This is a genomic window from Polaromonas sp. (assembly GCF_049790275.1).
GTDB lineage: Bacteria > Pseudomonadota > Gammaproteobacteria > Burkholderiales > Burkholderiaceae_C > Polaromonas.
In genome coordinates, this window is record NZ_JBAQYR010000098.1 from 1 (window position 1) to 53,270 (window position 53,270).

Sequence of the window (53,270 nt, forward strand, 5' to 3'; positions counted from 1 at the left end):
GGCGCGCGCGGCCGCGGTGCAGCGCCGCCTTGACGGCCGGCACGGTGGTGCCCATCACGCCGGCCGCTTCCTCTATGGCGTAACCCAGCACGTCCGCCAGGATGACGGTGCTGCGCTGTGCGGGCGCAAGGCGCATGAAGGTTCGCAGGGCGGCGGTTGCCACGTGGCGGCGGTCGGCGGGCTCGGCCTGCGTGTCGGCCATGGCATCCACATCTTCGTCGGCAAACATTGCCTGCTCGCGCGAGCGTCGGCGCAGGAAGTCCATGGCCGCGTTGTGCGCGATGCGAAACAGCCACGCCTCCACGTTCTGCACAGCCTCCGCGTCGTAGCTGTCGTTGGCCTTGATCAGCGTTTCCTGCACCACGTCTTCACCGTCCAGCATCGAGCCCGCCATGCGCGCGCAATAGCGGTGCAGGCGGGCACGCAGCTGAGCCATCAGCTGGGGGAAGTCGGGGTCGGGTAGGGGCGGGTCGGGGAGTTTGGTGGGGTGCATGCGGGTCTTTGGTGAGGTCGGTCGGATTGCGGGTCAAGCCAGATAGGTAAAGAGAAGACGTTTGGCAAGGGGAAAAGGATGCGGTGCACGCAAAAAATATTCCGGATCGTTTTGGCCCCGTCTTTCGTCTTTGACAGCAGGCATCAAGGAAAGGATACAAGCCCATGCAAGACATCAATCAACCCACGGGATTCACCCCCGCCCAGCGCTGGGTGCTGGGCCTGGCTGCGGCCGGCTCTTTCATGGCGGTGCTGGACGCCATGGTGGTGACCACGGCCCTGGACACGCTGCGGCACGACCTGGCCGCGTCGATGGAGGCGCTGGAGTGGACGGTCAACGCCTATTCGCTCTCCTTCGCCGCGCTGCTGATGACGGGCGCGGCGCTGGGCGACCGGTTCGGGCGGCGCCGCATGTATGTGGTGGGGCTGCTGCTGTTCGCTCTGGCGTCGGTGGCTTGCGCGGTGGCACCCGGCACGGGCTGGCTGAGCGCGGCGCGGGCAATGCAGGGCCTGGGTGCGGCGCTGGTGATGCCGATTTCGATGGCGCTGCTGGGCGCGGCGTTTCCGCCGGCGCAACGGGCCAGGGCGCTGGGACTTTTTGCCGGCATCACCGGGCTGGCCGTGCTGGCGGGACCGCTCATCGGCGGGGCCATCGTGCAAGGGCTGGCGTGGCAGTGGATCTTCTGGATCAACCTGCCGGTGGCGCTGGGAATGGTGTGGCTGACGCTGGCCAAGGCACCGGAAGGCAAGGCCGCGTCAGCGCCGCTGGACATTTTTGGCGCGCTGCTGATGACGGTGTCGCTGCTCGGCCTGGTGTGGGGCCTGGTGCGCGGTAACCGCGATGGCTGGGGCAGCGCGGAAGTGCTGGTGTCGCTGGGCGGCGGCGCGGTGCTGGGTGCGTTGTTCGTGGCTTCGCAGCGCTTGCGCGCATGGGACGCGATGGTGCCGCCGCGGCTGTTCCGCTCGCCGGTGCTGGCGGTGGGGCTTGCCGTGAGCTTCCTGCTGACGGCGTCGCTGCTCGGCACGCTGTTCTTCATGGCGCAGTTCTTCCAGGTGGTGTGGCATTTGTCGCCGCTGGCCGCGGGCGCGGGCATGCTGCCGTGGACAGCCACGCTGTTCCTGGTGGCGCCGGTAGCGGGGGCCATGGTCAAGCGCGTGGGCGAGAAGGCGCTGGTGGTCGCAGGCCTCGGGCTACAGGCGGTGGGCATGGTGTGGCTGGCGGCGCTTGTCCGCGGCGATGCCGGTTACTGGATGTGGGTGCTGCCGCTCGCGGCGGCCGGCGGCGGGATCTCGATGGCCATGCCCGCGGTGCAAAGCGCCGTGCTGGGCGCGGTGGAGCCACCCGACATGGGCAAGGCTGCGGGCCTGTTCAACACCTTGCGGCAGCTGGGCGGCGTATTCGGCGTGGCGCTGGTGGTCGCGGTGTTCACGCGGGTGGGCGGCTATGCCAGCCCACAGCAGTTCGGCGCCGGTTTCACAGCGGTGTTGATGGTGACCGCGGCGCTTTCGCTGGCCGGCGCGGCGGTGGGCTGGCGGCTGAAGCCGCGCGCAGCCCAGGGCAATACGGCAGCAATACAAGGAGTGAAATCATGAAAACAGTGGTAGTGCGCTACAAGGTCAAGCCGGAAATGGCTGACGAAAACCAGCGGCTGATCGAGCAGGTGTTTGCGCAGCTTGCGCGGGACAAGCCAGATGGCTTGCGGTATCAGACATTTCGGCTCGACGATGGTGTGAGCTTCATGCACGTGGCCACGCGTGACGGCGGGGCGGACGAGAGTCCGCTGATGAAGGTGGAAGCGTTCCGCGCTTTCGTGGCCGGCATCAAGGATCGCTGCGTGGAGCAGCCGGTGCAGACCGAGGTGAAGGCGATCGGGCGGTACGACGGGCTTTGAAGTGGCAGGCGGACATGCTGTTCCGCACTTTCGCGGGGTGCATTAAAGTTAGCCTCCATGGAGGAGCCCCAGTTCCTGCAGGGCAATGAACGCAGCGACACTATGGCAAGAACACGGTGTCCAACGCAGGTAGCGTCGGCTTCACTTCAAATGAAAGTTCAGCACTTGAGCGCACGAGCATGGCGAACGAGTCCTTGTGATAGTGCCCAAAGGTCATGTACATCAGCCCGAATCGGTAGTCCAGGATGAGCCGCCCTTCAACGTGCATTCCATCCGCGCAGGTGTACTCCAAAAACTGACCGCGAGTTACTGCGCTAACTGATGCCTGGTTATGGGGTAATTTTCCGAGGACGGGGGCGAGCCTCGCAATCGCAGTGGCGGAACTCGATGAAACCGAAACAAGGCCGTCCTTCTTGTAGGGCAGATATCCATGTTCGTTCTGGTGAATTGAGCGCATTAACCCATTACTGGGTATCCCGGCGCCAATGTGTTGTCGCTTCATGTCTTTACGAAGATTCTTGAGCAACAAGTGGGTCACCCGATAATCTTCCAAGCACTCGTCGGAAAATATGGGCACAACCCGGGCGGCATGGTGTGCGTCCCTAAAATGCAGCGATCCGCAGTAACCTGTACGCCCGCAATCGTTGAATCGCGTCTGCATAGTTTTGGGGAAATTTCCCCCCGACCCATCAACCACAGCTACCGGTACAAATGGCATAAACACAGCCTCCCTGAATTGGCGTCGTTGTTGCTAACCGCACTCTATGCGATGCTGATGACTTGGGCAAGGCACAACCTCCTGTGCCAAACATTGCATCCATCTTCAAAAGCGAAATAGTAAGAATCGCCCGCAAGCAAATCCGCACCGAGGTTGAGCTCAAAAAAAAAAGCTCAATATCGCACGAGCATTGCCGGACTCAAGCGGCAGATTGTTGCCCTTGAGAAACGAATCAAGCAGCGCTCAAAAGGAACTGGCCGGCAGATCCGGGCCGCTGTGTCATGCCAGGCGGATCCCGGATCAAACTGAAATAGCAAGCGGGTAACTAGCCCGCTCGCCGCCGCGCCAGCAGCAACATCGCTGCCCCCAGCAACAAGGCGCCGACGCCCTGCCGCGCCGTCAGCGGCTCGGCAAACAGCCAGGCTGCCGCCAGTGCCGCGACGAGCGGTTCGATCAGCGTGCCCACCACCGCCGCCGTCGGAGACAAGCGCCGCGCGCCCCAGGCAAACGCCAGGTAGGCAATCGAAGTTGTCGCCACGCCGGTGTAGGCCACCTGCAGCCAGGCCGTGCCGTCGCGCGGCCAGGTGATGCCCTGCGCACCGGCCAGCACAAGCATCAGCAGCGCCGCCACCGCCATACCCCAGGCCGAGGCACTGACCGCCGGCACATGCGCCGGCATGCGCGCATTGCCCAGCACCACCAGCGAGTACAAAGCGGCCGAGGCAAACGACCACGCCAGGCCCGCTGCGTAGTCACGCGGCAGGGTCAAGGCTTCCTCCGGCACAACGATCAAGGCCACACCGATGAGCGCAAGCACCAGCGCAGACAGCAGTGGCCCACTGGCCCGTTCATAACCGCGCAGCACCGAAAGCAACGCCACGATCACCGGCGCGCAGCAGATCGAAATCACCGTCGGCAAGGCCGCGCCAATGTAGCTGACGCCCATGAACCAGCAGGTCACGTTCATCGCCATGGCCAGGCCGGTGAGGACCATCAGCGCCCTCTCCTGCCACGGCAAGTGTCGCCACTTCCCTGCCGCCGGCGTGATGGCCATTTGCCGCCAGTGCCACCACCACAGCAGTGGCAAACCGAGCGCAAATCGCGCTAAAGACAGACTGAATGGCGACATGCCACCGCCCGCCATCACAGACTGGGCCACCAACGCGCCCACACCCCACAAGACGCCCGCAAGCAGGACGCCACCCCAGGCCAAAGCGGCCGATGTTCGGGAATTCATGAAAAAAGTTCTCCATCCGTGCGCCTGCTGCAAGGCTGTATGCAGCCAAGAAAGAGAAAGGCAGGCAGGCGCGTCAACTCATGGCCGCGCGCTGTCGTTCATTGGTAGAACAAGCGCGGCCGCATGCGCGACCCGGCTGGAGGCCGGGTGCAGTGCGAGTTAGGCTGAAGGAGGAGAAAGTTGAAGGAACATGATTAGCATCTTAATCAACTGGCCAGAAATTGCGCGATTTGGTATGCATGTACTGAACCTGTGGCTTTTGCGCGATGTACGCTATTTAGAGGATGTCACCTCCGGCATTGACTCCTAGAATCGGTCGCAGGACAAGTACTTAGCGAGAATTTGATGCCCAGATTAAACCGCAGTCGTCAAGTTATACCGCAGGTTTTGCGGTTTAAATTACGTTAGATTGCAGGGCGAAAATGAACCAGGCAGCGGCAGTTGTTCTCGATCTTGACGGCGTTATCGTCAAGTCGAACCTCGTCAAACACCATGCCATGTTGTCGCTATTTTCCGCGCCCGCCGCTGAACTGGAGAAGATCAGCGCCTACATTCTGGCGAATGGCGGTGTGCGACGGGATCACAAGATTACGCACGTTCTCGGAAAGATCCTTGGCATCGAGCCAACGGGAGCTGTTGTTGCTGACTACCTTTCACGCTACGCTGAGAAACTTGAAAGTCTGTTGTCTGTGGCCCCATTGGTAGAAGGGGTCAAAGAATTCCTGGCCGTTGGCGCGCATACGTTCTACGTCAGCTCATCCGCGCCCGAAATTGAAGTTGAAGCGCAGTTGGCTCGTGCCAACTTGGCTGGCTCTTTCGCGAAGGTCTATGGAGCCGGTACTCCGAAGGCAAGCGCACTTCATCAAATTGTTTCATTCGAGCCCGATAGGGCTGTGATCTTCTTCGGTGACTCCGTTGGTGACTTGGAGGCAGCAAAAGAGGCGAATGTCGCCTTCGTTGCTGTGGCGTGCGAGCTAGACAACTTCCCAGGGCAATGCGTCATAAAGGTGTCTAGCTTCGCGTCGTTGGCGTCCGTAGAACAAGCCATCCAAGGTGCCATAGCTCTACATGCAATCTAACTTCACGTTAGGCCGCTTTCCATGTCAAACCCTGAACTTTCACGCTCTTGGGAGCGAACCGCCAGCTACCTGCTCGATGCTAGGTCGCGCGTACCAAAGATCGCCGCGGCCAAGTTCGAAAATGATCTCGTCCAATTCGAAGAGTTTCTTGAGCACAATGAATTGGGGTTGGTATCTGATTGGCTTACGTCCATTGCCCTCGAATGTCGGCCGGTGCCAGTTCAAACTCTTGAACTGTTGGCGCTCGCCGAAGCCAGCATGGGCCGCACCAAGAATCAGAGATCGCTTGATGAACGGCTCTCTCAATTGCAGGGAAAGAAGTATGAAACTGTCCTTCCACCAGCGGCCTAAGTCAAACATTATGCGTCCTGAAATCAAACGTCTGCTGTTGCTCGGCCCCCTCCCATCCGAAGATGATGCATCGATTGATCATCTTCGTTTGGTCGAGGCTGAACTGAAGTCCGTGGTGAAACCCCTAACGGATGACGAGGCACGTGCATTGGTTACATTATTTGGCCCTGATGGTTGCTTTGGCGTTGCCTGGTCATTTCTGCATCTGATTGAAACTGCGCCTGGTTGGCCCATTGCAGATTCACTGACGCATCTTGAGAATGAATGGGTGGTTTCCCTTCGAGATCGTGCTGTACGCGGTGGCCTACTTTGAATCAACAGCGAGCCACTGACGGTTTTTGGCATAACACTGCAGTCAACTGGACTGCCTACACGCTGCGCGTTCCGGCAGCGAGTTACTTTGAACGATATGGATCAACAGATCACCTCAAGACATTCACAAGAAAGGTTAGGTATGGATCAAAGTAGCAATGAAGTCGGTACTCCAGTTTCTGGCCAGTTTGCGCTCCCATTGCGCGCCACGTTTGGCCTGGGAGATCGCGTACGCAAGAAATCTGGGGCCGCTTGGCAGGGTCAAGTTGTCGGCTGGTACTGCACAAAACTGACCCCTGAAGGCTATGCCGTCGAGTCCGAGTCTCACCCAGGCTCAGTACAAATTTATCCTGTAGTTGCGCTTGAACGCGTGGCCTGTCCCATCAGTCGAGCGAACGACTGACAATGCCATTTACATCTAACGTCAGGCCTATCCCAAGAATCCCATATCAAGCCTTTCAGGAGTCGAAAAAACGATGTTCGAATCTGCCGACACCGCAGTCTGGGCAATCGCAGAAGGTCACACCGGCGAGTACCCGTTTCAAGTTCGCTCCCGAAGGTTTTCCGCCGGCCTCCAGAGATCTGAATATCCGAAGAGACTAAATATCTTCTGGTCGATGCGATTACCAAACGAAGCTGGCCTTGCGACCAAAGCGGAGCTGGACGACCTTCACATCTTCGAAAATCGACTGGTAGCCGCAGTGGAACAGGACCAGTCCGTTATATTGGCCGCAGTCCTCACCGGCCGCGCCGAGCGAGAGTTTGTTTTCTATTTGCAGCAACCCCAGTTATTTCTGAAGCGTCTAACCAATATGCCGCAAGAGCAAGAACGCTATCCGATTGAGATCCATTTCGCAGATGACCCTGATTGGGCCTACTTTGACGAATTGTTGCCCAACGGAGGATAGGTCTACGCTTGTGGCCGTTATTTCTCTCTGCTAACGTTCATCTTCAAAAAATGAAATAACCGACCCGCTGGCTGCGACTCCACCAAATCCACCGGCGCACATAACACCAGCGACCGCCTGGCCCAGGCATCCGACAACGGCCGCACAGTGATTCGCCTGCTGCCAACGTCCTTCCCCAACACAGCAGCCGGCACCACCGCCGCACCAACACCCTGTTCCACCAAAGTAGACATCGCATCGAAGCTACCGAGGTTGGCACGAACCCGCATGGGTTTGCCCAGCTGCGCGGCCTGCAGGCTCAGGTAGGTGTGCAAGGCGCTGGAAGCGCTGTACCCGACCAGCTCAAGATCGAGCGCTCGTTCAAAAGCCACCGAACGGCTGCGCGCCAGCGCATGGCCGCGTGGCAGCACGAGCACCAGCGGGTCTTTGCAGAAGAAGGCTGTTTGCAGCCCGGTCATGTCTTCTGCGTCTGAAGCAATGCCGATGTCAGTGGCGCCCTGCCTCACCGCCTGCACGGTGAGGGGGCTGGCGCTTTCTTCCACCACGGTGTCAATCGACGGGTGCTCTCGCAGAAAGGCTGCCAGCAGCGTCGGCAGGTGTTGCACCAAGGCCGAGGTGTTGCACATGAGGTGGATTTTCCCGAGGGCGCCGCGGCCATGCAGGGCCAGCTCGCCGCGCAGCTGTGCCATTTGTGCCAGCACCGCGTGGGCGTGGCGCAGCAACGCTTCGCCGGCAGCCGTGGGCCGCACGCCGCGTGAATGGCGCAGCAGCAGCGCCACGCCGGCCTGCTCTTCCATGCCACGCAGGCGTGCGCTGGCGGCGGCGAGCGTGAGGTGTGAGCGGCTGGCGGCGGCTGTCATGCTGCCGGCCTCGCAGGCGTGTACAAAAAGCTGAAGGTCGGTCCAGTCAAAACGCATCAGATGTCCTGTGGATATAGCTGATGCTGAGCCTACCTCAAGCAAAGACAGATAGTCACCGGCACGCCCACCAGCCAGACTGAGCGCTCCCTTGTTTCAGGAGCATTCATGTTCGTTCCCAACGTGCACGACTTCATGGTGGTGAGTTTTGTTTTCTTTGTGGCGGGCGGCGTCAAGGGTGTGCTGGGCATGGGCCTGCCGACGGTAGCCATGGGTTTGCTGGGCCTGATGATGCCGGTGGCCGAGGGTGCTGCCCTGCTCTTTTTGCCCTCGCTCATCACCAACCTGTGGCAGATGTCGCGCGGCGGGCATCTGCGGGCGCTGGCTTGGCGGCTTTGGCCGATGATGGCCGGGGTATGCGCCGGCATGTGGCTGGGCCGCGGCTGGATGTCGGCACCAAGTGGCGCCATGCTGTGGCTGGGCCTGTGCCTGGTGGCTTATGCCCTGGCCGGGCTGGCTGGCCTGCACCTGCCGCAGCCGCGCGCGCGGCATGAAACCGCGGCGTCTGGCGTGGTCGGTTGCCTGACCGGCCTGTTGACGGCGGCGACCGGCGTGTTTGTGCTGCCGGCCGTGCCCTACCTGCAGGCGCTGAGGCTGAAGAAAGACGAGATGGCTCAGGCCCTGGGCCTGTCGTTCACCGTTTCCACCCTGGCGCTGGCCGTGACGCTAACCAGCAGCCGGCACCTGAATGCAGACTCGGCCACGCAATCGCTGCTGATGCTGCTGCCGGCGCTGGTGGGCATGTGGCTGGGCCAAAACCTGCGCGACGAGCTGAGCCAGGAAAGTTTTCGCACATGGTTGATGGGCGGGCTGCTGGCGCTGGGTGCGTGGCTGGCGTGGCAAGGTTTATAGAGTCAAATCGGCCTCTAGCCCTTATTCCACGGTCGCAAGAAGCTATGAAGACGATAGCAGCTCAAGTCTGATTCAGGGTGAGCCGTTAACGCGGCGCCGGCAAACGGCCCAGTACCCCCTCCAGCGCCAAGCCAATCGCAATCAGCCGCCTGTCGCTGCCGGCCGGCCCGTCCAGTTCCAGCCCGACTGGCATGCGGCTGCTGGCGCCCAGGCCCATGGGCAGCTGGATGCCGGGAATGCCGGCGTTGCTACCCGGGTCAGTGTTCTGGATGAACAGGCCGAAGTTCTCCAGGCTGCTGGCCTCGGGCGTGGCGGGCAGCGCGGTGCGCGGCACGGTGGGGAACACCAGCGCATCAAGGCGCTGGCCGGCAAAGGTGTCGGCGTACAGCTTGACAAGTGCCGGACGGTGCACGGTCATCGCCGCCTGGTAGATGGGCGCGGCGTCCACCAGGCCGCCCGGCCCGGGCAGCTTGCGCGGAATCACCAGTGCGTCGTAGGTGCCTTTCACATCGGGGCTGGCAATGGCTGCGGCCATCTGGCGGATGCTGACGCCGGTGTTGTACCTGGCCAGGTAGGCCACCATGTCGTCATACGCTTCGTACAACGCCACCGGAAAACCCACCTTGCCGTTGAGCTCGGCCAGCTGCGGCATAGCGACGTCGACCACGGTGACGCCGGCCGCTTTCAGACGGGCCAGCGACGCTTCCCAGGCGACGCGCGTGTCGCTGTCCAAGTTGGCCAGGAAGCCGGGCACCACGCCGAGACGAACACCCTTGAGGTCGGCGGGCAGCAGCGCGGGTGCGCCGGTGACCACGCGGTCCAGCAGCTCCACGTCGGCCATGGCCACGGCCATCGGGCCGGCCGTGTCGCGTGTATGCGAAATCGGCGCGATGCCGGCCTGCGGGTAGCGGCCCATGCTGGGCCGCAGCGAGGCACAGCCATTCAGTGCGCAGGGCACACGCAGCGAACCACCGGTGTCGGTGCCCAGCCCGGCGGGGGCCATGCGCGCACCCAGCGCAGCCGCGCTGCCGGCCGACGAACCGCCGGCCATCTTTGTCGCGTCATAGGCATTGCGCACGCCGGAGTTGGGGCCGGTGTTGAAGGCCGGGTTGTAGCCCGAGATGCCGAAGGCCAGCTCATGCAGGTTGGTCTTACCGAGCACGATGGCGCCGGCGTCGCGCAGCTTCTGCAGCACGGGGGCATCTGCCGTGGGCACAAAGTTTTTCAGCGCGGGCGTGCCGGCCGTGGCGGGCAGGCCCTTGGCCTGGATGTTGTCCTTGACGACGATGGGCACGCCTTGCAGCGGCAGGCAGGCGCCGCCCTGCGCACGGCGCTGGTCGGCCGCGCGCGCAGCCTTCAGGGCGCCGGCTTCGTCCAGCGTGACAAAGGCGTTCAGTTCGGGCCGGGCCCTGGCCCGCAGCAGGTAGGCTTGCACCAGCGCCTCGCTGCTTAGCGCGCCGCTGCAGATGCGGGTCGCGGCTTCGGTGGCGGTGAGCGTGTCGATGTCGGGCGCGCCTCTGAGGCCGCCCGGGCCGCTGCAGGCCGAAAGCGCGGCGGCGGCCGCAAGGGCGCTGCAGGTATGTGGAAGGGAAATGCGGGCCATGGTTGCTCCTGGTGTGTGGGGGTGCTTGCCGCAAAATCATCGCGCCTGCCGCCGCGGCTGTCTGTCATCGAATTCGATGACACGGCAGATTGACCGGCGCCGGGGTTGGCGCTAGGCTTGCCCAACCACCGCCGCTCTCCCTCCCTTCAGCTCCTTCGTAGAGGCCCGCCATGTTCCTGTCCGGCACCGAGCAACGCGCTTTGGCCACCTGCTTTTCACTGCTGGCCGAAGACCTGAACGAGCGCGAGATCCGCGAGCGCATGGGCCAGGCCACGCTGGCGCTGTTCCGCGCCGACCACTTTGCCTCCTACATCTGGAGCGCACCCTCGGGCTGCTTTGCCCACCCCGTGGCCATCCACATGGACCCGGCCAACCTGCAGCGCTACGAGGCCTGGTACCAGTACCGCGACCCGATCACCTTTGCGCTGCAGTCGCGCCGCCACGCCACCCTGGTCAGCGAAGTGATGCCGCGCCGGGAGTTCCTGAAAACCGAGTTCTTCAACGACTTCCTGGCGCGCGACGGGCTGCACTGGGGCATCAACCTGCATGCCTTCGACGGCGACGAAGCGCTGGGCGACCTGCGCATCTGGCGCGGCCGCAGCGGCAACGAGTTCACCGCCCACGACAAGCAGCTGCTGGACATGCTGGAGCCGGCCTTCGTGGCCGCGCTGCGTCGTGCACGCCGCTCGCTTCCTGCCCAAGCTACGGCCACGCTGCCGCTGGCGGCCTTGAGCCGGCGCGAGATGGAGGTGGCGCGCTGCGTGTGCCGCGGCCTGACCGACAAGGAAATCGCCCGTGAACTCGCGATTGCCCTGCCCAGCGTGCGCACCTACCTGCAGCGCCTGTTCGACAAACTCGGCGTACACCGCCGCGCCGGTCTGGCGCAGCTGGCCGACCGGCTGCACTGAGCCGGGCTGGCCACGAATCCGCTACCAAATCAATAGCTGCTTGCGCCCGCCCGCAAAGGGCTGGATCCCGATTTTGTTTACAAGATCAGGTTCCGCCACCTCAACCCGACTGCCGCTTGAGCTTTTGCCCGATGGTCTCCACCAGGCCTAAAGTCCAGCAGACCGGACAACCGCGCATGGCGATCAGGGCACCCGCCCCGGCCAGCAAGGCCATGAAGGGTTGCGCCTGCTGGTGAACAACAGCCCAGTACAAAAGCACGAAAGCAGTTGCGCCGCGCAGCAGGTGGCCGGCCAGGCTCTGGCTGGCAAAAAAGCCGGTAGCGGCTTTGCCAAAGAGTTTCATGGCGCCGCCTTTTCTGGCGCTGGCTGACCGCCCAGCAGGTATTCGCGCACCAGGCTGCGGGCACGATGGATGCGGCTTTTGGCCGCCTCGCGGGTGATCTGCAGCTGCTGCGCAATTTCGGTGATGGTCAGCTGCTCCATGTCGCGCAGCAAAACCACTTCGCGGTACATGCCAGGCAGCGACTCCAGCGCGCGGACCAGGTCGATGCGCAGTTCGTCCTGCGGCATGGTGGCAAAACGTGTGCTGTCCTGCAGCGCCTCGATGTGCTCCGTGCTGCGCATCAGGGCCAGCGCCGGCAGCATGCAGAGCCGGGCCACCACCCGGAACATCCAGCCGGCCAGGGCGGCGGCATCGCGCACCGAACCGACCTTGCGATAAACAATGATCAGCGCTTCCTGCACCACGTCTTCGATGGCCGAGCCGCGGTGGCACTGAAAGCGGGCGTAGCGGCGTATGTCGGGCTGCAGCTGGCGCAGCAGCAGGTCCAGCGCCAGCGGGTCGCCGGCCTGTGCGGCGGCAAACATGGTTTTCGCGACCGTCACCGCGGCTCCCCGGGCAGTTTGCGGCCGACCATGGCGCAGGCCGGGCAAAAACCCACCAGCCCGGTGACCACAGTCATCACGCCGGCGCCAAGCACCAGCCAGCCCAGGGGCGTGGCGCCCAAGAAGAACAGGCCGCACACCCCCATCAGCACACCGGCCACCAACCGCGCCACGCGCTCTTTGCCGCCTACATTTTTTCGATAGAACATTTTTCTCTCCATGGCTGCCGGTAAAAAAGTCGGCATCACCCGCAAGGAGGGGGCCCAAAGCGAAAAGGATTCACGGTTCACGAAATTAAAACTTCCCTGCGCTGGTTTTCGACCCGCCCATGGTGGCACAGGCGCCACAGACTACGCGATCGCGGCTCCAGCTCAGATATCACATGCCACGCGAGCGGCGGAACATACCTGAAACGGGGAAACGGCGCTATTCTTGACACACGACTCGACGCGCGGCAAGGCAGCACCAGGGCAACGCCGCCGCATAGTCGAAGCCCCAACACCCGCAGCCCAACACGAAAAGAGAACCTTTGTTTTCAATGCCTCAAGACCGCCGGATCGCCCTTATTGGCGGTCTCATCCTTCTGGCAACCAGTATCGCGGCGGGCGTGGCCGTGTATGCCGTCATGGAGCGGCAGACAGAGGCTGTGCTCAGCCGCAGCCTGCAGGCGGCGCTGCAAAGCAATGCCCGGCTGTTTGAAAGCCAGATCAACCAGGCCCTGACCGATGCGCGCACCGTGGCCACCCGCCCCTTCCTGGTGCAGACCTTGCAGACTCTTGAGTCCACGCCGGACGATGCCGCAGCCCTGCTTGCCATGCAGCGGGCCGCCAGCTCGTTTCTGCCCACCGGCTTCAAGGGCATGTCTTTTCTGGATGCAGGGGGCCGCGAGGTCGGACGCGCCGGCAGTTTTTCCCGCACCGATGAAAAACACGTCTCGCTGAGCAAAAAAGACCGCGCCATCCTGCTCTGGAACGAGAAGTTCACGGTCCAGGCGCACCTGGACATCCTCGACCAGAAAGGCCTTCGCGTGGGAGAGGTCATGACGGAGGCCACCCTGCCCCTGCTGACCCGTGTCTTTGGCGAGGTGGCCGCCATGGGCCAGAGTGCCGAGTTCGCGGTCTGCGCGCCGCTGGACGATGGCGGCAAGGCCATGGACTGTTTCCTGGGGCGCCTGGCCGGTATCGGCTTCAGGCGCGTTGACCGGGTGGTCGAGGGCACGGCCCTGCCCATGAACCACGCGCTTCTTGGCAACACCGGCATCATCGCCGCCAGGGACTACCGGCGCGAACAGGTGGTGGCAGCTTACGCACCGGTTGCGCCCGCCGGCTTCGGGATGGTGCTCAAGGTCGACCAGAAGGAGTTGTACTCGCCCATCCTTGCCCAGCTCAAATACATCCTGCCGCTGCTGGCGGGGCTGATCATTGCCGGCATGCTGCTGCTCCACATCCTGGTCACGCCGCTGGTGCGCAAACTGGTTCAATCAGAGAAGGACGCGCGCGCTGCCAGCGACCTGCTGCGCAGCAGCGAATCGCAGCTGCGCGATATCACCGACAACACACCAGCCTTGCTTTCGTACATCGGTGCCGACCAGCGCTACCGCTTTCACAACCTGGCCTACGAGGAGAACTTGGGCTTGTCTGCGGCGCAGATTGACGGCAAGCACATGCGCGATGTGCTGGGCGAGGAGATCTACCAGAGCAACATTCCCGCCATTGAACAGGTCCTGGCGGGTTATCCGGTGGTTTACGACCGCGTCCGGAAAAACCTTCGCGGCGAGCTGCGGGACTACGTTGTCAACTATTTTCCGCGTTACGGGGAAGACGCCGACGAGGGCAAGGTCATCGGTTTTTATGTACAGGCCACCGACGTTACCGCACTCAAACACATAGACCGCATCAAGAGCGAGTTCGTCTCCACCGTCAGCCACGAGTTGCGTACACCGCTGACGTCGATTCGCGGCTCGCTCGGGCTGATCGCGGGCGGCGTGGGGGGCAAGTTGCCCGACGCCGTCATGAAACTGGTGGAGATTGCCAAAAACAATTGCGAACGCCTGATCCGCCTGATCAACGACATCCTGGACATCGAGAAAATCGAGTCCGGCAAGATGCAGCTCGACCTGCAGGAGACGGCCCTGAAGCCGCTGCTGGTGCAGGCGCTGGCGGCCAACGAAGGTTTTGGCGCCGCAAAAAATGTGGGCCTGCGGCTGTATTGCCCCGACGATACCCTGCAGGTTCTTGCGGACAGCGACCGCCTGACCCAGGTGGTGACCAACCTGCTGTCCAATGCGATGAAGTTTTCCCCGCCCGACGAAACGGTGGAGGTGCATGTGTCGCGCGCGGGCCTGGGCGTGCGGGTCGAGGTGCGCGACCGCGGCCCCGGCATTCCCGACGAGTTCCGCAAGCGCATCTTCCAGAAGTTCTCGCAGGCCGATTCGTCCGACACGCGCCAGGCAGCCGGCACCGGGCTGGGCCTGAATATTTCAAGGGCCATTGTCGAACGGCTGGGTGGCCACATGGGCTTCGAGAGCAAAGCCGGCGCGGGCACCACCTTCTTCTTCGAGCTTCCGCTATCGACAGAACACCAGGAGCCGATGGCGGCAGCACCCACGGTCGACCGACCGCGCATTCTCGTGTGCGAAGACGACCGCGACATCGCCCACCTGATCGGCCTGATGCTGGACAAAGGCGGCTTTGACGTGGACAGGGCCTACACCGCCGCCATGGCACTGGCTTTTCTGGAAACAACCCGCTATGCCGCGATGACGGTGGACCTGGAACTGCCCGACCAGGACGGCATCACGTTGATCCACACCCTGCGCCGGCAGGCACACACGCGCGACCTGCCCATCGTGGTGGTCTCGGCCTCGGCCAGCGAAGGCCAGCTCCAGTGCAACAACCTGCCGCTCAACGTTTCGGACTGGCTGGACAAACCGATCGACGAGAACCAGATGGTTCTCACGCTGCGCCGCGCCATCGGCCTCATGGCCCAGGAAAAACCGCGCATCCTGCATATCGAGGACGACTTCGACACACAGCGCATCACGGCCGCCATTGCGCAGGACTTCGCCGTCTTCGAGTTTGCGGCTTCGCCCGGGGAAGCGCGCGAGCGGCTGCGGGAGCAGCGCTTCGACCTGGTGCTGCTGGACCTGGCCTTGCGAGGCGGATCGGGCTGGGATGTGTTGGCAGACATCGTGGCGCTGGGCCATCCACCCCCCGTGGTGGTGTTCTCGGCCACGGCGCTGAAGCCGGCCGAGGCCGACCGCTTCGCTGCCGTGCTGCTCAAAGCGCAAACCTCGAACACGGAGCTCCTGCAGACCCTGCAGCGCGTGCTGGCCGAGGCGCATCCGTCCAGCGCTGCACTCCTGAATTCATAGCTGCCTGCGCCCGTCCGAAAAGGGCTGACGGTTTATTTGGCTTGTAAACCGAAACTCAGCCCGGCTGGAGCAGCGCAGTGATCTGCCTGTCCTTGCTGTCCCACAAATCGCTGAGCCACTGCTGGAAGCGCACACGAAACGCCGGGTCGCCCGCATAGTCGCCCGTGCTGAACTCGGGGGGAATGGGCAGCTGCTGCGCACGCACGACGATGCGCGGTGCCTGGCCGCAGAGAAACTGCCAGAAAGTCGGCGCACCGGCGGGGTAAACAATGGTCACGTCGATCAGCGAATGGAACTTCTCGCCCATGGCGTTGACGGCCAGCGCCAGCGCGCCGGCCCGGGGCTTGAGCAGGTGGCGGTAAGGCGAAGCCTGTGACGCATGTTTGGCGGGCGTGAAACGTGTGCCTTCCGAAAAATTCATCACGCTGGTGGGCACCAGGGCGAACTTCTCGCAGGCGCGGCGCGTGGCCTCGCGGTCCTGCAGGCGGCGCTCGGGGTGCTTGCGCAGGTCGGCCTTGGTGTGGCGTTTCATGAAAGGAAAATCAAGCGCCCACCAGGCCAGCCCGATGACCGGCACCCAGATCAGCTCCTGCTTGAGGAAAAACTTGAGCATGGGAATGCGCCGGTTCAGCACATGCTGCAGCACGAAGATGTCAACCCACGACTGGTGGTTGGCATTGACCAGGTACCAGCCCTCGTAACGCAGCGCGTCCACGCCGGCCACGTCCCACCGGGTGCGCTGCGTCAGCCGCATCCAGCCGCTGTTGCAGGCAATCCAGGCGGTGGCGATGGCATTGAGCAGCGGGTCGATGCGGGTGCGCACAGCCCGAAACGGCAGCAGCAACTTGACCAGCGACGCGGCGAACAGCAGCGTGCACCAGAACAGCGTGTTGACGACCAGCAGAAGCAGCGCAATCACGCCGCGCAGAAAGGAAGGCAGGAGTCCAAGCATGGGCAGTTCAAAAGCATGGATTGTTGCCCGCCTGGGCATGCCTGGCCTTGTGAAAGGTCAAAGGCTGCGCAGTGGGGTTGCGGGATGCGCCGGGATGCTCCCTGTTTGATAGCTGCTTGCGCCCGTCAGATATGGGCCAGAGGCCGATTTGATGCAAAGTGTGAAGCGCTCGTGTCTGCCCGCGTCGCTTGTCATCACGGGCCCGGACCCGGGATCCATGCAACGCGACCTGTTGGCGAAGGTCAGACATGGATTGCCGATCCGGTCCGCAATGACTGACGGGGAGCGCATCACACGCGCTGCCTCTTGCCTCTTTCATCCCATCTTTTTTATACCGGCTGTTGACAGCGTTAATTCTTGATATTAAAGTGATATCACTTTTCAGGAGACCCTCATGATCAACCAAGCTGTCCACGCACACCGGCCCGAACGAACGGAAACCCGCTATCGCTCCCTGAATGGTTATGCGATGGTCCTTGCGGCCGTGGTATTGCTTGCCGTGGGCGGGTTCGTCCTTGCACGGCAACTGGCGCCTGTTTACATCGGCGTGCTCTTCGTGCTGGCCGGCGCGGCCCTGCTGCCGGGCCTATACATGCTGCAGCCCAATGAGGGCATCGTTCTCACCCTGTTCGGCAAATACCAGGGCACGGATCGCTCCGAAGGCTTGCGGTGGACCAACCCGTTCCAGAGCGGCCGCAAGATCTCACTGCGTGCGAGAAACCTCAACACGGCGGCCCTGAAGGTCAACGACAAGCGGGGCAATCCCGTCGAAATCGGCGCTGCTGTTGTCTGGCGGGTGCACGATACCGCGCGTGCCGTGTTCGAGATCGACGACTACACGAAGTTCGTCAGCATCCAGGCCGAGGCGGCCATCCGCCACCTTGCGACGCAATATGCATATGACACGGGTGAAGACCTTGATCCCGACGAAACGACGCTGCGCGCAGGTCTCGACACCGTGGCCGATGCACTAAAGACGGAGTTGAATCATCGTTTTGTCAGCGCCGGCGTCGAGGTTCTCGATGCCAAGCTCACCCACCTGGCCTACGCACCGGAGATCGCGCAGGTGATGCTGAGAAGGCAGCAGGCAACCGCCATCGTCAGCGCAAGGCACCAGATTGTTGCTGGCGCCGTGGGAATGGTCGAAGCTGCGCTGAAGGGCCTGTCCGAGCGCAACCTGTTGACGCTGGATGATGAACGCAAGGCTTCGATGGTGTCCAACCTGCTGGTGGTCCTGTGCTCGGACAACGACGCACAACCCGTGATCAACACGGGAACGCTCTACACCTGAGCGCTGCATCACCCGAACACAAAGCCCGATGGCGAGCCCCGGCAAGAAGTCTTTCCCGCTGCGAATCGATCCTGCCCTCTGGGCGGAGATCGAACGCCTGGCTGCACAGGATTTGCGCAGCGCGAACGCCCAGGTCGAGTTCCTGCTGCGCGAAGCATTGGCGAAACGGGGGCGGTTGCCTGGATCGGGTGCAAACACGGCGAAGAAGGAGTCGTCCAAATGAGATGGAAGCTGATTCGTGGTGTTGATGCGCCGGGCGGACTGCGCTTTCTCAGTGAAAAGAAGGGATCAGGGATGAAACCAGGAATCAGGATGGGGCAGATTTTTTCCCTGTCGCTTGCGATTCTGTTCTTGCTGGCGGCGCAACCCGGCCATGCTGCCGGCCCGTCCCCTGCCGGCGCAGGCATGGCGGCCAGCGCTCAGCAGCTGGTGGAAACTCGCGCCACAGTGCGCTCCATCTTTGAAGAAGACGGCGGCAAGCGCATCTACATCCGCCTGAAACTGGTTCAGCTTCACGACAAACCTTTCCCAACTTTGACCTTCCGGGTGACGGACCGTGCCCTGCTGGCGGGGATAGCAGAGGGTAGCAGCGTGGCATTCACGGCGGCACGTGCTGCCGATGAGAACACCATCACATCCCTGCGTGCTGCAGCGCCCTGCGTCCGGTTTCAGCCCTGTCAGTGATCCGGCCTCAGGCAGGCGGGAAGAATGCGCGCGCGCGGGCCGCGGCGTCTGATGGCCCCTCAGGGCATGCGGGCGCGCAGCTCCTGGATTGTTCCCACAATCAACCGCAGGCCAAAAGCGCCAACGACAGCACCGGACACTTTGGTCAGGCGGGCGAAGTTGCGCAAGTAGGCGCGCTGGACGGCCTTTTGCGAAAAGGCCACGGCAAGGCTGGTGTGCCAGATGATGGAGTTGAGGTAAACGACGGCGACCGCGCTGACCACGTGCACCCAGGACGGCGACGGCGGCAACGCCGTAGCGAACACGCTCCCGTAGAATAGTGCGATTTTTGGATTGAGCGCGCTGGTCATGAAGCCAACACGAAACGCCGCGCTCTTGCTCAAGGTCTCCTGAGGCACGGAAGCCGCCGAAGCGCCCGAACGCCAGAGGTTGAACGCAAGGTAAAGCAAATACAGCCCACCCACGATCTGCGCCCCCTGGCGCAACATCGGCTGGGTCGAGAACACAACACCAATGCCCATGACCGCGAGCGACGCCCACGCCAGCGTGGCGCTTGTCATTCCCACCACGGCGGCAAGCGCCGCTGCACGACTTTGACCGCCGGCGAGTTGCGCAAGCAGCACAACGTTGAACCCGGGCACAAGAAGAACGGCCCAGTGGAGCAGCGCGATGGCAATGAGTGATGGAAGCATCTGTGCACCTAAAGGCGGCGTTGAATAGCGCCCCGTGCGGCGCGAAGCGACGAATAGCGGTATCCGCTTTCTAACAACCTGTTCTGCCGCACCAGAAACTTCATACACACAGGATGCCCCGCAGTTCAGCTAGGTTTCGCTCTTGGAGAGCACATGCTCGATACGCCTGTCCGGGATGACCCATAGCAGCGCAGCCAAGACATAGATTGCCTGGGCAACCCATGGTAGCCAAGCCGTTGATGCGATGGCTGCGAGATACATGACGGGCGACAACTTCCCCTTCCAGTCGCGGCCAACAGCCACGGCAAGCATAGAGCCGGCGCCCTCGGCAGCGATAATCGCCTGCTGAAGCAACCAGTACGCGATGGCCGCACAGAGAAGGATCACTCCATAGAGCGCCGACGGCAATGCAGCGAAGTGGTTTTCACCCATCCAGCCGGTGGCAAACGGCAACAACGATAACCAGAACAGCAGGTGCAGATTTGCCCACAGCACACGGCCCGACACCTTCTTGCTGGCGTGAAGCATGTGGTGGTGGTTGTTCCAGTAAATGCCAACGTAAACGAAACTGAGCACATAGCTGAGAAAGACTGGCACCAATGGTGCGAGGGCAGCGATTGATTCGCCGTGAGGCACCTTCAGCTCCAACACCATGATGGTGATGATAATGGCCAGTACGCCGTCGCTAAACGCCTCGAGACGAGCTTTACCCATGAACCCCTCCATTGGCTTGAACCCTAAACGCGGCGGGACATGGTACCAAGCAGGGCATTTGCGAAACTTGACCAATGAAAAGGACCTCCCCGTCCCAAGCAAGCCGCACCCCGTCAGGGTTGCGGTTTACGGCAACTGAGTGCCACGATGGAGAGGTCAAACTTTTAGCTCCGACGTAACTTGAGTACAAGTTAGTCTGCACTGAAACTGCGTTTTCATCAACTCACCTGAGAAGGAAAATCACAGCTATCGTAACCGCAGGCATTGACCTCGCCAAGAACGTCGCTGCCTCGCGCGCTGATCAGCATCATCAGGCTGGCCGACAAGCTTGAGGCACGGATCGAACTCGATCCGGCGTGACATGCTGATCTGTGACGGAGATGAGCGCCTTGCATGATTTCGCATCAGACACAGTGTTGCTTTTTGAGTACGCGTAGGCGTATGCATGCGTGCTAGACCTCTTCGCTCCAGTGAAAACTGTGAATGAGCCGATGGAAGATCGGCGCAAACAGCAGCGCAGCTGTGACGATGAATACCAGGCCGGCATAGAGCGCATAGAGACCAGCAAACAGCTTACCCGCCGTGGACTGGGGAGGGTTGACCGGCCCCATGCCCCCCAACAGCATGGCGGCATTCAAGAATGCATCGACCCACGGCAGGTTCTCGAACTGAATGTAGCCGAGCATGCCAATCGCAAGGGACCCGGCCAGGAGCCCCAAGGCGGCAGCCAAGTGCACCAGGAGCCTTCGGAAGAAGCTCTTCGGCGGAATCGGAGGTTGATGTTTGGGTTCGTACACGACTAGGGTTCAGCCATTTCTACGATGCGTCTAACGTTCAAGCTCAGCGACGCTGCCGCGGCTTCATCGCGCAGCGTCTCCTGGAGCGATGAGAGTAAGCGCCGAGAGCGCTGACACCCAGCCAATGGGGCCGTCTGGTCTTCTATCTGCATAACTCCCGAGAAGAAAGAACCACACCGCGTCCCACAAGATCCGAAGATTCCCCGTCGGCGTTCGGGCTCTCCAGACGGAAAGTTCGGCACAGGTGGCTTCGCTCTTCCCTGAAAAACCCGCCACGCAGCAACAGCCGCGACGAGGCCCAGAATACAGAAGAGACCCCCGAATGTGTCGCCGGTTTGCATTGGCGCCTAGCCAGCCCACGCAAGAGCAACGACATAAGCCATCATCTCCGCCCCGCCGCACAGATAGTCAGATTTGGAACCTGGACGCTGCCATCAACCGTCACGTACGGCTGGAGCTTCTCGGCGAGTCTCTGCCGATACTCTTCTCGCTGCCCAGACGACTTGTCGGAAAGCAAAGTGGCAAATTCTGGCGAAACATCCATAAGGTATTGAGTACAGTCTTCGGCAGACGGTAGTTCCAGGGTAAGCGTCATTTCTTCAACGCGTACATCCGTAAACCCGGCATGAATCATCTCCTTTTCCAAGGCATTTTTTGCTGATGCAGATAGGGAAGGAACTCCTGGTCGGGCTGATGGTAAATCAAAGATCTCTCGGGCAACATCCGTCGCAATGCTCGCCATGGGGCGGCCCTTCGGCCCCTCTTCCCAAACAGCCGTGGCGAACGAGCCACTGGGAGCCAGCATGCGTCGTATCTTGGCCAGCGTGTTCGGTGGATTGGGTAGTGACGTTACGCCCCAGCGACAGAGTATGGTGTCAAAGCTGCCGTCAGGAAAATCCAGTCCCTCTATGCCCGATGCTAAGAACTGCACATTCGTCAACCCCAAGGTGTTTGCCCGCTCCCGGGCGATATCGAGCATCTGAGGGGAGAGATCCGTTGCTACAACCAACCCGGTAGTGCCGACACGGCTTGCAGCCAGCAGTGCGGGTTCGCCAATACCAGTCGCAATGTCCAATACTCGCTGACCGGGATTAACTTCCGCTAGTTCGAACATGCGCTTGCTGACGTGTTGTGCGCCGTTTTCGATAGCCGGCCACCACTTTTTCCAACCGGCGGCAACACTATCCCACTGCTGGCGTTGTCCTTCCTTGTAACGTGCCAGGTCATCGGGCTGAGTGTTCATAAATTCGACTGGTCCTCCATGGGCAACCTTATTGGACTTGGTCAGCTAAAAGCTGGAGATGGCTACGTTGCATCCGTGCGGCCCAACGTTGGCGCTGCCCGGCACGCAACATCTTCCGCGAAGCGGTGGCCTGATGTTGCGTGTCCGCGCCAAGCAACCTGTTAACCCGGATTCCCATATCTATCTTTAAGTTCGAAATACACAGCCTTGCAGTGCTCGAAGTAAGCGCGCTCGTCATGCTTTCGTTCCTCCGCCTGCACGGTTGGTAGATGAGAGCACACAGCGAATGCCTCCAGTCGGATCAGGCACGTCGCCGACGTACCTTGGGATCAGATGGACATGCACGTGCATGCGCGACTGACCAGCAGCTTCACCCACGTTGACTCCGATGTTGTAGCCGTCCGGCGCGAACGCGAGCTCTGCATGGCGTTGAGCCTCGCCAAGCAGCTGAAGGACGGCGTGCTGCTCGTCCGACGACATGTCGAAGAAATTGGCCACGTGACGCTTGGGTACGATAAGCACGTGGCCACGGCTCAACGTGTGATTGTCGTAGCGCACGTAAGCCAGAGCGTTTTGCAAAACAACATCGGTGGCATTGCACAGTTCGCACAGCGATGAGTCGGGCGCGTGAGGCATGCGTGCCGCCTAACGTTTGACATGAGGGGCGGCTTGCAGACGGCGAAGCCGGCTGTAAGACGTCCCCTCGATGGAAGGGTTAGGCCCGACCTTGAAATGCTTGAGATTCATGACTGTTGCCCAGCTCCTTGGCGGAGTGCTACAGCAAGACGCCTGGGTGCCTTTCGTGCCCAACTCTCCAGTAGTAGGCGAATGACCGTGCCACTGCTGGCGTGCGCGAGCGTAACCCGTAAGCCCACGACCTTGGAACCCCAGCGCAATGCCTCGAAGACGTTGGGGTCTGCTGCTATGAGTGGAGCGCGATGCTCTTCCTCGACGAACACGTGCAAGTGTTCTTCATTTGGCGGTGCGGTTGCGAAGATCTTTCCCTTGACCCGAAACGACGTGTACTCGAAGTGAAGCTCTTCGGTTGCCTCCGGTAGTGACAGTGCAAACTCGCGAACCTGCTGAAGTTTCAACGGCGTTCCCCCATATTCTCGACAATCGTGCGCGTTCTTCGCGAGCCTAACGTAGAGTTAGACATCATCGCGTTCCAATTCAGTGGATACGACTTCGATTCGATGCTCCAGAATCTCGGTGGCGTCTGGACTCTGCCACATGTCGCTCGCGAACTCGAAGATTGGATCAGGAACAACCATTGAGAAGGTGGGCCCCTTCAGGAGATTTCGACGAGCGACTCGTTCCCGACGAACCTCGCGGGACGCCTCGAGAACGTAGACCTTGAGTTCGACTCCCGCGGACCGGGCTTGCTCATAGAGGATCTCCCGGCTCCGCTTCTGAACGAGCCCAAGCTCCAGGATGGGCTTCGCTCCCGACCTGAGCAGCACCTGGGCGTGGGTCCAGATGTGTTGTGCAAGGCGCTCCTTGCGAACGACGTACCACGGCATGACATCCGCGTCGGGCCGATCTGGGCTAAACAGTCGTGCGAACCACTCGTCAAGCGCGATGTGAACACCACCGATTCGCGTTGCGAGAGCTGCGGCGTATGTCGACTTGCCTGCGCCGACTGGGCCTTCAATGAGATGTATGAGCGGCATGTAGGTGAGCTCGTTATGGCTAACGTAATGTAGACCGCAAATCCTGCGGTATAACTTGGCGACTGAGGTTTAACCTGGGAAACCCGGTAGCGTAAGTGCTTGTCGCAATTCGGTTTTCAGACATTTGTGTTTATCCCGCACAATTAAATTGAACCACAAACCCGGCAAATGGAAATTGTACTTTCCGACGCTACGGAAACTGTTTGTAGCGTTTCCGCGCTTTGGCATGAAAAAGTTAGAAGTCAAAGTATTTGCGTGCATCTGCGCAGGCTTGAAGGGCCGGCCTCATTCGGTTCACGCTAGATGGATCTCTATGTTGAAACCTTCCGTTTCTTCAGGCGCTTGGAAGAAGGACGAAACGTGAATGAAGTCTTCTTCGGTCAAGTGATGAGAACCCTCCGGCCGCTCGACGTTGCGCCTTGCGATCCGCGTCAGGCAGGCCTCGTCCGAGGCATTGATGAAGTGCAGTACGTGTGCAGCCCCGGCCTGCTCGAACACTGAACGAAACCAGCTGCGACCTGTCTTGGTATTGGCTTGAAAGTCAAGCACTACGGAATGACCAGTTCTCAATAAGTCCACCGCCAGCGGGCCGACTACTGCTCTCAGATTCCTGGAAAATCGAACGTAGTCATCGAAAGTCTTCATCTGATCGCCAAACAGGCGCATGAGCCCAGATATCTTCCGACAACAGTATCGCGCCGTGGTCTTGCGCGAGACGTGATGCGATGGTCGATTTGCCAGCGCCGGCTTTCCCACAGAAAAAATGAAGAGTCGGAGTAGATGGCATACGGAGTGAGATAGGTGGTACTGTGAAGCCTAGCGTAATGTATCTGTAATGACTGACTGGGAAACTTGCTTCAGATACGCCGGCCCAGTGCACCGCTAGCCAACGCCACGCCGCAAGCCACCAAGGCACAGGCCACCAGCGTGCTCGCACCCAGCGGTTCACCCAGCAACCAGGCGGCGCCAAGTGCCGTACTCAAAGGAACTAGTGCAGCCGACAGCGACGCCCTTGCCGCACCCAACCTTGCAATGGCAATCATGTAGGTCACCAGACCCAGCAGGCCGGCGGCGACGCCCTGCCCCAGTGCCTGCCAGGCCACATCAGTCCACGGTGCTGTCAACAGGCGCGGCGCACCGAAGGCCAGCAGCACGGGTAAAAGCAGCAGGCTCGACCAGGCATTGATGACCGCCGCTCCTTGCCACGGCGTGAGGCCACTGCCGCGGAACGCCAGTGTGTAGAGCGCCCACACCATGGCGGCAAGGATGAACAGCAGGTCGCCGCGCCAGGTTTGCGCCGCATCGGCCAGGCTGCTGGTGCCGAACACAGCCATGCCACCACCGATGAGCAACAGGCCTGCCAGGCGCAGGCCTGTGATGCGCTCGCCGTGCACCAGCCGTGCACCCAGTGCGGTGAACAGCGGCACGCTGCCGGCCATGAACACGCCCATGTGGGCGGCCGGCGCCCATTGCGCTCCGGCCAGCACCAGCAAGCCAAACGGCAGGCCACCGCCCAGCACCAGCAGCCCCAGCCGGCGGCGCGGCAGCCCGGGTGGCAACAAACCGGTCTGAAGCAGCAGCGGCAGCAGCACCAGTGCAGGCACACCGTAGCGCAGCACGGCTATCTCCAATGGACCCAAAGTGGTGGTGACGCCGTGGCGTGAGGCAATTTGCCAGCCGCTGCCGATCAGGGCGGCGGCCAGCCCGGCCAGCAGGCCGACAGCGAGGTTGCGGTTCATGGGCGCAGTCTGGCTGCGCGGGCCGGCGGCGGCTATCAGATTCCTGCGCTTGTGGCGGCCGCGGGGTTCAGGCCGCAAGTTCGCGTCGGGCTTGTGCGGGCGTCACGCCAAGCTCGCGCACAAAGGCGGCGCCCAGGTGGCTCTGGCTGCTGTAGCCGAGCTCATGCGCCAGCGCGGCGATGTCGCGCTCGCCTTCTTCCAGCCGCTGCAGGGCCGTTGCCAGGCGCAGCCGCTGGCGATAGCCGTGCAAACTGAGGCCCGTGTGTTTGCGAAAGGAGCGCGCCAGATGAAAAAGCGAACAGCAGGCCGCGTCCGCCACATCGTGCAAGGTCCAGGGCGTAGCGTCTGCGGCGGCAGTGCGCGCCACCATGAAGCGCTGTGCACGCTGCACCGCGGGTGCCGAACGGCCCTGGATACGCGCGACGGGTGGCGCGTGTCGCAACACGGTTTGCAAAAGCGCCTGCGTGGCCTCACCGCCTTTGCCCAGCGCGAGCGCGCGCCAATGCCGCCTCAGCAGCCAGACAGCACGCGGGCTCAGCGCCCACGCATCAGCCGGCGGCAGCGCTTGGCCGGCACCCGGCCGCGCACTGACGACGATGCTGGCACGAGCGGCATCAGCGCAAGGCTTCATCTGGTACAACAGGCCGGCCGGCAGGCTCAACGCGGTCAGGCCGTCGAGCAGAACGCTTTGCGCGGCCATGCGGAATTCGGTGGCGCCGCTGGCCGGAAGCACCAGGCGCGGCGAGGCGACCTCGTAACTCGGGCTCCATTGTGCGGAAGGTGCGTGCAGCACCACACGCTCCACCTTCAGGGAGGTGGTTTGCTGCAACAGCGTGCGGTTCTGGGGCATGGCCTCCACTATAAAACGTGGTGCGACAGGCGTGGCCCGTCAGTTGGAATACTATCGATTTGATAGCTGCTTGCGCCCACCACCTAAGGGCTGGAGGCCTTTTTTACTCGCAATAGCTGGAGGATGGGTAAGAAGCCCTATTCGTCGAGGTCCTGAACCACGGCCATGATGTTGCCCTCGGTGTCCTTGAACCAGGCCGCCATGGCGCCGCCGCCGGTGAAGATGCTGCCCTCGGTTTTCATGTCGGGTGTGTCGTATTCTTCAAACTCCACGCCGCGGCCCTTGAGCCAGGCCACCGTGGCCTTGATGTCACCCACCTGCCAGAAGGCGCAGCTTGCCTCGTTCGTTCCGGCGTTGGAAGTGGGATAAAGAAAAAACCCCGTGCCGCCGGCACACTGGAAAATCAGGCCCGGACCCGAGGACCGGCCGCGGCCGAGGGCGAGCTTGTCTTCATAGAACTGGCGTGCCCGCGCCATGTCGCTGGCAGGCACATAGGAATACAGGGGTGCGCTTTTGAGCATGGTGCTTTCTCCGAAGAAAAAACCCAGTCTACGGCGATAGGCCGGTGCGGGGAAGCGCCCCGCTGCAAGCACATGAAAGCGCTGTAAGCGGTCTGCGCAGTTTGAACTGCGCCGGGGCGGGTGGGAGCAGGCGCTATTCATTTAATAGCCGCTCACGCCCGCGCAATAAGGGCCAGTGGCCGATTTTCTTGTGAATACGGTCAGTGGCCACCCCGAGGCCGCCGTGAAGGCTCTCCGCTCAGGAATCCAGCCGGGCACCAGAGGTCTTGACCAGGCGTTCCCAGACCGGGTAGTCCTTTTTGTAGGCGGCGGCAAACGCCTCAGGCGTGCTGGCGGCTACCGTGAAACCCATGCTGGAGATTTTTTCGACGATCTCGGGCATCACGCAGATACGCTGGATCTCGCTGGACACGCGGGCAATGATGTCTTTGGGTGTTTTGGCCGGCGCAGCCATGCCTATCCAGCCAGCGATTCGATAGAACTCGTCGGTCAATCCCTGCTCCGCCAGCGTGGACGCATTCGGCAGCACCGCCATGCGCTTGAGGCCTGTCACCCCAATCAGCTTGAGCTTGCCCGCCTCGATGTGCGGCTTGGCGGCGAGCGCGCTGGCGTAAGACATCTGGATCTGGCCGCCTATCAGCTCCTGCAGCATGGGGGCCTCACCCTTGTACGGCGCATGCACCATGTCGGCCTTCTGGCTTTCGCTCATGGAGTAGCCGGCCAGGTGGGCGTAAGAGCCCACGCCCCAGGAGCCATAAGACAGCTTGCCCTTGTTGGCGGCCATGTACCTCAGCAGCTCGGGGCCATTTTTGGCGGGTATGCTGGGGTGCACCACCAGGGTCACTGGCGAATTGACAAACTGGGACACCAGGGTCAGGTCACGTTGCGGGTGATACGGCAGCTTGTCGTACAGGAACTGGTTGGTCAGCAGCGATGAATTGAGCGAGACCACAAAGGTGTAGCCGTCCGGCGCGGCCTTGGCGACGTTGTCCGTTCCCACGATGCCGCCGGCACCGCCCTTGTTGTCGACAATCACCGGCTGCCACAGGCGTGCACTGAGCTTTTCCCCGATCAGGCGGGTCAGCACGTCGGTGGCGCCGCCCGCATTGAACGGCACGACGATGCGGATGGGTTTGTTGGGATAGCCCTGTTGCGCAAGTGCAGGCGATGCGAATGCACCCACACAAAGGGGGAGACCGGCGGCGCCCGCCTGGGCCAGCAATTCGCGACGATTCAGGGGTTTCAACATGGTGGATCTCCGTTTGGTGGGGAGATTTAGCATTACCTTGCGAAATTCTTTAGGCCGTGAAAACCCGCGTTGTGTCGCACTAGCGACGGCTTTGGGCGCGAAAAGCACCCGGTGCGGCGCCGAAGCGGCGGGTCAGCGTGCCTTGCGTAGCGCGGGCTTGCCGCCGGATTTACCTGAACCATTGTCACGCGGGGGCAAGCCCGTGTGCTGGGTCAGGATGCGGCCCTTGATGGGCGTCACGGGCTTGAGCGCCACGCTGGTCGAATTCTTCTTGCGCGCGCTCACGTAGCCGCCGTCCGTCATGGGCTGGAAGGTCGGGATCAAATGGTGCTTGCCGTTGCCGATCAAATCGGCGCGACCCATGGTTTTCAGCGCCTCGCGCAGCAGCGGCCAGTTGTTGGCGTCGTGGTAACGCAAAAAGGCCTTGTGGAGCCGGCGCCGTTTGTCGCCGCGCACGATGTCCACCGTCTCGCTGTCGCGCGTGATCTTGCGCAGCGGGTTCTTGTTGGTGTGGTACATCGTCGTCGCCGTGGCCATGGGCGAGGGGTAAAAGGTCTGCACCTGGTCGGCGCGGAAGCCGTTTTTCTTCAGCCAGATCGCCAGGTTCATCATGTCTTCGTCGCTGGTCCCGGGGTGGGCGGCGATGAAGTAGGGAATCAGAAACTGCTTCTTGCCGGCTTCAAGGCTGTACTTCTCGAACATCTGCTTGAACTTGTCATAGCTGCCGATGCCGGGCTTCATCATCTTGGTCAGCGGCCCCTGCTCGGTGTGTTCGGGCGCGATCTTGAGGTAGCCGCCGACGTGGTGCGTGACCAGCTCTTTGACGTACTCGGGGCTTTGCACCGCCAGGTCGTAACGCAGGCCGGAGCTGATCAAAATCTTCTTCACGCCCTTGAGCGCCCGCGCGCGGCGGTACATCTTGATTAGCGGGTTGTGGTCGGTGTTGAGGTTCTGGCAGATGCCGGGGTACACGCAGCTCGGCTTGCGGCAGGCCGATTCGATCTCGGGCGACTTGCAGCCGATGCGGTACATGTTGGCAGTCGGCCCGCCGAGGTCGGAAATCGCGCCGGTGAAGCCCTTGACGGTGTCGCGGATGGCCTCGATCTCGCGGATCACAGAGTCTTCCGAGCGGCTCTGGATGATGCGGCCTTCATGCTCGGTGATGGAGCAGAAGGTGCAACCACCGAAGCAGCCGCGCATGATGTTGACGCTGAAACGGATCATCTCCCAGGCCGGGATCTTGGTGGCGCCGTCGTGGCTGCCTTTCTCGTCCTGGTAGGCCGGGTGCGGCGAGCGTGCATACGGCAGGTCGAACACGTAGTCCATCTCGGCGGTGGTCAGCGGAATCGGCGGCGGCGTGATCCAGACATCGCGCGCGGTGGCGCCTTCGCCATGCGCCTGCACCAGCGCGCGGGCATTGCCGGGGTTGGTTTCGAGGTGCAACACACGATTGGCGTGGGCGTACAACACGGCGTCGCTTTTGACCTGCTCGTAGGACGGCAGGCGGATCACCGAGCGATCACGCGGCGGGACCTTGATCTTGCCCTGCATATGGGACAGGCTGGGGTTGGGCACGAAGGTCAGCGGCTTGATGGCCGGATTGGCCTGCGGCGCTTTGGCGAAAATTGGCGAGCCCGCCGATTCGGCCTTCACCGCCACCTCGGCAGCCTCGTCTTCACGCGCGCAGCTGGCGCCCTGCTCTTTCGCCTGTTCCGAAATCATCAGGTAGGGATTCACATGCGCCTCGACACGGCCCGGCGCATCGACGCTGGTGGAATCGATCTCGAACCAGCCCTGGGCGGTTTCGTCACCGGTGCGCCGAATGAAAGCCGTGCCGCGAATGTCGGTCATGGTGGCCACCGGCTCCTTGGCGGCCAGGCGGTGGGCAATCTCGACAATCGCGCGTTCAGCGTTGCCGTAGAGCAGCAGATCGCACTTCGCGTCCACCACGATGGAACGGCGCACTTTGTCGGACCAGTAGTCGTAATGCGCGATGCGGCGCAGAGAGCCTTCGATGCCACCCAGGATGATGGGCACGTCCTTGTACGCTTCGCGGCAGCGCTGGCTGTAGACGATGGCGGCGCGGTCGGGCCGCTTGCCGCCTATGTCGCCCGGCGTGTAGGCGTCGTCGCTGCGGATCTTGCGGTCTGCGGTGTAGCGGTTGATCATCGAATCCATGTTGCCGGCGGTCACGCCGAAAAACAGGTTGGGCTTGCCCAGCGCCTTGAACGGGTCGGCGCTTTGCCAGTCAGGCTGCGCAATGATGCCGACGCGAAAGCCCTGCGCCTCCAGCATGCGGCCGATGACCGCCATGCCGAAGCTCGGGTGGTCCACATAGGCGTCGCCGGTGACGATGATGATGTCGCAGCTGTCCCAGCCCAAGACGTCCATCTCGGCCCGGCTCATGGGCAGGAATTTCGACGTGCCGAAGCGGCTTGCCCAGTACTTGCGGTAGCTGGTCAGCGGTTTTGCGGCGCGCGCGAAAAAGGAGACGTCGATGGGGGCGTTCATGCGGACTTTGGGGGGAACCGCACATTTTAAGGTTTTATGCGCCCGCGTGCGCCCTTCAGGGGTACTTGAAGGCCTTCATCTGCCCGAAGCAGCTGGTTCAGCCGCCCCGCAGTTGCGCCGCGGGCACAAACCGGCCCTCACGGGCACTTTGCTCGCCCAGCATGAGGAGGCCCATGGCCTGGTGCACCTGCGCGGCGGTGACGGGCACGGCAGCCTGCCCGCGCAGGTGGTCGCGCAGTTGCGCGTAAAAAGCCAGGTAATTGCCCGCCGCCTCCGGTGCAGGCAGGGGCACGGGTTGCCCGTCCCGGTAAACAAGCACCTCGGCCGGCAGCGGGTCCTGCCCCCAGTCGCCAGGTGAGTCCAGGCTGGGCCGGCGCCCGGTTTTGAGGGTGTCTTCCTGCGTATCCAGGCCGTACTTGATGAACGAGCCCTGCGTGCCATGCACCACAAAACGCGGCCCGGCGACGGGCACCAGCGCGCTGCCATGCAGGATGACGCGCAGGCCAGGGTGCGTGCTGCCGTAACGCAGCTGGGCATGGAACCAGTCGTTGGTACGGGCGCCGTCACGCTGCTGCGCGACGTCCAGCAGCAGATCGTCGGGACAGCCGAACAGCTGCAGGCACTGGTCCGCCAGGTGCGCCCCCAGGTCCAGCCACAGGCCCGAGCCCGGCAAGGCCTGGTCGCGCCAGCGGTCCGGCACCGCGGGGCGATAGCGGTCAAAGTGCGACTCGAAATGAACAATGCGGCCCAGCACACCCTGCGCGAGCACCTGCTGCAGCGCCAGGAAGTCGGCGTCCCAGCGGCGGTTCTGGAAAACCGTCAGCACCCGCTGCTGCGTGCGCGCCAGCGCCAGCAACTCTTCGGTTTCCGCCAGCGTCACGGTGCAGGGTTTGTCGACCACCACGTGTTTGCCGGCCAGCAAAGCGGCTTTGGCAAGCGGGTAATGCGAGCTGTTGCTGGTGGCAATCACCACCACGTCAATGGCTGGATCGGCAAACGCCGCGCCGGGCTCGGCCACCACCCGCACCTGCGGCCAGTCGCCCAGCACCTGCGCTGGCTTGCTGCTTGAAACACAGCTCAGCTGCAGGCCGGGCACACCGGCAATCAGCGGTGCATGAAAAGTCTTTCCGGCAAAGCCATAACCGATGAGGGCGACATGCAAGGCGGAGTGGGAGGGCTGGAGGCTCATGCGACCATCATCGCAAAAAAAATCCAGCCGCGTGTCAGGCGCGAGGCGTGGGCAATGCTGCCGCTATCAGGCCTGGGCCGGTATCACCTTGCCCGGCTCACGCACCGGCAGCGTCGGTTCGCCGGGCGGCAAGTCAATCTCTTCGGGCTGGACTTCGGGTGAAGGCGGCATCACCGGTGGCGGCATCTCGGGCGGAATCTGGGTGCCCGATTCGGGCTCGGTGGCGAACGTCTGGGGATTCATGGAGGGTCTCCGTCAAAGGTGCAAGGCACGGCGTGCAGCGGTGCCTCAAAAATTTCAATGCCCGCGCCGGCTGAACGCAGCCCGTACCAGAGCAGCCAGCGCCGCGCCGGCCGCAAGCGCCATCAGGGCCGACTGGGCGGGCTTTCGGGCGACATAGGCGGCCAGCTCTTCCTGATATCGGTGCAGGCGCTGGCGGCGTGCGAAGGCTTCACCGGACGCGAAAGCGCCGGGCGCCAGCGCCTCGGCCGATGAAGCGGGGTTGGTCAGCACGGCTTCTTCTGCGGACTGCAACACGTTGTCCCCCAGATGCCGGTGAGCGGCATCAGGCGAGGTGGACGCTTCGTGAAGGGAGGGTGTGGTCATGAAAAAACTTTCGGTGAACAAGCACCGAAAACTTTAAAAGCCCTGGCAGGGCTCGCCTGCGGGATAGCCGAGTGTCGGCCTGTAGGAGGAGGCCCCGCCGGGCCGCGCAGTGGCGCAGCCCACCCGAAGCAACCGTAAGACGGGTCTTACAGGGGCTCGCGATTGCCCTTACACCGGCTGGCGTTGCGCGGCTACGCACCCTGGAAGCCAGGCTTCGTAAGCTGGGAGCAGTTCACCGTTCGCCCCCCTGCCCCGGCAGCCGGCCTCTGTTTTCCGAGGATTCAACATGACACATGCAGCCTCTTCCACCACGGAGTCCCCGAACCGCCGGGTGTCCGCGAGGCCTCAGCACTTCCCGGGGCCCTGGGCATGGCTGCTGATTACCCTTGTTGGCCTGACGGGCCTGCTGGCACTCGTGCCGGACGGCATCGCCGAGCCGCTGCAGACCGTGATCGGCTGGCTGATCACCGGCATCGTGGCCGCCTTTGGCGTGATGGCCATCGTTCGCGGACTGGAACGCCTGCTGGACTGCGAGAGCAGCTAGGGCCTGTTCAGGCCCCAGGTCCCCATGCCCGGCCGCACGGCCACTTTTTTTTGCCCCCGTTTTCAAGGACCCCAGATGCCGCAACCCAAGCGCAGCGCGACCAGCACTTCACCGAAACTTTCTCCTAGTGCCACCGAAAAACAAAAGCAGCTCCAGAACAGCACCACCGACCTGACCGGCACGCTGACGACGAACCAGGGACTGCACATCCCCGACAACCACAACTCGCTGAAGGCGGGTGTTCGCGGCCCGACCCTGATGGAGGATTTCATCCTCCGCGAAAAAATCACCCACTTCGACCATGAGCGCATTCCCGAGCGCGCGGTGCATGCACGCGGCACCGCGGCGCACGGCTTCTTCAGGCTCTACAAGCCGATGACGCAATTCACCAGCGCCGGTTTTCTGCAGAACCCGGAAGTGGAAACGCCGGTGTTTGTGCGTTTCTCCACCGTGGCCGGCTCGCGCGGGTCGGCCGACACGGTGCGCGACGTGCGCGGGTTTGCTGTGAAGTTCTATACCGACGAAGGCAACTACGATCTGGTGGGCAACAACATCCCGGTCTTCTTCATCCAGGACGCGATCAAGTTTCCCGACCTGGTGCACGCACTCAAGCCCGAGCCGCACAACGAGATGCCGCAGGCGGCCAGCGCTCACGACACCTTCTGGGACTTTGTCTCGCTGATGCCCGAGTCCACCCACATGCTGATGTGGGCGATGTCGGACCGCGCCATTCCCCGCAGCTACCGGATGATGGAAGGTTTTGGTGTCCACACCTTCCGCTTCATCAACGCGCGGGGCGATTCGCACTTCGTGAAGTTTCACTGGAAGCCCAAGCTGGGCGTCCACGGCCTGGCTTGGGACGAAGCCCAGAAAATCGCCGGCAAGGACGCAGACTTCCACCGCCGCGACCTGTGGGAAGCCATCGAGCACGGCGACTTTCCGGAGTGGGAGCTGGGTGTGCAGATCATCGAGGAAGGCAAGGAAGACAAGCTCGGCTTTGACATCCTGGACCCCACCAAGCTGATTCCCGAATCGGTCGTGCCGGTGCAGCTGATCGGCCGGCTGGTGCTCAACCGCAACCCGGACAACTTCTTTGCGGAAACCGAGCAGGTGGCGTTCCACCCTGGGCACCTGGTGCCGGGCATCGACTTCAGCGACGACCCGCTGCTGCAGGGACGGCTTTTTTCCTACACCGACACGCAGCTGTCACGCCTGGGCGGTGCGAACTTCCACGAGATCCCGATCAACAAGGCGGTCTGCCCTTTTCACAACTTCCAGCGCGACGGCATGCACCGCCAGGGCATCAGCAAGGGTCGCGTGGCCTACGAGCCGAACACCCTCGGGACCGGGGCCGAGTTCCGCGTGGATGGCGGCGCGCAGGGCTTTCACACGCAGCCACAGGCACTTGAATCGCCGAAGATCCGCCGGCGCAGCCCTTCGTTTGACGACCATTTTTCACAGGCCGCGCTGTTCTGGAACAGCCAGAGCCCGGCGGAAAAAGACCACATCGTGGCGGCCTTCAGGTTTGAGCTGTCCAAAGTGGACGTACCCGGTATTCGCCAGCGCATGGTGGACAACCTCGCCCATGTGGACGCCAAGCTGGCGGCGCGGGTGGCAGCGCCGCTGGGCATAGCCGCGCCGGATGCCAAGGCTGCCGCCGGCCGGCTCGGGTTTCGCGAATACAAAATCACCCAGACCGTGGAGGACGATGCCGCGCTGAGCATGACAGCCCGGCCGGGCACCGACATCAAGACACGCAAGGTCGCCATCCTGGTCGCCGACGGCGTGGACCTGCTGAGCTTCAAGCGGCTGCAGCAGGAGCTGCTGGAAGCAGGCGCGCAATGCAAGATCATCGCGCCGCAGCTGGGCCCGGTCACCACCTCGTCGGGCAAACAGCTGGCAGCCGACCACACGTTTTCCAACATGTCCTCGGTGATGTTTGATGCTGTCCTGATTCCGGGCGGTGCCGGCAGCGCCGCTGCACTGGCACAGCTCGGCGATGCGGTTCATTTCGTGCTGGAGGCCTACAAGCACTGCAAGTCCCTGTGCGCGCTCAACGAAGGTGTTCAGTTGCTGGGCACGCTGGGCTTCGCGCTGGAAGCTCAGGGCGGTGCGCTGATGCAGCCGACCCCGGGGGTGCTGATGGCCGACGCACGCAAAGCAGCAGAGGGCCAGATCTCGCAGGCTTTTGTTGCCGCCATCGCCAGCCACCGGCACTGGGACCGGCTCAACGTGGACGCCGTCCCCGCCTAAGGAAGCGCTGAACAAGTCCCCTGCGGCGCGCGATCAGCCGGGCTCGGGCGGTCTGCTGCGTTGAATTTCTTGCCAATAGCCAGCTATTGGCTGCGAAATCCGCCTTGCATCCCATCCCGATCCGGCTGCCGCGCATCCGCAAGGACTCATTCAACGCTTCCCTAGCCTCAGGGGCTCAGGGTCAGCTGGTGCGCAAATACCGCCGGTTTCATCTGCAACGGACGGTAGCCGCCGGTGGCCCAGGCCTGGCTCATGTCGCGGTAACGGCTTGAGAACACCAGCCCGCTTTGCCCGGTCTGGTAGATGAACTGTGAATTTTCCAGATCGGCCAGGTCGTACACCGCGCGCAGCGATGGCGCGTGCCGGTTGGCAAACGGGACTTTCGCGTCGTTCGGCCAGTACTGGCCGACATCGATGGTGAAGGAGTCGCCGCCGCTCGGCACGCGGACATCGAACACGCGGGCGAGCAGCGGCACACTGCCGAAGGGCCGGTGCGCCGACAGCGCATAGTGCGCGTCGCCCCATTTCCATTGCGCGGGCACCTTGCCGTAGCTGGCCTGCAGGCGGTCCAGCGCGCGGTCCAGTGCGGCTGACGACTGCGCCGCGCAGCCCGCTGCGCCGCACCAGAAAGCATCGTTGCGCTCGACGATTCCTTCAATGGCGCTGCGGAAATGCCGCTTGCCGTACATGGTCATGAGGCGCTGCTCGCCCAGCCGGCTGCCAATCACGCCGCGCGTGAGTTCGTCGACCCAGGCCGAGAAAATCAGCGGGGCGGCGCTGCCTGCGCCCATGGTGCCGTCAAAGCCGGCCAGCACAGCCTGCGCCTCGCGCGCCAGTGCGTGCTGCGACGCCGTCTTCTGCAGGAAAGGCAGCAGTGTCAGCGTGGCCAGCGAGAGCTGGTCGCCCTGGATTTTCTGCATGGAGGCCAGGTCGTGCCGCGGCGCGTCGGCAAGCAGCTTTTCAATGCGCTCAAAGCGGTGCGGCGCCAGCCAGTCCTGCCCCATGAAGTAGTCGAAGCTGGGCGGAACAACGCTCTGGTTCGCGTTGGCAAACCAGCCTTTTTTGCCAATGGCCAGCGGGTCGGCCTGCGGTGTCTGCGCATAAGGCAGCCAGCCGGCCCAGTCGTACCTCGCCTCCCAGCCCGGCGATGGCGCCACGCCCCGGATGTCGTTGTCGGGCTGGCGCAAAGGCACTTTGCCCACCGCCTTGTAGGCCACCTTGCCGGCGACATCGGCCATCACGACGTTTTGCATCGGCGAGTGGTAGTCGGTGTAGGCGGCCAGCAGGTCGTCCACCGACTGGGCGCGGTTGGAACGCAGGCCCGCCAGCACCGTGCGGTTGTCCGTGTCCAGCGCGCTCCATCGCAGCGCCAGCACATATTTGCCGGTGTCCAGCAGCTCGCCGTGCGCTTTCTGCGCATCGCTGAGCACCGGCCCGTGGCGGCTGGAGCGCACCGTGAGGTTGACATCGGGCTTGCCCTTGACGGCAATGGTTTCCTCGCGCGTCTTGAAATCGGCCCACTGCGGTGCTTGGCCGGCCGCGCCCGGCAGCCGGTATTGCCGGGAATTGGCGGGATTGATCTGTTCCAGGTACAGATCCTGGACATCGGGTCCGGTGTTGGTGAAGCCCCAGGCGGCCTTGTCGGTGCGGCCCAGCACGACGAAAGGCAGGCCGGGCAAGGTGGCGCCGATGACGTTCAGGGCCGCTCCGCCCGCCACCTCCGGCGCCTGCAGGTGCGCAAAATACCAGAGGGCCGGCGCCGACAGCCCCAGGTGGGGGTCGTTGGCCAGCAACGGCTTGCCGCTCTGCGTGTGGCCGCCCGCAAGCACCCAGTTGTTGGAGCCCTTGCCTTCGACGTTGCCGATGTTGGCCGACCAGGCCTTGATGTTTTTGGCCAGCAGGCTACGCACATTCTGCGTTTCCTGAGAGTCAAAACCGGCCCCGATCCTTTGTACATCAGCGCCAGCAGCTCCCGTTTTGATAGCGTCCTGAGCATTTCTGTAAACCCCCAGCCCGGCGTACAGTTTGGCGAAGTCGGTTTTGGAAGCCGGTACCTCTCCCTTGTATGGCGTAAACAGCTGCCACAGCTGCTCAGTCGTCAACACCCTGGCGGCCGACAGGCGCGCAAACTCGGTGCCCCAGTTGCCGCCCAGGTCCAGCGCCATCATCAGCGACCAGCCCACGCTGTCCTGCGGTGTCCAGGGCTGGCCTGTGCGCCCGCCCGGCTTGACGCCCAGGATGTGGAATTCAGGCGACAGCGCCTGGGCGCTGCTGGCATAAAAAGCGTTGATGCCGTCGCTGTAGGCCTGCAGCGCCACCTTGCCGTCGGCCGGCAGGGCTTGCCACTGACGCTCGGCCGCCTCCATGATGCCCAGGGTGCGCAACAGCTTGTCGGTGTCCAGCGTGGCTTCGCCCAGGACCTCGGACAGCTCGCCATGCATGACGCGGCGGTTGAATTCGAGCTGCCAGCCGCGCTCCTGTGCATGCACATAACCCAGCGCGAGCCAGGCATCGCGCGGGGACTGGGCCTGGATGTGGGTCACGTCGGCCGCGTCGCGCGCCACCGTGACGGGAGCGGCCAGTGCAGGCAGCTTGAGTTCGCCGTCCAGGGCCGGCAAAGCCCGGCTGGCATACACAGCCAGCGCCGCTGCCAGCAACACGCCCAGCGCCAGAAGCGCCCAGAAAAACCGCTTGATCCAGACCATGACCACTCCTCCTCGTTGTGGTCAATAGCCTACCCGAATCCGGTCAGTGAGCGTCCTCGGAAAGGATCAGGCGGCAGCGGGCTTGAGCTGCAGCGACTTGAACTCCAGAAATTCTTCAAAACCGTACACACCGGCTTCACGGCCGTTGCCCGACTGCTTGTAGCCGCCGAACGGTGCGTTGGCGTTGAAGGGGCCGCCGTTGATGTCGATCTGCCCGGTGCGGATGCGGCGTGCCACTTTCATCGCGTGTTCGTCGCTGCCGCTCCAGACGCCACCGGCCAGACCGTAAATGGTGCTGTTGGCGATGGCCACCGCCTCTTCCTCGTCCTTGTAGGGGATGATGACCAGCACCGGCCCGAAGATTTCTTCCTGGGCCAGGGTGTCGGTGGACTTGATGCCCAGGATGGTGGGCTTCACAAAATAGCCCTTCTCAAAGGCAGGCGGCTCGGCACCGCCGGCAATCACGTCGGCGCCTTCCTTGATGCCGGTGCGGATGAAGCCCAGCACGCGGTCGCGCTGGTTGGCGCTGACCAGGGGCCCAAGCCGGCTGGTTTCTTCCAGGCTGGGGCCGACGCTGAACTTGGCAATCGCGGCCTGGGCCAGCGTCTTGACTTCGTCATAACGGCTGGCCGGCACCAGCATGCGGGTGTGGGCGGAGCAGGTCTGGCCGCTGTTGAGCATGCAGGCCGACACGGTGCCTTTGACTGCCGCTTCGAAGTCGGCGTCGTCCAGGATGACACTGGCCGACTTGCCGCCGAGCTCCAGCGCCACGCGCTTGACCGACTGGCTGGCCAGCTGGCCCACCCGTTTGCCCGCGCCCGTGGAGCCGGTGAAACTGACCATGTCCACCTCGGGATGAGTGGCCAGAACCTCGCCGACCACCGGACCCATGCCGTTGACCAGGTTGAAGACACCCGGTGGCAGGCCGGCTTCGTGGATGATTTCTGCCAGGATCATGGCGTTAACCGGAGCGATCTCGCTGGGCTTGAGCACCACGGTACAGCCGGCGGCCAGTGCCGGCGCAATTTTCAGGGTGATTTGGCTTAGCGGAAAATTCCAGGGCGTGATGCAACCCACGACGCCGATGGGCTCGCGCACCACCAGCGAGTTGCCCACGCGTTTTTCCCACTCGAAATTGCGGGCGATCTTGGCGTAGTTGCCCCAGTGCCAGGTCGGCCCGCCGACCTGCACGATGCGCGACATTTTCAGCGGCATGCCAACTTCGCGGGCAATGGCCAGCGCCATCTCGTCACTGCGCGCCTTCAGGCCGGCCGCGATCTTGTCGAGGTAAACCGCACGTTCTTCGGCAGTCAGGCTTGACCAGCCCTCAAAGGCGGCGAGGGCCGCCAGCACGGCGCGCTCGGCTTCCCCAGCCGTTCCGGCCGGTACGGTTGCCATGATTTCTTCGGTGCTGGAGTCATGAACCGGCAGGGTTTCCGCTGACTGGGCCTTGACCCATTGGCCGTTGATGTAGTGCGAGGGGTAGTTGGTCATAAAAGCGCTTAAAAAAAAGAGTTTTGCAAGGAATAGATGGTTTACGATGTGAATAAATCACATAAATGCTTAGGACTGATTTTCGCAAGCGGCATCGAAAAGAATGAACCTGTAAGTATTCATAGTAATATGGACCCGAGAATCGACATGACATTTGGTTACTAACGCTTTGATTTCTTTGTTGTTTTGCGTTAACCAAGTCACACGATAGATCTTGCATCGGATCCCGCCGAGCCTTAATCTACCAGACCACACGTTTTCCTGTTGCCTGTCGTCTATTGAAAGCTTCAACTCTATGCGTTGGATTAAACCTCATCTAAAAAGCAGTTTGCTGGGTTTGCTCAATGGTGGCGAAGTGACACCTTCCAGTCTGGAAAAACGCACCGAGGGCATTCGGCAACTGATGCTCAACGAACTCGGTGAATTCGGTGAAAAACATTACCCGAAAATTGCGCTGCGAATTCGCTACGCCCAGGATGCACAGGGCTTGTGGTACGCCCGGGGCGACGTGATGGCCGTGATTTCGGCGATGCAGGGCGAAACCATCGCCCGCCAGAAGGTCAGCAGCATCACCAAGATGTTCGAAGGCCTGCTGCCCGGCAGCCTGGGCTCGCGCCGCAGCTCGCTGACCCTCAGCAACTAGGGCCTGTTGACAGACCTCAGCCTCTCAGTGCTTGTGGCCCCAGAGTAAAAACGCGTCCCTGCCCTCGACCGCCAGCGTCACCTTCGCTCCCACCGGCAATAACACCTTGGTCGGCACATGCCCAAACGGCAGGCCGGTCAGTATCGGCGCCTTGATCTGGCGCTGCAGCCACGCCACCACCGTCGCCAGTTTGAAGCCCTTGTCGTGCGGCACCAGCTTGTAGTTGGTGAACTGGCCCAGCACCACGGCTTTCTGCTGTGCCAGCACACCGGCATGCAGCAGCTGCGTCAACATGCGCTCGAGCCGGTACGGGTGTTCGTGCACTTCCTCCACGAACAGGATGCCGCCCTTGATGGCAGGCAGATAAGGCGTGCCGACGAGGGAGGAAAGCACCGCCAGATTGCCGCCCCACAGGACGGCATTTTTAAGCTCAAATACGCCTTTATCGCCCGCTGGCTCTGCGCCCGAAGCTATTGATTTTGTAGCGGTTTTCGGCAGGCGCCAGCCAGTGCCCTCGCCCTGCCCGCTGATCAGGTCGTCGAAACAGGCTTCCATGATGTCGTCGGGTTCACCTTCGGTGCCAAAGTCCTCGCCCAGCGCCGGGCCGGCCCAGCTTTCGGCACCGGTTTTGGCCAGAAGTGCCATTTGCAGCGCGGTGAAGTCGCTCAGGCCGACGAATTTCGTGCCCTTGCCCACCGCCTTGGCCACAGCCTTGTAGTTGATGCGTGGAAGGATGCGCGTCAAACCGTAGCCGCCGCGCGAAATGAGCGCCACATCGGCGCCGCTGGCGGCCGCGCGGTGAATGGCGGCCAGCCGGGTCTCGTCGTCACCGGCGAAACGCTGGTAGCTAGCGAGTGCAGCCTCGTCGAGCTCCACCTCATGGCCGAGGGCCTTGAGACGCTGTACGCCGCGCCGGAATGCGGCCTTGTCGCGCACGGCGCTGGATGGCGAGTAGATATAGATATGTTTTTTCACGGCGCAAGTATCGCATTGCCTTCCTGCTGCGCCGGGACCCGCTCACTGCGGAGGTGCGCCCTGCGAAGCCACGCTCCCTGGAGAAAACGCCCGCCCCCGGGCAGAGCCGGACGGAAATGAAGGGGAGTTCGTTAGTTGGGAGTCAGCGGAAATAAGCCACCGCCCTGTCGGCGATCTCCTCGCCGTGCTCCTGCACAAAATGCCCGGCCTGCGGGAGAATCAGCGGTTCGCCGCAACCGCGGATGAGCGCCTGCAGCTCGCGCATGACGGGCTCGCCCAGCACCGGGTCCTGCGCACCCAGGACCATCAGCGCCCGCCCCGACCAGCGCTCCTGCCAGAAGCTGCGCGCCTCGCATGAGACGGCGGCGCCTTCCGCGTCTTCAGACGCAGGCACCATGGGGGGAAAGGCACGCAGGGCGGCCCTGTGACCCCGGTCGGGAAAAGGTGCGTTGTAGGCAGCGCATTCCTCAGCGCTCAGGTGCGGGTTGCCGCGCGCCAGCAGACGTGCCACATCGAACTCCGGGTTCCTGGCACACATCTCGCGCCAGGCCAGGAAACCGGGGGACAGCGGCACATCGCCGGTGGCCAGCGTGGTGTTCATGACCAGCAGGCCTTTGTACCGTTCGGGCGTTGCCATGGGCAAAGTCAGCCCGAGCAGGCCACCCCAGTCCTGCACCACCAGCACGATGTTGTTCAGTTCGAGGCGTTCAACGAATTCCAGCAGGATCTGCCGGTGGAGGGTGAAGCTGTGAAAACTGTCCTTCTTGGGCTTGTCGCTTTTGCCGAAGCCGATCAGGTCGGGCGCGACCACGCGGTGCCCGGCTGCGAGGAACACGGGAATCATCTTGCGATAGAGATAGCTCCAGGCCGGGTTGCCGTGCAGGCAAAGCCACGTAACCCGATCGTCCTGCGCCTGTCGAAGAGCGCGCGGACCCTCGTCGAGGTAATGCATGCGCAGGCCAGCCAATACGGGCAGGTCGCTGATGTAATTCGGCGCCCAAGGGTAGCCTGGCAGGGAAGCAAACGCGCTTTCGGGCGTACGCAGCGCATCGTCGCGCAAGGGGTGCGCCGCCTGGCTCTGCTGGCGTTGACTGTCGCGCCTGCCCCTGAAGAAGCCCTGCAGCACGGCGCCGCATTCATCGGCCAGCACGCCGCCCTGCACCTGAGTCTGGTGATTGAGCCGGGGATTGGCAAACAGGTCGATCACCGAGCCGGCGGCTCCGGTCTTGGGATCTGGTGCACCGAACACCACCCGCTTGAGACGGGCATGCAGCATGGCGCCGGAACACATGGCGCAGGGTTCGAGCGTGACGTACAGCTCGCATTCGTCCAGCCGGTAATTGCCCAATGCGTGGGCGGCCGCCCGCAAGGCGTGCATTTCGGCATGGGCTGTCGGGTCCAGCGTATCAATCGGTGCGTTGCGGCCGGTGGCAATCACCTGCCCCTGCCGCACCAGCACGGCACCCACAGGGACTTCACCTGCCTCGGCGGCCTGCCGGGCCTGCGCCAGCGCCAGTTGCATGAAGTCGGCGTCGCTCATGGTTGCTTCTTTATTGATAGCTGCTCCCGCAGGCGGTATAAGGGCTGGAGGCCGATTTGATGCCTTATTTGTCTTCCGGCATGGGCCTGGCCTGTTGCAGCGTGCTTTCGATCTGCTGGCGCACCTGCTGGACCTGCTGCTGGGGCGCCGCACCCGCGGCCGGCGCAGGCAGGGTCATGCCCGCATCTGCCGGGGCTATTTTCACCGGCGCCGGGGACAGCTGTTTTTTCAGCAGCAAGCCAACGATGAGCACCACAATCAATACGCTCAGGACTCCGAAAACGGCACGCATGTCAGGCCTCCTTGTGTACGGACGGGGAATTCATGCCCAACTCGTCCATCCAGGCGGCCAGCGCCTGTTCATCGGCCGTACCGGCCGCATACATCGCCTTCATGGCAGCGTGCGCCTCGGACCGATGCTGGTTGAGTTTGAGCTTGCACTGCAGATCGGTGACTTCCAGCTCAAAAGCCACAATGCCGGCCAGCATCTTGTGGGCGAACTCTTCGCCCAGACCGCGCCACTGTTCGGCATAGGGTGGCTCGTGGTCGCCTATCAGCTTTTTGAGCAGCCGGTCCTTGGCCAGCGGGTCTTCGACCAGGCTGGCCTGCACCGTGCAGTGCACCGCCAGATAATTCCAGGTCGGCACCCGCGCCAGGTCCGGGTAGACCTTGGGGGAGAGATACGCATGGGGGCCCAGAAAGGTCACCACAGCCTGCGCCCTGGCCTGCAGGTAGCGCCAGTGCGGGTTGGGTTTAGCGACATGGCCCAGCAGCACCCACTGGCCTTCCCGATCTTCGAGGTGCAGCGGCAAGTGGGTCACGTAAGGCAGGCCTGCATCGTCCATGCTGATCAGGCTGGCGAAAGGGTGTTCGGTGATCAGCCTGGCGGCTTGCGGGCGGTCGCCCTTGAACTGGGGTGGTAAATACATAGGCTGAAGTATCCGACAAAAGGCGGACGCCTCAAACCTGCAGCTTCACCGGAAAATCAGGCCCGCAGCGACCAACGCGCGAGGGGCATATGCAGGGTCTGGCCAATCAGGCTGTGGATGAGGACAAACTCGCTGGCCGTCCAGGAAATCGCCGGCACCGCTTGCTCCGGAACGCTGCGGTCGTCGTAAAGCAGGGTCACGTGAGGCGTGTAGGCCGGCTTGGCCCAGCGGCCGAGCACGGTCTTTTTCAGCGCGTCTCCCAGGGTCTGCTGGAACGCGATCAATGAAGCGACGCCATCGCCGCCGCGCAAGACAAATGGACGGTTGCGCGGAGCGGTGGAGAAGCTGGCCGCGCGGTCAAAGGTGACGTCGAATGGTGCGGCTGCAAGGCTTGCGGCCGCTGCACAGGCCACCTCGACCAAATCCTGCGGCAACCCGGCGTAATCGCCCAGATGATGCAGCGTGACATGCAAGCGTTCCGTCTTCAGCGGCTTGCCTCTGAGGCCATGTTCCTCACGCAGCTGCTGGGCCAGACGGGCAATCTGCGCAGCGGCCCCGGCATCCGGAAAAATCGCGAAAAACAGCCGATCCGTGAGTTGGGGCGCGGCGTCAAAACCTGGCAGGAGCGATTGCCCGGGCATGGAAGCTGCCCTTACTCCCACTCAATCGTGGCCGGCGGTTTGCTGCTGACGTCGTAGGTCACGCGATTGATGCCGCGCACTTCGTTGATGATGCGGCCTGATACCTTTTTGAGCAGCGCGTAAGGCAGCTCGGCCCAGTCGGCCGTCATGAAGTCGCTGGTCTGCACGGCGCGCAGGGCCACCACATAGTCGTAGGTGCGACCGTCACCCATCACACCCACACTTTTCACCGGCAGGAACACCGTAAAGGCCTGGCTGGTCAGGTCGTACCAGCTCTTGCCTGTTTCCGCGTCCTTGAAATTGCGCAGTTCCTCGATGAAGATCGCATCGGCGCGGCGTAGCAGGTCGGCGTATTCCTTCTTGACTTCACCGAGGATGCGCACGCCCAGGCCGGGGCCGGGAAACGGATGGCGATACACCATGTCATGCGGCAGGCCCAGCGCCACGCCGAGTTCGCGCACCTCGTCCTTGAACAGCTCGCGCAAGGGTTCCAGCAGTTTCAGGCCGAGCTGTTCGGGCAGGCCGCCGACGTTGTGGTGGCTTTTGATGGTGACGGCCTTCTTGCTCTTGGCACCGCCGGACTCGATCACGTCGGGGTAAATCGTGCCCTGCGCCAGCCAGGCCACATGGCGCGACTGGTCGTTCTTGAGCTTGCCCGCCTCGGACTTGAAAACCTCCACAAACTCGCGGCCGATGATCTTGCGCTTGGCTTCGGGTTCGCTCACGCCCTTGAGGTGGCCCAGGAACTGGTCGGCCGCATCCACGCGAATGACCTTGGCGTGCAGCTTGCCAACAAACATGTCCATCACCATGTCGCCTTCATTCAGGCGAAGCAGGCCATGGTCCACAAACACGCAGGTCAGCTGGTCGCCGATCGCGCGGTGAATCAGGGCGGCGGCGACCGACGAATCCACGCCGCCGGACAGGCCGAGGATGACTTCTTCCTTGCCCACCTGCTGGCGGATTTTTTCGACCGCCTCGCTGATGTAGTCGCCCATGACCCAATCGGGCCGCGTGCCGCAGATGTCCAGCACGAAGCGCTCGAGGATGGCCTTGCCTTGGGTGGTGTGCGTGACTTCCGGGTGGAATTGCACCGCGTAATACTTGCGCTCTTCGTCAGCCATACCGGCAATCGGGCAGGAGTCGGTGGACGCCATGAGCTTGAAGCCGGGCGGCATCTCGGTCACGTTGTCGCCATGGCTCATCCAGACATGCAGCATGCCGTGGCCTTCGGGGGTCGTGTAGTCCTGGATGCCGTCAAACAGTTTGGTGTGGCCACGGGCACGGACTTCGGCGTAGCCGAACTCGCGCTTGTGCCCGCCTTCGACCTTGCCGCCCAGGGCATGGGCAATCGCATACATGCCGAAACAGATACCCAGGACCGGCAAGCCCAGCTCGAACACCGCGCCAGGCGCACGCAGGGTTTCGTCTTCCCACAGGCTGGCATGGCTGCCCGAAAGGATGATGCCCTTGAGGTTGCCGTCTTTCGCATACTCGCGCACCCAGTCGCTGGTCACGTCGCAGGGATGGACTTCACAGAACACATGGGCTTCACGGACGCGCCGCGCGATCAGCTGGGTGACCTGGGAGCCGAAATCGAGGATGAGGATTTTTTGGTGCTGCATGAGAGGCGTTTCAGGCAAAAAAAGAAAAGGCGCCTCTAAAGACGCCTCGACCCGATGAAGAGGTCAGTCCGCGCGGTAGTTCGGCGCTTCCTTGGTGATCTGCACATCGTGGACATGGCTCTCGCGTATGCCGGCGGTCGTGATCTCGACAAACTCGGCCTTGTTGCGCATATCTTCAATCGTGGCGCAACCGCAGTAACCCATGCTGGCTCTCAGGCCGCCGGCCATCTGGTAAATGATGGCGACCATGGACCCCTTGTAGGGCACGCGGCCTTCAATGCCCTCGGGCACCAGCTTGTCGGCATTCGGGTTGCCGGTGGTGGCTTCCTGGAAATAGCGGTCAGCACTGCCCTGCTGCATGGCACCAATGCTGCCCATGCCGCGGTAACTCTTGTAGCTGCGGCCCTGGAACAAAATGACTTCGCCGGGCGCTTCCTCAGTGCCGGCAAACATGCCGCCCATCATCACCGTGCCGGCGCCCGCGGCAATCGCCTTGGCGATGTCGCCGCTGTAGCGGATGCCGCCGTCGGCAATCAGCGGCACGCCGCTGCCGCGCAACGCCATGGCCACATTGTCGATGGCCATGATCTGCGGCACGCCCACACCAGCCACGATGCGGGTGGTGCAGATGCTGCCTGGGCCAATGCCGACCTTGACCGCGTCGGCACCAGCCTCGGCCAATGCCAATGCGGCGGCGCCGGTGGCAATGTTGCCGCCAATGACGTCAACTTGCGGATAATTTTTCTTGACCCAGCGCACACGCTCGATCACGCCATGACTGTGTCCGTGGGCAGTGTCCACCACGATGGCGTCCACACCGGCCTTGACCAGCGCCTCCACCCGCTCTTCCGTGCCCTCACCCACGCCGACGGCAGCGCCCACGCGCAGTCGGCCCGAAGGATCGCGCGCGGCATTCGGAAAATTGGTCTGCTTGGTAATGTCCTTGACGGTGATCAGGCCCTTGAGCTCGAAATCGTCATTGACCACCAGCAGGCGCTCGAGCTTGTGCTTGTTGAGCAGGGCCTTGGCCTCGGCGGCGGACGTACCTTCCTTGACCGTGATCAGCTTCTCGCGCGGCGTCATGATCTGGTGCGCCTTGACGTCGTAACGCGTTTCAAAGCGCAGGTCACGGCTGGTCACGATACCGACCACCTTGCCGCCGTCGCATACCGGAAAGCCGGAGATGCCGAGCTGCTCCGACAGTTGCAGGACCTGGAGCACGGTGTGCTCGGGCGTGATGACCACGGGATCGCGTACCACGCCTGACTCATAACGCTTGACCCGGGCCACTTCGGCAGCCTGCTGCTGCGCCGTGAGGTTTTTATGGACGATGCCTATGCCGCCCTCCTGAGCGATGGCAATGGCCAGCCGGGCTTCGGTGACCGTGTCCATCGCGGCTGAAACCAGGGGCAGGTTCAGGCGGATGTTTCTTGAAAACTGGGTGGAAAGCGAGGTGTCCTTGGGCAGGACCTGGGAGAACGCTGGCACCAACAATACGTCGTCGAAGGTGAGCGCTTTGCCGAGTAGGCGCATAGGGATGGCTCCAAAAACACGATTGTACCCGCGCCGGTCGGTACAAACCCTAGCGCCTGGAGGGCGCCCTGCCGCGTTACAAAAAGGCCACGGCCAAACCCTCGCTTCTTCGCCTTCAAGGGGCGCAAACGGTACACTGATCTCATGGAACTGAAAATCACGCCCAAACACCTTGTCCTCGTCCTTGCCGGCTGGGCTTTCGCCCTGTCCGCGGCCGCCCAGTGGCAGTGGATAGGCAAAGATGGCCGCAAGGTGTTCAGTGACCGCCCGCCACCGGCAGACATCCAGGACAAGGACATCCTCAAGCAACCCGGCGGACGCGGTGGCCGTGCCAGTGTGGCCCCTGCTGTCACGGAAGTTCCTGCGCCCACGGTGACAGCCGCTAAACCCAATGTCCCGAAAATTTCGGGCAAGGATGCTGAACTCGAAGCGAAGAAGAAAAAGCTCGAGGAAGAGGAAGCTGCAAAGAAAAAGGCCGAAGAAGAAAAGGTGGCCAAAGCCAAAACTGCCAATTGCGAACTGGCCAAAAAGGGACTGGCTACTTTTCAATCCGGTGTCCGGGTCGCCTCCACCAACGCCAAAGGTGAACGTGAAATCATGGACGACAATGCGCGCGCAGCTGAGAGTAAACGCGTCCAGGCGATTGTTGACAGGGACTGCAACTAAGTCCGTCCTCGCTGCTCAGTAACCGGCTTTTGCTCCTGCCCTCTTTTTGGCAAACAGCCCCGATTTCTTCACACCCTGCTTGTTGAAGCGTTCGCGCCGCGCAATTTTCGGGTCCACTCTCAAAGGCCTGTAGATTTCGAGCCGGTCCCGCTGCTGCAACAGCTGCCGCAAGCTCGTCTTGCGCCCCCAGATGCCGATCGACAGACGGCCTTCTGCCAGCTCCGGAAATTCCAGCAGGACGCCACTGGCCCTTATGGCCTCCGCCACGGTGCTGCCAACCGGCAAGCTGAGATCCCATTGCCGCACCTGCCGCGGTGCCGGCGAATACAGCAGTGTGATGGCCAGCGCACTCACCCGGCTCAGGCCTCGGCCTCGCCGTACACTTGGGCCGCCCTTTTGACAAAGGCATCGACCAGGCTGCCGGCAATCTTGTCGAACACCGGCCCCACCAGCGCCGCGAGTGCGGCGTTGTCGAAGTCATAGCGCAGGGTGAGGTCCACCTTGCAAGCACGCTGGGTGCCGTCACCGAGCGGACTGAAGTCCCACTCACCATCCAGCCTTGAAAAAGGCCCGTCAACCAGCTTGAGCGAGACCTTGCGGTCCTCCACATGGGTATTGCGGGTAGTGAAACTCTGGTGAATGCCAGCAAAAGCGATGCCGACCCTGGCTGTCATGCCCCGCGCATCTTCCTCGACCACCTCGGCCTGGTCGCACCACGGCAAAAACTGCGGATAGCTGGCGACATCGGTGACCAGGGCGAACATTTCGGCTGCGCTGTACCAGATCAGAACGGACTTGTGAACGGTTTTCATACAATCATGGGCTGCGCTCGATTGTATTAGCCGGCGCTGCCCTTACTTTCCATACATGGCCACCAAAGAAGCATCCTCCAAAAAACCGGCCGCCGCCTCTTCCGGGAAAGCCGCGGGCAAGCCCGCGATCAACCTGACGCCCAAAGCTGCCGCCGCTGCAGTGCGTATTGCCGACAACAAAAAAGCGCTGTTCAACTATCACATTGAAGAGCGCTTCGAGGCCGGCATGGTGCTCGAAGGCTGGGAGGTCAAGTCGCTGCGCGAGGGCAAGGTACAGCTGACCGACGGTTATGTCGTGATCCGCAACGGGGAGCTGTTCCTGATCGGCTGCCAGATCAATCCCCTCGGCACAGCCTCCACCCACGTGCGGCCGGACTCGGTGCGCACCAAAAAACTGCTGATGCACAAGGACGAGATACGGCGCCTGATCGGCAAAATCGAGCAAAAGGGTTTCACCCTCGTGCCGCTGAACCTCCACTGGAAGGCAGGCAAGGTCAAATGCGAGATCGGCCTGGCCAAGGGCAAGGGTGAACATGACAAGCGCGACACCATCAAGGACCGGGAAGGCAAACGGGAAGTCGAGCGCGCGATGAAGTCGCGCAGCCGCTGACACCCGCGCCAGGCAAGCGCCTGGTTTTTTTGGGACTGCAGGGAATAAACCGGCCTGCCCGGGTGTTTATCCGTTTGCAGAGATCGTCTGCCTGACCACATTTTCCGGAGCACCTCATGAAATTCCTGATCACCGCCGCCCTCGCCACCACCCTGTTCCTTGGCGCTTGCGCCTCCATGTCCAGCCAGCCCGCCAAAGTCGCCGACGGCGTACTGGTCGGCCCGAACGGCATGACGCTGTACACCTTTGACCGTGATGTGACGGGCAGCGGCAAGTCCGTCTGCAACGGCCCCTGCGCCACCAACTGGCCGCCGCTGATGGCTGTCGAAACGGACAAGGCCTCGGGCGACTACACGGTGATCACGCGCGACGACGGCAAGAAGCAGTGGGCCATGAAGGGCAAGCCGCTGTATTACTGGATCAAGGACACCAAGGCCGGCGACAAGACCGGCGACGGCGTGCAAAACGTCTGGCACGTCGTCAAACCCTGATTCCAGGCCATTGAACGCCCTGGCCCATGGACCGCACTGAGCTGGTTGCGCAGATTCCAGGGCTGCGGCGTTACGCACGTGCGCTGACCGGCAATGCCTGGGCCGCCGACGACCTGGTGCAGGACACGCTGGAGCGCGCCTGCAGCAAGTGGCGCCTCTGGACGGCAGGGTCTGATCTGCGGGCCTGGCTGTTCACGCTGATGCACAACCTGTTCATGAACCAGCGGCGCAGTGCGGCGCGCCAGATGCAGGCCGGCCCTGCGCTCGACGTCGATGAGCTGGCCCACACGCTGGCCGCACCCGACGCCAGGCAGGACCAGGCTCTGGACCTTCAGCGTTGCCTGCTGCGGCTGCCGGACGACCAGCGTGCCGTGCTGCTGCTGGTCAGCCTGGAAGACATGAGTTATGAGCAGGTCGCCCGCGTGGTGGGCGTGCCTCTGGGCACCGTGATGTCGCGCCTGTCCCGGGCACGCAGCCGCCTGCGTGAACTGATGGACAAGCCGGCGCAGACCCAGCCGACGACGAACAGCGCCCGGCCTGTTTCCGCCCTGCGGCGCCTCCAATAAACCCACTGCCATGGATTTTTCAAGGACTTCTCCCCTGACCCACGACGAGTTGAATGCGCTGGTCGACGGGCAACTGACGGCCGGACAGCGGGCAGCGGCACTGGCGCGCGCAGCGGGTGACCCTGCGGGCAGTGACACGCTGCAGGCCTGGCAGGACCAGCACGAGGCGCTGCGCGGCCTGCACCGCGAACTGCTGGACGAACCCATTCCTGAAACCCTGCTGGCGGCCGTGCAGCGCAGCACACGCGAGCGACAAGCGCTGGATCCGTGGTGGCGCTGGGGCGGCATGGCCGCCGGCATGCTGCTGGCCTTTGCCGTGGGCTGGACGTCGCATGGGCAATTGGGCAGCGCGGCCCCGTATGCCGCGGGCAACGCAGCACGCACCGGCCAGGCCTTTGCCCACCAGGCCGCACTCGCCCATGTCGTGTTTGCACCGGAGGTGCGCCACCCGGTGGAAGTGGGCGCGGCGCAGCAGGAGCATCTGGTGCAGTGGCTGTCCAAACGCCTGGGCAAACCCCTCAAGGTGCCGCTGCTGGCCAGCCAGGGTTATGAACTGGTGGGCGGCCGGCTGCTGCCCGGCGATGCCGGCGCCCGTGCACAGTTCATGTTCCAGAACAGCTCGGGCGTGCGCGTGACCCTGTACCTGGGTGCGCTAGATGGCAGTCCTGCGACAGGCAAGCCGGCCAGCGCGGAAACCGCCTTTCGTTACAGCGCCGACGGCCCGGTCCCCGCGTTTTACTGGACAGACCAGGGTTTCGGCTATGCCCTGAGCGGCCCGGTTGCGCGCGAAGAGCTGATGCGCCTGGCCGAGCTGGTGTACCAGCAGCTCTAGGAAAGGTCGCGCAGGGGATGCGTTTCTGCCGTCCAGGGGCTGGCAAAAAAAGCCTGCACCATTTGCGGCTTGACGTCTTCAATCCGGGCCGGCTGCCACTTCGGCGTGTAGTCCTTGGCGATCGCCAGGGCGCGTATGCCTTCGACCGTCTCGCTCGCAGCGCCGGGCCGCAAATGAAAGCAGTGATGGACGATATCGCGCTCCATGCGCAAATCGTCGCCCAGGCTCATGCTTCGGGCGCGCCGGATCTGCTCCAGCGTGACATGCAGCATCAGCGGTGAACGTTTGCGCAAGGCGGCAGCGGTTTTCTGCGCCCAGTCATCATCTTTCGCGGCTTCCAAGGCATCGACGATGTGTTTCACCCGTGCCAGGCAAAAATATGAATCAAATGAGCCGTCAGCCCTTTCTGGACGCGCGCCACCAGCTATTAATTTGGTAGCAATCCATTGATTCGCATCTGCTGTTGAAGCAAGCTCTTCCCACAAGGCCGGCAGGCTGGCGACGGGCAACTGGATATCGGCCAGGCCGTAAGCCAGCGCCTCGGCGGCACCGATCACCGCGCCGGTCAGTGCCAGGTACTCACCGGCGCTGCCTGGGCAGCGGCTCAGGAAATAGCCGCCGCCGACATCGGGGAACAGCCCGATGTTGGTTTCCGGCATGGCCAGCTTGCTGTGTTCGGTCACGATGCGAAGCTTCGCACCCTGGCTGATGCCCATGCCGCCACCCATCACCACGCCATCCATGAAGGCGATGTAGGGTTTGGGGTAGTGGTGGATCAGGTGGTTGAGACGGTACTCCTCGGTGAAAAAAGCATCCAGCGGATTCAGGTCGCCGGCCAACGCCACCTGGTGGAAAAAGCGGATGTCGCCACCGGCGCAAAAGCCACCGAACAGGCTTTCCGGGGTGCCGGGACGCCCAGCCTTGTTGGTGCCCCGGATCGCCACGGCAGCAACGGCAGCGTCATCGCGCCATGCCGTCAGCACTGCCGCGAGATCGCGCACCATCTGCAGCGACAGCGCATTGAGCGCCTTGGGCCGGTTCAGGGTGATGAAGCCGACCTGCCCGCGCACTTCGGCCAGGATATCGCTGTGGCCGGGTATCTGTGTTGCCTGGTTCATGCTCTCTGTCTCCAACCCATCAGTTCATTGATCACCAGCGCTCCAATGACCAGCATGCCGCCGGTCAGGACACTTGCCGCAGGCACCTCACCGGCACCCACCCAGGCCAGCAGGATGCCGAAAATAATTTCCAGCAGCGCCAGCAGGGCCATCTCCGGCGCTTTCAGCACGCGAGCACAAACGACCGACAGCACGCAGGGAATCGCCAGCTGGACCAGGCCCAGCAGCGCCAGCAAGCCGATGTCGTGCGGCGTTGCGGCAAACGGAAAGGCCAGCGGCAAGGTGAGCAGCGAGGAAATCACGGCGCCCACCAGCACGGCCGGTACCAGGTCGATTTTTTCGCCGTGGGCCTGGCTGCGCTGCACCACAGTCCAGTTCACAGCCGCAGCCATGGGCACCAACAGAGCCACCAGGGTCCCGGCAAACTGCGCCGCACCACCGCCCAGATTGACCTGACTGCCATGCATCCACGCGATGCCGGCACCGGCCACGGCAATGGCCACCCACGTGCGGGGCGGAATGCGGTGGCCGATGAACACCCGGGCGATCAGGGCCGTGAGGAAAGGACCCAGTGCCATGGTCACCAGCACATTGGCCACGCTGGTCATCGTCAATGCCAGCATGAAGGCGGTGAACATGATGCTCCAGCAGACACCGGACAGCCACAGGAAGCGGCCGGCCCGGCGAATCCTGGTGAACACCTCCCTGCCCTGGAACAGCGGCAGGATGACCAGCAGCGACAACAGCGTGAAAAAGCTGCGCCAGAAGGTCACTTCAAAGCTTTTTGCCGACTCAAGATGACGCGTCACCACACCCGCAATCGACCACATCAGGGTGATCGCGATCATCAGCAGTACAGCTTTGGAATGCGTGAGTTTCATGATGATGAAAGAAGTTCAGGCGACCATGTTCTACACAAATTAAAAGACCGCTGGAGCAAAAGCGCGCAGCGGCCTGGTTCAAGCGTTCACTCCAGTCGCCGCCCTGCCCGATCCAGTCCAGCAGGGGCCGCGGGACTGGCTTTGCCAGACCGCAGGCGCAGCGGCCCCTCGGGG

General features: G+C 62.6%; 60 protein-coding genes. 21 read left to right on the forward strand and 39 right to left on the reverse strand.

Features of this window, described 5'->3' with window-relative positions; genetic code table 11:
- The coding region (locus tag WA904_RS12975; protein WP_425197542.1) for an RNA polymerase sigma factor at positions 1-493 on the reverse strand (493 nt) is incomplete at its 3' end.
- A gap of 164 nt (positions 494-657) precedes the next feature.
- Between WA904_RS12975 and WA904_RS12980 the strand changes: the two genes are divergently transcribed.
- Together WA904_RS12980 and WA904_RS12985 are read left to right on the forward strand one after the other, a co-directional pair.
- Complete coding sequence (locus WA904_RS12980; RefSeq protein WP_425197543.1) at positions 658-2,085, forward strand: DHA2 family efflux MFS transporter permease subunit; 1,428 nt, start codon at positions 658-660, stop codon at positions 2,083-2,085.
- On the forward strand, positions 2,082-2,384 hold the full coding sequence (locus WA904_RS12985) for a hypothetical protein (protein WP_425197544.1): 303 nt from the start codon (positions 2,082-2,084) through the stop codon (positions 2,382-2,384). The genes WA904_RS12980 and WA904_RS12985 overlap by 4 nt, the downstream gene beginning before the upstream one ends.
- 100 nt (positions 2,385-2,484) lie before the next feature.
- On the opposite strand, the gene WA904_RS12990 is transcribed toward WA904_RS12985, so the two are convergent.
- Together WA904_RS12990 and WA904_RS12995 are read right to left on the reverse strand one after the other, a co-directional pair.
- On the reverse strand, positions 2,485-3,102 hold the full coding sequence (locus WA904_RS12990; RefSeq protein WP_425197545.1) for a hypothetical protein: 618 nt from the start codon (positions 3,100-3,102) through the stop codon (positions 2,485-2,487).
- Positions 3,103-3,427: 325 nt separating this feature from the next.
- Positions 3,428-4,339 (reverse strand): DMT family transporter, encoded by a 912-nt coding sequence (locus WA904_RS12995; protein WP_425197546.1) that lies wholly within the window; start codon positions 4,337-4,339, stop codon positions 3,428-3,430.
- A gap of 422 nt (positions 4,340-4,761) precedes the next feature.
- Here WA904_RS12995 and WA904_RS13000 point away from each other — a divergent pair, with 422 nt between their 5' ends.
- From WA904_RS13000 to WA904_RS13020, 5 genes are all read left to right on the forward strand, one after another.
- Positions 4,762-5,418 (forward strand): HAD family hydrolase, encoded by a 657-nt coding sequence (locus tag WA904_RS13000; protein ID WP_425197547.1) that lies wholly within the window; start codon positions 4,762-4,764, stop codon positions 5,416-5,418.
- A gap of 21 nt (positions 5,419-5,439) precedes the next feature.
- Positions 5,440-5,769, forward strand: a complete 330-nt coding sequence (locus tag WA904_RS13005; protein WP_425197548.1) for a hypothetical protein — start codon at positions 5,440-5,442, stop codon at positions 5,767-5,769.
- Entirely contained in the window at positions 5,741-6,082 is a 342-nt protein-coding gene (locus WA904_RS13010) for a hypothetical protein (RefSeq protein WP_425197549.1), read from the forward strand. Before WA904_RS13005 ends, WA904_RS13010 begins: the two co-directional genes overlap by 29 nt.
- A 141-nt stretch (positions 6,083-6,223) precedes the next feature.
- Entirely contained in the window at positions 6,224-6,484 is a 261-nt protein-coding gene (gene dfrB, locus WA904_RS13015) for a trimethoprim-resistant dihydrofolate reductase DfrB (RefSeq protein ID WP_425197600.1), read from the forward strand.
- A gap of 73 nt (positions 6,485-6,557) precedes the next feature.
- Positions 6,558-6,989 (forward strand): DUF695 domain-containing protein, encoded by a 432-nt coding sequence (locus WA904_RS13020; RefSeq protein ID WP_425197550.1) that lies wholly within the window; start codon positions 6,558-6,560, stop codon positions 6,987-6,989.
- A gap of 17 nt (positions 6,990-7,006) precedes the next feature.
- Here WA904_RS13020 and WA904_RS13025 read toward each other — a convergent pair whose 3' ends face one another.
- Positions 7,007-7,906, reverse strand: a complete 900-nt coding sequence (locus tag WA904_RS13025) for a LysR family transcriptional regulator (protein WP_425197551.1) — start codon at positions 7,904-7,906, stop codon at positions 7,007-7,009.
- A gap of 108 nt (positions 7,907-8,014) precedes the next feature.
- Between WA904_RS13025 and WA904_RS13030 the strand changes: the two genes are divergently transcribed.
- Entirely contained in the window at positions 8,015-8,758 is a 744-nt protein-coding gene (locus WA904_RS13030; protein ID WP_425197552.1) for a sulfite exporter TauE/SafE family protein, read from the forward strand.
- An 85-nt stretch (positions 8,759-8,843) separates the two neighbouring features.
- Here WA904_RS13030 and iaaH read toward each other — a convergent pair whose 3' ends face one another.
- The gene (gene iaaH / locus WA904_RS13035) at positions 8,844-10,361 is read right to left on the reverse strand and encodes an indoleacetamide hydrolase (protein ID WP_425197553.1); all 1,518 of its coding nucleotides are present in this window, start codon (positions 10,359-10,361) and stop codon (positions 8,844-8,846) included.
- A 170-nt stretch (positions 10,362-10,531) separates the two neighbouring features.
- On the opposite strand from iaaH, the gene WA904_RS13040 reads away from it, so the two are divergent.
- Positions 10,532-11,269, forward strand: a complete 738-nt coding sequence (locus WA904_RS13040) for a response regulator transcription factor (RefSeq protein WP_425197554.1) — start codon at positions 10,532-10,534, stop codon at positions 11,267-11,269.
- A gap of 100 nt (positions 11,270-11,369) precedes the next feature.
- Here WA904_RS13040 and WA904_RS13045 read toward each other — a convergent pair whose 3' ends face one another.
- The 3 genes from WA904_RS13045 to WA904_RS13055 are packed head-to-tail and all read right to left on the reverse strand — an operon-like array spanning position 11,370 to position 12,363.
- On the reverse strand, positions 11,370-11,612 hold the full coding sequence (locus tag WA904_RS13045) for a hypothetical protein (protein WP_425197555.1): 243 nt from the start codon (positions 11,610-11,612) through the stop codon (positions 11,370-11,372).
- The gene (locus WA904_RS13050) at positions 11,609-12,154 is read right to left on the reverse strand and encodes an RNA polymerase sigma factor (RefSeq protein WP_425197556.1); all 546 of its coding nucleotides are present in this window, start codon (positions 12,152-12,154) and stop codon (positions 11,609-11,611) included. The genes WA904_RS13045 and WA904_RS13050 overlap by 4 nt, the downstream gene beginning before the upstream one ends.
- Entirely contained in the window at positions 12,151-12,363 is a 213-nt protein-coding gene (locus WA904_RS13055) for a YgaP family membrane protein (protein WP_425197557.1), read from the reverse strand. The genes WA904_RS13050 and WA904_RS13055 overlap by 4 nt, the downstream gene beginning before the upstream one ends.
- Before the next feature lie 329 nt (positions 12,364-12,692).
- On the opposite strand from WA904_RS13055, the gene WA904_RS13060 reads away from it, so the two are divergent.
- Positions 12,693-15,527 (forward strand): ATP-binding protein, encoded by a 2,835-nt coding sequence (locus tag WA904_RS13060; RefSeq protein WP_425197601.1) that lies wholly within the window; start codon positions 12,693-12,695, stop codon positions 15,525-15,527.
- A 55-nt stretch (positions 15,528-15,582) separates the two neighbouring features.
- On the opposite strand, the gene WA904_RS13065 is transcribed toward WA904_RS13060, so the two are convergent.
- The gene (locus WA904_RS13065) at positions 15,583-16,479 is read right to left on the reverse strand and encodes an acyltransferase (protein ID WP_425197558.1); all 897 of its coding nucleotides are present in this window, start codon (positions 16,477-16,479) and stop codon (positions 15,583-15,585) included.
- A gap of 394 nt (positions 16,480-16,873) precedes the next feature.
- Here WA904_RS13065 and WA904_RS13070 point away from each other — a divergent pair, with 394 nt between their 5' ends.
- From WA904_RS13070 to WA904_RS13080, 3 genes are all read left to right on the forward strand, one after another.
- Positions 16,874-17,770 (forward strand): SPFH domain-containing protein, encoded by an 897-nt coding sequence (locus tag WA904_RS13070; RefSeq protein ID WP_425197559.1) that lies wholly within the window; start codon positions 16,874-16,876, stop codon positions 17,768-17,770.
- A gap of 28 nt (positions 17,771-17,798) precedes the next feature.
- A complete protein-coding gene (locus tag WA904_RS13075) occupies positions 17,799-17,993 on the forward strand; it encodes a hypothetical protein (protein WP_425197560.1) in 195 nt (64 codons plus the stop codon).
- A 71-nt stretch (positions 17,994-18,064) separates the two neighbouring features.
- Entirely contained in the window at positions 18,065-18,454 is a 390-nt protein-coding gene (locus WA904_RS13080) for a hypothetical protein (RefSeq protein WP_425197561.1), read from the forward strand.
- Between the two features lie 59 nt (positions 18,455-18,513).
- Here WA904_RS13080 and WA904_RS13085 read toward each other — a convergent pair whose 3' ends face one another.
- The 17 genes from WA904_RS13085 to WA904_RS13165 all read right to left on the reverse strand — a co-directional run bounded on the left by WA904_RS13085 (position 18,514) and on the right by WA904_RS13165 (position 32,238).
- Entirely contained in the window at positions 18,514-19,146 is a 633-nt protein-coding gene (locus WA904_RS13085) for a LysE family translocator (protein WP_425197562.1), read from the reverse strand.
- Positions 19,147-19,275: 129 nt separating this feature from the next.
- Entirely contained in the window at positions 19,276-19,860 is a 585-nt protein-coding gene (locus tag WA904_RS13090) for a TMEM175 family protein (RefSeq protein ID WP_425197563.1), read from the reverse strand.
- 452 nt (positions 19,861-20,312) lie between these two features.
- Complete coding sequence (locus tag WA904_RS13095; protein WP_425197564.1) at positions 20,313-20,657, reverse strand: hypothetical protein; 345 nt, start codon at positions 20,655-20,657, stop codon at positions 20,313-20,315.
- Positions 20,658-21,039: 382 nt separating this feature from the next.
- Positions 21,040-21,900 carry a class I SAM-dependent methyltransferase gene (locus WA904_RS13100; RefSeq protein ID WP_425197565.1) on the reverse strand — a complete coding sequence of 287 codons (861 nt, stop codon included), beginning with the start codon at positions 21,898-21,900 and terminating at the stop codon, positions 21,040-21,042.
- A 234-nt stretch (positions 21,901-22,134) separates the two neighbouring features.
- Positions 22,135-22,536: an HIT family protein gene (locus WA904_RS13105; protein WP_425197566.1), complete on the reverse strand. Its 402-nt coding sequence runs from the start codon at positions 22,534-22,536 to the stop codon at positions 22,135-22,137.
- A 107-nt stretch (positions 22,537-22,643) separates the two neighbouring features.
- A complete protein-coding gene (locus WA904_RS13110) occupies positions 22,644-22,994 on the reverse strand; it encodes an MmcQ/YjbR family DNA-binding protein (protein WP_425197567.1) in 351 nt (116 codons plus the stop codon).
- A 57-nt stretch (positions 22,995-23,051) separates the two neighbouring features.
- Complete coding sequence (locus WA904_RS13115) at positions 23,052-23,573, reverse strand: AAA family ATPase (RefSeq protein WP_425197568.1); 522 nt, start codon at positions 23,571-23,573, stop codon at positions 23,052-23,054.
- A 294-nt stretch (positions 23,574-23,867) separates the two neighbouring features.
- On the reverse strand, positions 23,868-24,239 hold the full coding sequence (locus tag WA904_RS13120; protein ID WP_425197569.1) for an AAA family ATPase: 372 nt from the start codon (positions 24,237-24,239) through the stop codon (positions 23,868-23,870).
- Positions 24,202-24,360 carry an AAA family ATPase gene (locus WA904_RS13125; protein WP_425197570.1) on the reverse strand — a complete coding sequence of 53 codons (159 nt, stop codon included), beginning with the start codon at positions 24,358-24,360 and terminating at the stop codon, positions 24,202-24,204. The genes WA904_RS13120 and WA904_RS13125 overlap by 38 nt, the downstream gene beginning before the upstream one ends.
- A 70-nt stretch (positions 24,361-24,430) precedes the next feature.
- On the reverse strand, positions 24,431-25,312 hold the full coding sequence (locus WA904_RS13130; RefSeq protein WP_425197571.1) for a DMT family transporter: 882 nt from the start codon (positions 25,310-25,312) through the stop codon (positions 24,431-24,433).
- 67 nt (positions 25,313-25,379) lie between these two features.
- Complete coding sequence (locus WA904_RS13135) at positions 25,380-26,162, reverse strand: helix-turn-helix transcriptional regulator (protein WP_425197572.1); 783 nt, start codon at positions 26,160-26,162, stop codon at positions 25,380-25,382.
- A gap of 137 nt (positions 26,163-26,299) precedes the next feature.
- Positions 26,300-26,683: a VOC family protein gene (locus tag WA904_RS13140; RefSeq protein ID WP_425197573.1), complete on the reverse strand. Its 384-nt coding sequence runs from the start codon at positions 26,681-26,683 to the stop codon at positions 26,300-26,302.
- A gap of 238 nt (positions 26,684-26,921) precedes the next feature.
- Positions 26,922-27,932, reverse strand: a complete 1,011-nt coding sequence (locus WA904_RS13145) for a Bug family tripartite tricarboxylate transporter substrate binding protein (protein WP_425197574.1) — start codon at positions 27,930-27,932, stop codon at positions 26,922-26,924.
- A 132-nt stretch (positions 27,933-28,064) separates the two neighbouring features.
- Positions 28,065-30,443 (reverse strand): YgiQ family radical SAM protein, encoded by a 2,379-nt coding sequence (locus WA904_RS13150; protein WP_425197575.1) that lies wholly within the window; start codon positions 30,441-30,443, stop codon positions 28,065-28,067.
- 97 nt (positions 30,444-30,540) lie between these two features.
- A complete protein-coding gene (locus WA904_RS13155; RefSeq protein WP_425197576.1) occupies positions 30,541-31,632 on the reverse strand; it encodes an oxidoreductase in 1,092 nt (363 codons plus the stop codon).
- Positions 31,633-31,698: 66 nt separating this feature from the next.
- Positions 31,699-31,875: a hypothetical protein gene (locus tag WA904_RS13160; protein WP_425197577.1), complete on the reverse strand. Its 177-nt coding sequence runs from the start codon at positions 31,873-31,875 to the stop codon at positions 31,699-31,701.
- A gap of 54 nt (positions 31,876-31,929) precedes the next feature.
- Positions 31,930-32,238, reverse strand: coding sequence for a hypothetical protein (locus WA904_RS13165; RefSeq protein ID WP_425197578.1), 309 nt, complete (start codon positions 32,236-32,238; stop codon positions 31,930-31,932).
- A 286-nt stretch (positions 32,239-32,524) separates the two neighbouring features.
- Between WA904_RS13165 and WA904_RS13170 the strand changes: the two genes are divergently transcribed.
- Complete coding sequence (locus WA904_RS13170; RefSeq protein WP_425197579.1) at positions 32,525-32,782, forward strand: hypothetical protein; 258 nt, start codon at positions 32,525-32,527, stop codon at positions 32,780-32,782.
- A gap of 75 nt (positions 32,783-32,857) precedes the next feature.
- Positions 32,858-35,035, forward strand: a complete 2,178-nt coding sequence (locus tag WA904_RS13175) for a catalase (protein WP_425197580.1) — start codon at positions 32,858-32,860, stop codon at positions 35,033-35,035.
- Positions 35,036-35,202: 167 nt separating this feature from the next.
- Here WA904_RS13175 and WA904_RS13180 read toward each other — a convergent pair whose 3' ends face one another.
- Entirely contained in the window at positions 35,203-37,740 is a 2,538-nt protein-coding gene (locus WA904_RS13180) for a penicillin acylase family protein (RefSeq protein ID WP_425197581.1), read from the reverse strand.
- Between the two features lie 66 nt (positions 37,741-37,806).
- Complete coding sequence (locus WA904_RS13185) at positions 37,807-39,234, reverse strand: aldehyde dehydrogenase family protein (RefSeq protein ID WP_425197582.1); 1,428 nt, start codon at positions 39,232-39,234, stop codon at positions 37,807-37,809.
- 355 nt (positions 39,235-39,589) lie between these two features.
- On the opposite strand from WA904_RS13185, the gene WA904_RS13190 reads away from it, so the two are divergent.
- On the forward strand, positions 39,590-39,877 hold the full coding sequence (locus WA904_RS13190; protein WP_425197583.1) for a hypothetical protein: 288 nt from the start codon (positions 39,590-39,592) through the stop codon (positions 39,875-39,877).
- Between the two features lie 24 nt (positions 39,878-39,901).
- Here WA904_RS13190 and WA904_RS13195 read toward each other — a convergent pair whose 3' ends face one another.
- The 7 genes from WA904_RS13195 to guaB form a co-directional block, all read right to left on the reverse strand.
- The gene (locus WA904_RS13195) at positions 39,902-40,852 is read right to left on the reverse strand and encodes an LD-carboxypeptidase (protein ID WP_425197584.1); all 951 of its coding nucleotides are present in this window, start codon (positions 40,850-40,852) and stop codon (positions 39,902-39,904) included.
- A 142-nt stretch (positions 40,853-40,994) separates the two neighbouring features.
- On the reverse strand, positions 40,995-42,392 hold the full coding sequence (gene tadA / locus WA904_RS13200; protein WP_425197585.1) for a tRNA adenosine(34) deaminase TadA: 1,398 nt from the start codon (positions 42,390-42,392) through the stop codon (positions 40,995-40,997).
- A gap of 64 nt (positions 42,393-42,456) precedes the next feature.
- Positions 42,457-42,684: a hypothetical protein gene (locus tag WA904_RS13205; RefSeq protein WP_425197586.1), complete on the reverse strand. Its 228-nt coding sequence runs from the start codon at positions 42,682-42,684 to the stop codon at positions 42,457-42,459.
- A gap of 1 nt (position 42,685) precedes the next feature.
- The gene (locus WA904_RS13210; protein ID WP_425197587.1) at positions 42,686-43,321 is read right to left on the reverse strand and encodes an FMN-binding negative transcriptional regulator; all 636 of its coding nucleotides are present in this window, start codon (positions 43,319-43,321) and stop codon (positions 42,686-42,688) included.
- 56 nt (positions 43,322-43,377) lie between these two features.
- The gene (locus WA904_RS13215) at positions 43,378-43,962 is read right to left on the reverse strand and encodes a 2'-5' RNA ligase family protein (RefSeq protein WP_425197588.1); all 585 of its coding nucleotides are present in this window, start codon (positions 43,960-43,962) and stop codon (positions 43,378-43,380) included.
- Positions 43,963-43,973: 11 nt separating this feature from the next.
- Positions 43,974-45,587 (reverse strand): glutamine-hydrolyzing GMP synthase, encoded by a 1,614-nt coding sequence (gene guaA, locus WA904_RS13220; protein WP_425197589.1) that lies wholly within the window; start codon positions 45,585-45,587, stop codon positions 43,974-43,976.
- Positions 45,588-45,650: 63 nt separating this feature from the next.
- Positions 45,651-47,120, reverse strand: coding sequence for an IMP dehydrogenase (gene guaB / locus WA904_RS13225; RefSeq protein WP_425197590.1), 1,470 nt, complete (start codon positions 47,118-47,120; stop codon positions 45,651-45,653).
- A 144-nt stretch (positions 47,121-47,264) separates the two neighbouring features.
- On the opposite strand from guaB, the gene WA904_RS13230 reads away from it, so the two are divergent.
- Positions 47,265-47,786 (forward strand): DUF4124 domain-containing protein, encoded by a 522-nt coding sequence (locus WA904_RS13230; RefSeq protein ID WP_425197591.1) that lies wholly within the window; start codon positions 47,265-47,267, stop codon positions 47,784-47,786.
- 15 nt (positions 47,787-47,801) lie between these two features.
- Here the strand turns inward: WA904_RS13230 and WA904_RS13235 are convergent, their stop codons facing one another.
- A complete protein-coding gene (locus tag WA904_RS13235) occupies positions 47,802-48,140 on the reverse strand; it encodes an RnfH family protein (RefSeq protein ID WP_425197592.1) in 339 nt (112 codons plus the stop codon).
- Positions 48,141-48,145: 5 nt separating this feature from the next.
- Positions 48,146-48,598 (reverse strand): type II toxin-antitoxin system RatA family toxin, encoded by a 453-nt coding sequence (locus WA904_RS13240; protein ID WP_425197593.1) that lies wholly within the window; start codon positions 48,596-48,598, stop codon positions 48,146-48,148.
- 55 nt (positions 48,599-48,653) lie between these two features.
- Here WA904_RS13240 and smpB point away from each other — a divergent pair, with 55 nt between their 5' ends.
- From smpB to WA904_RS13260, 4 genes are all read left to right on the forward strand, one after another.
- Entirely contained in the window at positions 48,654-49,208 is a 555-nt protein-coding gene (gene smpB / locus WA904_RS13245) for an SsrA-binding protein SmpB (protein ID WP_425197594.1), read from the forward strand.
- A 116-nt stretch (positions 49,209-49,324) separates the two neighbouring features.
- Positions 49,325-49,699, forward strand: coding sequence for a hypothetical protein (locus WA904_RS13250; RefSeq protein WP_425197595.1), 375 nt, complete (start codon positions 49,325-49,327; stop codon positions 49,697-49,699).
- A gap of 26 nt (positions 49,700-49,725) precedes the next feature.
- A complete protein-coding gene (locus WA904_RS13255) occupies positions 49,726-50,265 on the forward strand; it encodes a sigma-70 family RNA polymerase sigma factor (RefSeq protein ID WP_425197596.1) in 540 nt (179 codons plus the stop codon).
- Between the two features lie 10 nt (positions 50,266-50,275).
- The gene (locus tag WA904_RS13260) at positions 50,276-51,097 is read left to right on the forward strand and encodes an anti-sigma factor family protein (protein ID WP_425197597.1); all 822 of its coding nucleotides are present in this window, start codon (positions 50,276-50,278) and stop codon (positions 51,095-51,097) included.
- Here WA904_RS13260 and WA904_RS13265 read toward each other — a convergent pair.
- Positions 51,094-52,215 (reverse strand): enoyl-CoA hydratase/isomerase family protein, encoded by a 1,122-nt coding sequence (locus WA904_RS13265; RefSeq protein ID WP_425197598.1) that lies wholly within the window; start codon positions 52,213-52,215, stop codon positions 51,094-51,096. The genes WA904_RS13260 and WA904_RS13265 overlap by 4 nt on opposite strands.
- Positions 52,212-53,096, reverse strand: coding sequence for a DMT family transporter (locus WA904_RS13270; protein ID WP_425197599.1), 885 nt, complete (start codon positions 53,094-53,096; stop codon positions 52,212-52,214). The genes WA904_RS13265 and WA904_RS13270 overlap by 4 nt, the downstream gene beginning before the upstream one ends.
- Positions 53,097-53,270: the final 174 nt, after the last annotated feature.

Bases quoted from the DNA above. Each gene is read 5' to 3' on its own strand.
- WA904_RS12980 (WP_425197543.1), top strand. From the start codon at position 658: ATGCAAGACATCAATCAACCCACGGGATTCACCCCCGCCCAGCGCTGG.
- WA904_RS12985 (WP_425197544.1), top strand. From the start codon at position 2,082: ATGAAAACAGTGGTAGTGCGCTACAAGGTCAAGCCGGAAATGGCTGAC.
- WA904_RS12990 (WP_425197545.1), bottom strand. From the start codon at position 3,102: ATGCCATTTGTACCGGTAGCTGTGGTTGATGGGTCGGGGGGAAATTTC.
- WA904_RS12995 (WP_425197546.1), bottom strand. From the start codon at position 4,339: ATGAATTCCCGAACATCGGCCGCTTTGGCCTGGGGTGGCGTCCTGCTT.
- WA904_RS13000 (WP_425197547.1), top strand. From the start codon at position 4,762: ATGAACCAGGCAGCGGCAGTTGTTCTCGATCTTGACGGCGTTATCGTC.
- WA904_RS13005 (WP_425197548.1), top strand. From the start codon at position 5,440: ATGTCAAACCCTGAACTTTCACGCTCTTGGGAGCGAACCGCCAGCTAC.
- WA904_RS13010 (WP_425197549.1), top strand. From the start codon at position 5,741: ATGAAACTGTCCTTCCACCAGCGGCCTAAGTCAAACATTATGCGTCCT.
- dfrB (WP_425197600.1), top strand. From the start codon at position 6,224: ATGGATCAAAGTAGCAATGAAGTCGGTACTCCAGTTTCTGGCCAGTTT.
- WA904_RS13020 (WP_425197550.1), top strand. From the start codon at position 6,558: ATGTTCGAATCTGCCGACACCGCAGTCTGGGCAATCGCAGAAGGTCAC.
- WA904_RS13025 (WP_425197551.1), bottom strand. From the start codon at position 7,906: ATGCGTTTTGACTGGACCGACCTTCAGCTTTTTGTACACGCCTGCGAG.
- WA904_RS13030 (WP_425197552.1), top strand. From the start codon at position 8,015: ATGTTCGTTCCCAACGTGCACGACTTCATGGTGGTGAGTTTTGTTTTC.
- iaaH (WP_425197553.1), bottom strand. From the start codon at position 10,361: ATGGCCCGCATTTCCCTTCCACATACCTGCAGCGCCCTTGCGGCCGCC.
- WA904_RS13040 (WP_425197554.1), top strand. From the start codon at position 10,532: ATGTTCCTGTCCGGCACCGAGCAACGCGCTTTGGCCACCTGCTTTTCA.
- WA904_RS13045 (WP_425197555.1), bottom strand. From the start codon at position 11,612: ATGAAACTCTTTGGCAAAGCCGCTACCGGCTTTTTTGCCAGCCAGAGC.
- WA904_RS13055 (WP_425197557.1), bottom strand. From the start codon at position 12,363: ATGTTCTATCGAAAAAATGTAGGCGGCAAAGAGCGCGTGGCGCGGTTG.
- WA904_RS13060 (WP_425197601.1), top strand. From the start codon at position 12,693: ATGCCTCAAGACCGCCGGATCGCCCTTATTGGCGGTCTCATCCTTCTG.
- WA904_RS13065 (WP_425197558.1), bottom strand. From the start codon at position 16,479: ATGCTTGGACTCCTGCCTTCCTTTCTGCGCGGCGTGATTGCGCTGCTT.
- WA904_RS13070 (WP_425197559.1), top strand. From the start codon at position 16,874: ATGATCAACCAAGCTGTCCACGCACACCGGCCCGAACGAACGGAAACC.
- WA904_RS13075 (WP_425197560.1), top strand. From the start codon at position 17,799: ATGGCGAGCCCCGGCAAGAAGTCTTTCCCGCTGCGAATCGATCCTGCC.
- WA904_RS13080 (WP_425197561.1), top strand. From the start codon at position 18,065: ATGAAACCAGGAATCAGGATGGGGCAGATTTTTTCCCTGTCGCTTGCG.
- WA904_RS13085 (WP_425197562.1), bottom strand. From the start codon at position 19,146: ATGCTTCCATCACTCATTGCCATCGCGCTGCTCCACTGGGCCGTTCTT.
- WA904_RS13090 (WP_425197563.1), bottom strand. From the start codon at position 19,860: ATGGGTAAAGCTCGTCTCGAGGCGTTTAGCGACGGCGTACTGGCCATT.
- WA904_RS13100 (WP_425197565.1), bottom strand. From the start codon at position 21,900: ATGAACACTCAGCCCGATGACCTGGCACGTTACAAGGAAGGACAACGC.
- WA904_RS13105 (WP_425197566.1), bottom strand. From the start codon at position 22,536: ATGCCTCACGCGCCCGACTCATCGCTGTGCGAACTGTGCAATGCCACC.
- WA904_RS13115 (WP_425197568.1), bottom strand. From the start codon at position 23,573: ATGCCGCTCATACATCTCATTGAAGGCCCAGTCGGCGCAGGCAAGTCG.
- WA904_RS13120 (WP_425197569.1), bottom strand. From the start codon at position 24,239: ATGCGCCTGTTTGGCGATCAGATGAAGACTTTCGATGACTACGTTCGA.
- WA904_RS13125 (WP_425197570.1), bottom strand. From the start codon at position 24,360: ATGCCATCTACTCCGACTCTTCATTTTTTCTGTGGGAAAGCCGGCGCT.
- WA904_RS13130 (WP_425197571.1), bottom strand. From the start codon at position 25,312: ATGAACCGCAACCTCGCTGTCGGCCTGCTGGCCGGGCTGGCCGCCGCC.
- WA904_RS13135 (WP_425197572.1), bottom strand. From the start codon at position 26,162: ATGCCCCAGAACCGCACGCTGTTGCAGCAAACCACCTCCCTGAAGGTG.
- WA904_RS13140 (WP_425197573.1), bottom strand. From the start codon at position 26,683: ATGCTCAAAAGCGCACCCCTGTATTCCTATGTGCCTGCCAGCGACATG.
- WA904_RS13145 (WP_425197574.1), bottom strand. From the start codon at position 27,932: ATGTTGAAACCCCTGAATCGTCGCGAATTGCTGGCCCAGGCGGGCGCC.
- WA904_RS13150 (WP_425197575.1), bottom strand. From the start codon at position 30,443: ATGAACGCCCCCATCGACGTCTCCTTTTTCGCGCGCGCCGCAAAACCG.
- WA904_RS13155 (WP_425197576.1), bottom strand. From the start codon at position 31,632: ATGAGCCTCCAGCCCTCCCACTCCGCCTTGCATGTCGCCCTCATCGGT.
- WA904_RS13160 (WP_425197577.1), bottom strand. From the start codon at position 31,875: ATGAATCCCCAGACGTTCGCCACCGAGCCCGAATCGGGCACCCAGATT.
- WA904_RS13165 (WP_425197578.1), bottom strand. From the start codon at position 32,238: ATGACCACACCCTCCCTTCACGAAGCGTCCACCTCGCCTGATGCCGCT.
- WA904_RS13170 (WP_425197579.1), top strand. From the start codon at position 32,525: ATGACACATGCAGCCTCTTCCACCACGGAGTCCCCGAACCGCCGGGTG.
- WA904_RS13175 (WP_425197580.1), top strand. From the start codon at position 32,858: ATGCCGCAACCCAAGCGCAGCGCGACCAGCACTTCACCGAAACTTTCT.
- WA904_RS13180 (WP_425197581.1), bottom strand. From the start codon at position 37,740: ATGGTCTGGATCAAGCGGTTTTTCTGGGCGCTTCTGGCGCTGGGCGTG.
- WA904_RS13185 (WP_425197582.1), bottom strand. From the start codon at position 39,234: ATGACCAACTACCCCTCGCACTACATCAACGGCCAATGGGTCAAGGCC.
- tadA (WP_425197585.1), bottom strand. From the start codon at position 42,392: ATGAGCGACGCCGACTTCATGCAACTGGCGCTGGCGCAGGCCCGGCAG.
- WA904_RS13205 (WP_425197586.1), bottom strand. From the start codon at position 42,684: ATGCGTGCCGTTTTCGGAGTCCTGAGCGTATTGATTGTGGTGCTCATC.
- WA904_RS13210 (WP_425197587.1), bottom strand. From the start codon at position 43,321: ATGTATTTACCACCCCAGTTCAAGGGCGACCGCCCGCAAGCCGCCAGG.
- WA904_RS13215 (WP_425197588.1), bottom strand. From the start codon at position 43,962: ATGCCCGGGCAATCGCTCCTGCCAGGTTTTGACGCCGCGCCCCAACTC.
- guaA (WP_425197589.1), bottom strand. From the start codon at position 45,587: ATGCAGCACCAAAAAATCCTCATCCTCGATTTCGGCTCCCAGGTCACC.
- guaB (WP_425197590.1), bottom strand. From the start codon at position 47,120: ATGCGCCTACTCGGCAAAGCGCTCACCTTCGACGACGTATTGTTGGTG.
- WA904_RS13230 (WP_425197591.1), top strand. From the start codon at position 47,265: ATGGAACTGAAAATCACGCCCAAACACCTTGTCCTCGTCCTTGCCGGC.
- WA904_RS13240 (WP_425197593.1), bottom strand. From the start codon at position 48,598: ATGAAAACCGTTCACAAGTCCGTTCTGATCTGGTACAGCGCAGCCGAA.
- smpB (WP_425197594.1), top strand. From the start codon at position 48,654: ATGGCCACCAAAGAAGCATCCTCCAAAAAACCGGCCGCCGCCTCTTCC.
- WA904_RS13250 (WP_425197595.1), top strand. From the start codon at position 49,325: ATGAAATTCCTGATCACCGCCGCCCTCGCCACCACCCTGTTCCTTGGC.
- WA904_RS13255 (WP_425197596.1), top strand. From the start codon at position 49,726: ATGGACCGCACTGAGCTGGTTGCGCAGATTCCAGGGCTGCGGCGTTAC.
- WA904_RS13260 (WP_425197597.1), top strand. From the start codon at position 50,276: ATGGATTTTTCAAGGACTTCTCCCCTGACCCACGACGAGTTGAATGCG.
- WA904_RS13265 (WP_425197598.1), bottom strand. From the start codon at position 52,215: ATGAACCAGGCAACACAGATACCCGGCCACAGCGATATCCTGGCCGAA.
- WA904_RS13270 (WP_425197599.1), bottom strand. From the start codon at position 53,096: ATGAAACTCACGCATTCCAAAGCTGTACTGCTGATGATCGCGATCACC.